This is a genomic window from Zoogloea sp. GW822-FHT05C07 (genome assembly GCF_058800215.1).
This window is the reverse complement of the sequence record NZ_CM179510.1, coordinates 1,576,148-1,631,845: the sequence shown is the minus strand read 5'-3', so window position 1 is coordinate 1,631,845 and position 55,698 is coordinate 1,576,148. Positions and strand designations below refer to the sequence as shown.

55 protein-coding genes and 1 other RNA gene (1 of these 56 running past the window's edge) are annotated in these 55,698 nt (G+C 65.9%); 36 read left to right on the top strand and 20 right to left on the bottom strand.

Annotated features, from left to right (window positions below):
• Positions 1-296: 296 nt before the first annotated feature.
• Positions 297-803 carry a hypothetical protein gene (locus AC3QL2_RS07765; RefSeq protein WP_493235360.1) on the top strand — a complete coding sequence of 169 codons (507 nt, stop codon included), beginning with the start codon at positions 297-299 and terminating at the stop codon, positions 801-803.
• Between the two features lie 44 nt (positions 804-847).
• On the opposite strand, the gene AC3QL2_RS07760 is transcribed toward AC3QL2_RS07765, so the two are convergent.
• From AC3QL2_RS07760 to AC3QL2_RS07705, 12 genes are all read right to left on the bottom strand, one after another.
• On the bottom strand, positions 848-1,303 hold the full coding sequence (locus tag AC3QL2_RS07760) for a hydrogenase maturation protease (protein ID WP_493235380.1): 456 nt from the start codon (positions 1,301-1,303) through the stop codon (positions 848-850).
• 13 nt (positions 1,304-1,316) lie between these two features.
• Positions 1,317-2,783 (bottom strand): Ni/Fe hydrogenase subunit alpha, encoded by a 1,467-nt coding sequence (locus AC3QL2_RS07755; RefSeq protein ID WP_493235359.1) that lies wholly within the window; start codon positions 2,781-2,783, stop codon positions 1,317-1,319.
• Between the two features lie 10 nt (positions 2,784-2,793).
• Complete coding sequence (locus tag AC3QL2_RS07750; RefSeq protein WP_493235358.1) at positions 2,794-3,351, bottom strand: NADH-quinone oxidoreductase subunit B family protein; 558 nt, start codon at positions 3,349-3,351, stop codon at positions 2,794-2,796.
• A complete protein-coding gene (locus AC3QL2_RS07745; RefSeq protein WP_493235357.1) occupies positions 3,348-4,055 on the bottom strand; it encodes a 2Fe-2S iron-sulfur cluster-binding protein in 708 nt (235 codons plus the stop codon). Before AC3QL2_RS07745 ends, AC3QL2_RS07750 begins: the two co-directional genes overlap by 4 nt.
• Positions 4,052-5,863 carry an NAD(P)H-dependent oxidoreductase subunit E gene (locus tag AC3QL2_RS07740; RefSeq protein WP_493235356.1) on the bottom strand — a complete coding sequence of 604 codons (1,812 nt, stop codon included), beginning with the start codon at positions 5,861-5,863 and terminating at the stop codon, positions 4,052-4,054. The genes AC3QL2_RS07745 and AC3QL2_RS07740 overlap by 4 nt, the downstream gene beginning before the upstream one ends.
• A 78-nt stretch (positions 5,864-5,941) precedes the next feature.
• Complete coding sequence (locus AC3QL2_RS07735; protein WP_493235355.1) at positions 5,942-7,096, bottom strand: MalY/PatB family protein; 1,155 nt, start codon at positions 7,094-7,096, stop codon at positions 5,942-5,944.
• A gap of 25 nt (positions 7,097-7,121) precedes the next feature.
• Entirely contained in the window at positions 7,122-8,054 is a 933-nt protein-coding gene (cysK, locus tag AC3QL2_RS07730) for a cysteine synthase A (RefSeq protein WP_493235354.1), read from the bottom strand.
• A 117-nt stretch (positions 8,055-8,171) separates the two neighbouring features.
• A complete protein-coding gene (gene rfaE2 / locus AC3QL2_RS07725) occupies positions 8,172-8,657 on the bottom strand; it encodes a D-glycero-beta-D-manno-heptose 1-phosphate adenylyltransferase (RefSeq protein WP_493235353.1) in 486 nt (161 codons plus the stop codon).
• Positions 8,658-8,735: 78 nt separating this feature from the next.
• Positions 8,736-9,896: a cardiolipin synthase ClsB gene (gene clsB, locus AC3QL2_RS07720; protein ID WP_493235352.1), complete on the bottom strand. Its 1,161-nt coding sequence runs from the start codon at positions 9,894-9,896 to the stop codon at positions 8,736-8,738.
• A 13-nt stretch (positions 9,897-9,909) separates the two neighbouring features.
• Positions 9,910-10,662: an endonuclease/exonuclease/phosphatase family protein gene (locus tag AC3QL2_RS07715; RefSeq protein WP_493235351.1), complete on the bottom strand. Its 753-nt coding sequence runs from the start codon at positions 10,660-10,662 to the stop codon at positions 9,910-9,912.
• Positions 10,663-10,774: 112 nt separating this feature from the next.
• The gene (gene nadA / locus AC3QL2_RS07710) at positions 10,775-11,875 is read right to left on the bottom strand and encodes a quinolinate synthase NadA (RefSeq protein WP_493235350.1); all 1,101 of its coding nucleotides are present in this window, start codon (positions 11,873-11,875) and stop codon (positions 10,775-10,777) included.
• Positions 11,876-11,893: 18 nt separating this feature from the next.
• Entirely contained in the window at positions 11,894-12,346 is a 453-nt protein-coding gene (locus tag AC3QL2_RS07705) for a rhodanese-like domain-containing protein (protein WP_493235349.1), read from the bottom strand.
• Positions 12,347-12,409: 63 nt separating this feature from the next.
• On the opposite strand from AC3QL2_RS07705, the gene AC3QL2_RS07700 reads away from it, so the two are divergent.
• The 11 genes from AC3QL2_RS07700 to AC3QL2_RS07650 all read left to right on the top strand — a co-directional run bounded on the left by AC3QL2_RS07700 (position 12,410) and on the right by AC3QL2_RS07650 (position 22,564).
• Positions 12,410-13,588, top strand: a complete 1,179-nt coding sequence (locus tag AC3QL2_RS07700; RefSeq protein WP_493235348.1) for a cation diffusion facilitator family transporter — start codon at positions 12,410-12,412, stop codon at positions 13,586-13,588.
• Between the two features lie 197 nt (positions 13,589-13,785).
• Positions 13,786-15,195, top strand: coding sequence for a type I glutamate--ammonia ligase (gene glnA, locus AC3QL2_RS07695; RefSeq protein ID WP_493235347.1), 1,410 nt, complete (start codon positions 13,786-13,788; stop codon positions 15,193-15,195).
• A 176-nt stretch (positions 15,196-15,371) separates the two neighbouring features.
• Entirely contained in the window at positions 15,372-15,818 is a 447-nt protein-coding gene (locus AC3QL2_RS07690) for a DUF4124 domain-containing protein (protein WP_493235379.1), read from the top strand.
• A gap of 70 nt (positions 15,819-15,888) precedes the next feature.
• Positions 15,889-16,962 carry a nitrogen regulation protein NR(II) gene (gene glnL, locus AC3QL2_RS07685; RefSeq protein ID WP_493235346.1) on the top strand — a complete coding sequence of 358 codons (1,074 nt, stop codon included), beginning with the start codon at positions 15,889-15,891 and terminating at the stop codon, positions 16,960-16,962.
• Positions 16,963-17,046: 84 nt separating this feature from the next.
• Positions 17,047-18,453: a nitrogen regulation protein NR(I) gene (ntrC, locus tag AC3QL2_RS07680; RefSeq protein WP_493235345.1), complete on the top strand. Its 1,407-nt coding sequence runs from the start codon at positions 17,047-17,049 to the stop codon at positions 18,451-18,453.
• A gap of 174 nt (positions 18,454-18,627) precedes the next feature.
• Positions 18,628-19,431, top strand: coding sequence for a biotin--[acetyl-CoA-carboxylase] ligase (locus tag AC3QL2_RS07675; protein ID WP_493235344.1), 804 nt, complete (start codon positions 18,628-18,630; stop codon positions 19,429-19,431).
• Positions 19,431-20,150: a type III pantothenate kinase gene (locus AC3QL2_RS07670; RefSeq protein WP_493235343.1), complete on the top strand. Its 720-nt coding sequence runs from the start codon at positions 19,431-19,433 to the stop codon at positions 20,148-20,150. The genes AC3QL2_RS07675 and AC3QL2_RS07670 overlap by 1 nt, the downstream gene beginning before the upstream one ends.
• A gap of 70 nt (positions 20,151-20,220) precedes the next feature.
• Positions 20,221-20,928, top strand: coding sequence for an SPOR domain-containing protein (locus AC3QL2_RS07665; RefSeq protein ID WP_493235342.1), 708 nt, complete (start codon positions 20,221-20,223; stop codon positions 20,926-20,928).
• Positions 20,925-21,548, top strand: a complete 624-nt coding sequence (gene coaE / locus AC3QL2_RS07660) for a dephospho-CoA kinase (RefSeq protein WP_493235341.1) — start codon at positions 20,925-20,927, stop codon at positions 21,546-21,548. The genes AC3QL2_RS07665 and coaE overlap by 4 nt, the downstream gene beginning before the upstream one ends.
• A gap of 54 nt (positions 21,549-21,602) precedes the next feature.
• Entirely contained in the window at positions 21,603-22,358 is a 756-nt protein-coding gene (zapD, locus tag AC3QL2_RS07655) for a cell division protein ZapD (RefSeq protein WP_493235340.1), read from the top strand.
• The gene (locus AC3QL2_RS07650; protein WP_493235339.1) at positions 22,358-22,564 is read left to right on the top strand and encodes a DNA gyrase inhibitor YacG; all 207 of its coding nucleotides are present in this window, start codon (positions 22,358-22,360) and stop codon (positions 22,562-22,564) included. The genes zapD and AC3QL2_RS07650 overlap by 1 nt, the downstream gene beginning before the upstream one ends.
• Here AC3QL2_RS07650 and AC3QL2_RS07645 read toward each other — a convergent pair whose 3' ends face one another.
• Together AC3QL2_RS07645 and AC3QL2_RS07640 are read right to left on the bottom strand one after the other, a co-directional pair.
• Positions 22,565-23,503, bottom strand: coding sequence for a Nudix family hydrolase (locus tag AC3QL2_RS07645; protein ID WP_493235338.1), 939 nt, complete (start codon positions 23,501-23,503; stop codon positions 22,565-22,567).
• Positions 23,500-24,363, bottom strand: a complete 864-nt coding sequence (locus AC3QL2_RS07640) for an ATP-binding protein (RefSeq protein WP_493235337.1) — start codon at positions 24,361-24,363, stop codon at positions 23,500-23,502. The genes AC3QL2_RS07645 and AC3QL2_RS07640 overlap by 4 nt, the downstream gene beginning before the upstream one ends.
• A 186-nt stretch (positions 24,364-24,549) precedes the next feature.
• On the opposite strand from AC3QL2_RS07640, the gene mltA reads away from it, so the two are divergent.
• Both mltA and AC3QL2_RS07630 read left to right on the top strand, forming a co-directional pair.
• Entirely contained in the window at positions 24,550-25,800 is a 1,251-nt protein-coding gene (mltA, locus tag AC3QL2_RS07635) for a murein transglycosylase A (protein ID WP_493235336.1), read from the top strand.
• A gap of 136 nt (positions 25,801-25,936) precedes the next feature.
• Positions 25,937-26,785 (top strand): EAL domain-containing protein, encoded by an 849-nt coding sequence (locus tag AC3QL2_RS07630; RefSeq protein ID WP_493235335.1) that lies wholly within the window; start codon positions 25,937-25,939, stop codon positions 26,783-26,785.
• A 24-nt stretch (positions 26,786-26,809) separates the two neighbouring features.
• Here the strand turns inward: AC3QL2_RS07630 and AC3QL2_RS07625 are convergent, their stop codons facing one another.
• The 4 genes from AC3QL2_RS07625 to AC3QL2_RS07610 all read right to left on the bottom strand — a co-directional run bounded on the left by AC3QL2_RS07625 (position 26,810) and on the right by AC3QL2_RS07610 (position 29,565).
• Positions 26,810-27,538, bottom strand: coding sequence for a DsbC family protein (locus AC3QL2_RS07625; RefSeq protein WP_493235334.1), 729 nt, complete (start codon positions 27,536-27,538; stop codon positions 26,810-26,812).
• A 39-nt stretch (positions 27,539-27,577) separates the two neighbouring features.
• Positions 27,578-28,741, bottom strand: a complete 1,164-nt coding sequence (locus tag AC3QL2_RS07620; protein WP_493235333.1) for a UbiH/UbiF family hydroxylase — start codon at positions 28,739-28,741, stop codon at positions 27,578-27,580.
• Between the two features lie 66 nt (positions 28,742-28,807).
• Entirely contained in the window at positions 28,808-29,287 is a 480-nt protein-coding gene (locus tag AC3QL2_RS07615) for a hypothetical protein (RefSeq protein WP_493235332.1), read from the bottom strand.
• Positions 29,284-29,565: a hypothetical protein gene (locus AC3QL2_RS07610; RefSeq protein ID WP_493235331.1), complete on the bottom strand. Its 282-nt coding sequence runs from the start codon at positions 29,563-29,565 to the stop codon at positions 29,284-29,286. Before AC3QL2_RS07610 ends, AC3QL2_RS07615 begins: the two co-directional genes overlap by 4 nt.
• 491 nt (positions 29,566-30,056) lie before the next feature.
• Here AC3QL2_RS07610 and AC3QL2_RS07605 point away from each other — a divergent pair, with 491 nt between their 5' ends.
• The 19 genes from AC3QL2_RS07605 to AC3QL2_RS07515 all read left to right on the top strand — a co-directional run bounded on the left by AC3QL2_RS07605 (position 30,057) and on the right by AC3QL2_RS07515 (position 49,372).
• Positions 30,057-30,491 (top strand): hypothetical protein, encoded by a 435-nt coding sequence (locus AC3QL2_RS07605; RefSeq protein ID WP_493235330.1) that lies wholly within the window; start codon positions 30,057-30,059, stop codon positions 30,489-30,491.
• A 43-nt stretch (positions 30,492-30,534) separates the two neighbouring features.
• An RNA gene (gene rnpB, locus AC3QL2_RS07600) (RNase P RNA component class A) lies at positions 30,535-30,920 on the top strand.
• Positions 30,921-31,254: 334 nt separating this feature from the next.
• Entirely contained in the window at positions 31,255-31,701 is a 447-nt protein-coding gene (mraZ, locus tag AC3QL2_RS07595; protein WP_493235378.1) for a division/cell wall cluster transcriptional repressor MraZ, read from the top strand.
• On the top strand, positions 31,701-32,627 hold the full coding sequence (gene rsmH / locus AC3QL2_RS07590) for a 16S rRNA (cytosine(1402)-N(4))-methyltransferase RsmH (protein WP_493235329.1): 927 nt from the start codon (positions 31,701-31,703) through the stop codon (positions 32,625-32,627). Before mraZ ends, rsmH begins: the two co-directional genes overlap by 1 nt.
• Position 32,628: 1 nt before the next feature.
• Complete coding sequence (gene ftsL, locus AC3QL2_RS07585; protein WP_079436376.1) at positions 32,629-32,895, top strand: cell division protein FtsL; 267 nt, start codon at positions 32,629-32,631, stop codon at positions 32,893-32,895.
• Entirely contained in the window at positions 32,892-34,649 is a 1,758-nt protein-coding gene (locus tag AC3QL2_RS07580; RefSeq protein ID WP_493235328.1) for a peptidoglycan D,D-transpeptidase FtsI family protein, read from the top strand. The genes ftsL and AC3QL2_RS07580 overlap by 4 nt, the downstream gene beginning before the upstream one ends.
• On the top strand, positions 34,650-36,167 hold the full coding sequence (locus AC3QL2_RS07575) for a UDP-N-acetylmuramoyl-L-alanyl-D-glutamate--2,6-diaminopimelate ligase (protein WP_493235327.1): 1,518 nt from the start codon (positions 34,650-34,652) through the stop codon (positions 36,165-36,167). It abuts the gene before it with no gap.
• On the top strand, positions 36,164-37,540 hold the full coding sequence (locus AC3QL2_RS07570; RefSeq protein ID WP_493235326.1) for a UDP-N-acetylmuramoyl-tripeptide--D-alanyl-D-alanine ligase: 1,377 nt from the start codon (positions 36,164-36,166) through the stop codon (positions 37,538-37,540). The genes AC3QL2_RS07575 and AC3QL2_RS07570 overlap by 4 nt, the downstream gene beginning before the upstream one ends.
• 60 nt (positions 37,541-37,600) lie before the next feature.
• Positions 37,601-38,689: a phospho-N-acetylmuramoyl-pentapeptide-transferase gene (gene mraY / locus AC3QL2_RS07565; protein WP_493235325.1), complete on the top strand. Its 1,089-nt coding sequence runs from the start codon at positions 37,601-37,603 to the stop codon at positions 38,687-38,689.
• Between the two features lie 6 nt (positions 38,690-38,695).
• Positions 38,696-40,087, top strand: coding sequence for a UDP-N-acetylmuramoyl-L-alanine--D-glutamate ligase (murD, locus tag AC3QL2_RS07560; RefSeq protein WP_493235324.1), 1,392 nt, complete (start codon positions 38,696-38,698; stop codon positions 40,085-40,087).
• Complete coding sequence (gene ftsW / locus AC3QL2_RS07555; RefSeq protein WP_493235323.1) at positions 40,084-41,319, top strand: putative lipid II flippase FtsW; 1,236 nt, start codon at positions 40,084-40,086, stop codon at positions 41,317-41,319. Before murD ends, ftsW begins: the two co-directional genes overlap by 4 nt.
• Positions 41,319-42,377: an undecaprenyldiphospho-muramoylpentapeptide beta-N-acetylglucosaminyltransferase gene (gene murG / locus AC3QL2_RS07550; protein WP_493235322.1), complete on the top strand. Its 1,059-nt coding sequence runs from the start codon at positions 41,319-41,321 to the stop codon at positions 42,375-42,377. The genes ftsW and murG overlap by 1 nt, the downstream gene beginning before the upstream one ends.
• Before the next feature lie 9 nt (positions 42,378-42,386).
• On the top strand, positions 42,387-43,781 hold the full coding sequence (gene murC / locus AC3QL2_RS07545; RefSeq protein WP_493235321.1) for a UDP-N-acetylmuramate--L-alanine ligase: 1,395 nt from the start codon (positions 42,387-42,389) through the stop codon (positions 43,779-43,781).
• A gap of 16 nt (positions 43,782-43,797) precedes the next feature.
• On the top strand, positions 43,798-44,712 hold the full coding sequence (locus AC3QL2_RS07540) for a D-alanine--D-alanine ligase (RefSeq protein ID WP_493235320.1): 915 nt from the start codon (positions 43,798-43,800) through the stop codon (positions 44,710-44,712).
• Positions 44,705-45,577 (top strand): cell division protein FtsQ/DivIB, encoded by an 873-nt coding sequence (locus tag AC3QL2_RS07535; protein ID WP_493235319.1) that lies wholly within the window; start codon positions 44,705-44,707, stop codon positions 45,575-45,577. The genes AC3QL2_RS07540 and AC3QL2_RS07535 overlap by 8 nt, the downstream gene beginning before the upstream one ends.
• The gene (gene ftsA, locus AC3QL2_RS07530) at positions 45,574-46,803 is read left to right on the top strand and encodes a cell division protein FtsA (RefSeq protein ID WP_493235318.1); all 1,230 of its coding nucleotides are present in this window, start codon (positions 45,574-45,576) and stop codon (positions 46,801-46,803) included. Before AC3QL2_RS07535 ends, ftsA begins: the two co-directional genes overlap by 4 nt.
• Positions 46,804-46,953: 150 nt before the next feature.
• Positions 46,954-48,093: a cell division protein FtsZ gene (ftsZ, locus tag AC3QL2_RS07525; protein ID WP_493235317.1), complete on the top strand. Its 1,140-nt coding sequence runs from the start codon at positions 46,954-46,956 to the stop codon at positions 48,091-48,093.
• A 163-nt stretch (positions 48,094-48,256) separates the two neighbouring features.
• Positions 48,257-49,174, top strand: coding sequence for a UDP-3-O-acyl-N-acetylglucosamine deacetylase (gene lpxC / locus AC3QL2_RS07520; protein ID WP_493235316.1), 918 nt, complete (start codon positions 48,257-48,259; stop codon positions 49,172-49,174).
• A gap of 9 nt (positions 49,175-49,183) precedes the next feature.
• Positions 49,184-49,372, top strand: coding sequence for a hypothetical protein (locus tag AC3QL2_RS07515; RefSeq protein ID WP_493235315.1), 189 nt, complete (start codon positions 49,184-49,186; stop codon positions 49,370-49,372).
• Here the strand turns inward: AC3QL2_RS07515 and AC3QL2_RS07510 are convergent.
• Positions 49,369-49,800 carry a DciA family protein gene (locus tag AC3QL2_RS07510; RefSeq protein WP_493235314.1) on the bottom strand — a complete coding sequence of 144 codons (432 nt, stop codon included), beginning with the start codon at positions 49,798-49,800 and terminating at the stop codon, positions 49,369-49,371. The genes AC3QL2_RS07515 and AC3QL2_RS07510 overlap by 4 nt on opposite strands.
• A 143-nt stretch (positions 49,801-49,943) precedes the next feature.
• Here AC3QL2_RS07510 and secA point away from each other — a divergent pair, with 143 nt between their 5' ends.
• The 3 genes from secA to argJ all read left to right on the top strand — a co-directional run bounded on the left by secA (position 49,944) and on the right by argJ (position 55,543).
• Positions 49,944-52,670: a preprotein translocase subunit SecA gene (gene secA / locus AC3QL2_RS07505; RefSeq protein ID WP_493235313.1), complete on the top strand. Its 2,727-nt coding sequence runs from the start codon at positions 49,944-49,946 to the stop codon at positions 52,668-52,670.
• Positions 52,671-52,776: 106 nt separating this feature from the next.
• The gene (locus AC3QL2_RS07500; protein ID WP_493235312.1) at positions 52,777-54,204 is read left to right on the top strand and encodes an HDOD domain-containing protein; all 1,428 of its coding nucleotides are present in this window, start codon (positions 52,777-52,779) and stop codon (positions 54,202-54,204) included.
• A 100-nt stretch (positions 54,205-54,304) separates the two neighbouring features.
• Complete coding sequence (gene argJ, locus AC3QL2_RS07495) at positions 54,305-55,543, top strand: bifunctional glutamate N-acetyltransferase/amino-acid acetyltransferase ArgJ (protein WP_493235311.1); 1,239 nt, start codon at positions 54,305-54,307, stop codon at positions 55,541-55,543.
• A 21-nt stretch (positions 55,544-55,564) separates the two neighbouring features.
• Here argJ and AC3QL2_RS07490 read toward each other — a convergent pair whose 3' ends face one another.
• Positions 55,565-55,698: the final stretch of an ABC transporter permease gene (locus tag AC3QL2_RS07490; protein WP_493235310.1), read on the bottom strand. It continues 1,081 nt past the right edge of the window; only the last 134 of its 1,215 coding nucleotides appear in the window; its start codon lies beyond the right edge, outside the window; its stop codon occupies positions 55,565-55,567.

The following is a 55,698-nucleotide window of genomic DNA, read 5'->3' as shown; positions in this document are numbered from 1 at the left end:
TCAAGGTGCGGTGCGCGATATACGACGATGCTGCGACGTTGGGGCGACGTTCAGGCAGGGGAACGCGGCGTATATGTCAGGATCTTATGTGACAATTTTCATTGTGCGGTAGAATTTAACAGTAATGATATATTTCATGTTTATGCTTTTGTCGTTATTGTGCGCGTTCGATGTTGTCAAGCCTGCCGCGCCTGTCCACCTTCAGCCGGGGCAGGCCAGGCGCCGCGGACCGGATCGGGGTCGTGGCTGATATGTTTAGCCAGGGGAATCAATGAACCTGTCAGATGAGGTTGCCCGTGGGTGACCTTGTTACCGAAGCGGCCATCACCGGGGCGGCGCTGGTGCGGCATCTCAACGATGCGCGCTTCGCCAGTCTGCGCGCGCTGCGGCAGTTGCTGCGTGCCCTCGATGCGGAACGGATCGCCATCGGGGTGTTGCATCCGGATGGCTCCAGCCTTCAGGAGGAGTTGGTGTGGGCCAGCGGTTTCAGCCGTTGCGGCGAGTCGGAACGGGTCTTGTCCTGCGCCGCCTTCACCGATGAGATCCGCGGCTGGTTGGCCTCCACGAAAGATGCCTTGAGCATCACCATCGACACGCGTTCGCCGGCCTGGCACGAGGTGCCCTGCGACCAGTTGCTGCTGGTGCGTGATTGCCGTAGCAAGAATGACGGCGGCACCCTGATCCTGGCCGCCCAGCTGCGCGGCAGCGTCGTGCTGCCCGATGAAACGGCACGCGCGATCGCCGTGCTGATCCGCGAATATGCGGGCCGGCGGGAACCGGCCACGCTGCAGACCGGAACGTAATCGTCACCGGGACCGGGCTTGATCGTCTTTTCCCGCAGCTTCCGCTAGCTCGCCAGTTTTCGCCAGTGCTCCAGGTCGATGCTCGCCAAACAGGCCTGCAAGTGATGCCGGGCCGCCGCCAGGTGTAATCTTGCTGACGAACTCAGGCCTTCGCCGAGCCGGAAATCCTCACCCCGCACGCACAGCACGAAAGCCGGTGGCGGTGTCCGGCGGATTTCCTCATACACGTACAGCACGGCGGCCGGCGACAGCGCGTGGGATGTGATCGAGTAGTCGGGGGCGGGGCGGATCTCCCGGAACGAGAACGGTGCCGGCGTGCCCGTACCGGCATCGATGAACAGCGCCAGATCCCGGTCGTCCAGATCGAGGGCGTGCTCGATCTGCAGCTGGAAGTCGCTGACCAGCCGTACGTCCGGCACATTCCAGTTTTCTAGCTCGGCCATCAAGGCCGGGCCGAGGGCGTCGTCGCCCCGCGACGGGTTGCCGACGGCGAAAATCACCAGTCGCAAGGTCTCACCCTCCGCAGACGGCCCGGTCCACGAGTTGCCCGTCTTCATCCACCAGTTCGACGGCCAGCGGCATCTTGCCGAGCGCGTGGGTGGCGCAGGACAGGCAGGGATCGAAGGCGCGGATCGCCACCTCGATATGGTTCAGCAGGCCTTCGGTGAGCTGGCGGCCGTCCAGGTAGCGGCGGGCGACCTGGCGCACCGCCTCGTTCATGGCCTGGTTGTTGTGGGTGGTGGACACGATCAGGTTGCAGTAGCTGACCAGGTCGTCCTCGCCGACCCGGTAATGGTGGATCAGCGTGCCGCGCGGCGCCTCGATGATGCCGACCCCTTCGCGCCCTTTCGGGCCGCTGGCGAGGCGGTCGTCGGACAGCAGATCCGGGTCGTCGAGCAGATCGCGGATGACCTCGGCGGCGTGCAGCATCTCGATCATGCGCGCCCAGTGGTAGGCCAGCGGTGCGTGGATGGGTTCGCCGTCGCCTCGGGCGATGAAGTCCTGGCGTTCCGCCTCGGCCAGCGGGCTGGGGATGAAGTCGCAGTTCTGCACGCGGGCCAGCGGGCCGACCTTGTACCAGCCCCTGGCCGGGCCGAGCTCGCGGATGAAGGGGAACTTCATGTAGCTCCACGGCTTTACTTCCTCGACGATGTGCTGGTCGTAGTCGGCACAGGGGATACCGTCGCGGACGATCTGGCCGCGGGCGTCTCGCAGGCGCAGGTGGCCGTCGTAGAGGTCCATCGCGCCATCCGCCCGCACCAGGCTGAACAGGTGGCTGCGGAACAGGCCGAACTCGTCGTACAGCGGGCCGTTGCTCTCGTGCAGGCGGCGGGCGAGGCGCACCGCGTCGCAGCTCCAGCTCACCACTTGATCGGCGTCTTTGCGCAGCAGGTTGCGATCGTCGGTGCTCAAGGACTTGTTCACCCCGCCGGGGATCGCGCCGGTGCCATGCACGCGCTTGCCGGCGGTGACGCGGATGACCTCCTGGCCGAACTTGCGCAGCAGCACGCCTTCCTTCGCCACGTGAGGATAGGCGGCGGCGACGCCGACGATGTTGCGCTGCTGCACTGGCGACTCGAAGCCGAACAGCAGGTCCGGCGACGACAGGTGGAAGAAATGCAGTGCGTGGGACTGGAGGATCTGCCCGTAGTGCATCAGGCGGCGGATCTTCTCTGCGGTGGGGGTGATCCGCGTGGCGCCGACCACCGGGTCGAGGGCCTTGGCGGCAGCCAAGTGGTGGCTGACCGGGCAGATGCCGCACAGGCGCTGCACCATCACCGGCACTTCCCAGTACGGACGGCCCTGGATGAATTTCTCGAAGCCGCGGAACTCGACGATGTGCAGCCGCGCTTCCTTCACGTGGCCGGCGTTATCGAGCAGCAGCGTGACCTTGCCATGGCCTTCGACCCGCGACACGGGGTCGATGGCGACCCGGCGCAGGCTCTCCCGGTTGGCGGCGGTTTCCAGTTCGAAGCTCATGGTGCGAACCTCAGTCGTAGTGCAGCAGTCCGCCGGCCAGCCGTGGTGTGCGGCCGGCGATCAGATCGGTGAGGAATTTCCAGATCGCCGGGCCGGACGGCGGGCAGCCGGGCAGGAAGTAATCGATACGGACCACCTCATGGATCGGCCGCACCTGGTCGAGGAGCAGCGGCAGCTCCGGGTCGTTGGGGATTTGCCCGTTCTCGAGGCCGGGACGGAACTGGTAGACCTCCCGCAGGCATTCGGACAACGGCAGGTGATTGCGCTGAGCTGGCAGGCCACCGTTCACCGCGCAGGCGCCGAGGGCGATCAGCGTCTTGCAGTGGCGGCGGAACTCACGCAGCACGTGGACGTTTTCTGCGTTGCAGACGCCGCCTTCGATGAGGCCGATGTCGCAGGGGCCGACGTCCTTGATGTCGGTCAGCGGCGAGCGGTCGAACTCGATCAGTTCGACCAGTTCGAAAAGATGCTCATCGATGTCCAGGAAGGACATGTGGCAGCCGAAGCAGCCGGCCAGCGAGGTGGTGGCGACGCGCAGCTTGCGGGCAGGGGCGGGAGCCGGGCTCATGATTCCTCCTCCTTCAGTGCCCGGCTACGGATCGTCTCGGTATCGAAGGTCCGTTCACCGATCGGCACCGCGAAGCCGAGGCCCTTGGGCAGGATCACGCCGACCGGGCAGATGCGGGCGGCGAGGTCGTCCTTCGAGAAGTCGGTGTCGGCCAGCCGGCCGGATTCCGCGTTGACCGCCAGGTGCTTGTGGATGCCGCGCCCGGTCAGTGCGAACACCGACTTGCCGTCCACGTCGCGGCTGGCGCGCACGCACAGTTCGCAGAAGATGCAGCGGTTGAAGTCGAGCAGCATGTCCGGGTGGGACGCGTCCACCGGGCGTTCCGGGAAGAAGTGGCGGAAGCGCGGCGTGAGCATCTCGTACTCGTAGCCGAGGGCCTGCAACTCGCAGTTGCCGCTTTTCTCACAGGACGGACAGAAGTGGTTGCCCTCGACGAACAGCATCTGCAGCAGGCCGCGCCGTTCGCCGTTCATTTCCGGGGTGTTGCTCTCCACCTCCCAGCCTTCCTTGGCCGGCGTCGCGCAGGCGGACACGTGGCGGCCGGCGGCCTTGACGATGCACAGCTTGCAGCTGCCGTGGGGTGGGAAGTCCTGGTGCCAGCACAGGCTGGGGATGTAGTGGCCGGCCTTGCGGGCGGCTTCGAGGATGGTCTGGCCGTCCTCGAAGGGAACCGGCTGGCCGTCGAGGAGAAACTGCTTGGTCATTTTTCTTCCTCCTCGTGGGTGTGCAGGTGGGCACCGGGGTCGTCGCGGGCGGTGAGCTGGCGCGCCTCGGCCAGCGCGGCGTCGAGGTCGAAGGCCGGTTCGAAGTCGAGGGACACCAGCCGCCGCTCGTAGGCAGGGCGGAATTTCTGCAGGGTGTCGATGACCGGATTCGGCGCGGCGCTGCCTAGGCCGCAGTGACTGGCGTTCTTCAGCAGGCGGTCGAGCCAGTCGATGTCGGCCAGGTCGGCCTTGGCACCGTGGCCGTCGGCCAGCTTGTCCATGAAGCCCTGCAGCAGTGAAGTGCCAACCCGGCACGGGGTGCAGAAGCCGCAGCTCTCGTGGGCGAAGAAATGCACGAAGGCGCGGGCCACGTCGAAGAGGTCGCGGCTGCCGTCGAAGATCATGAAGGCGCCGGCGGTGGGGACGTCCTCGTAGGCGATGCGGCGCTGGAACTCGTAGCCGGCCAGGCACACGCCGGCCGCGCCGCCCACCTGTACGGCCTGGGTGTCGCTGGCGCCGCAGTCCTCCAGAATGCGTGCGATGGGCACGCCGAAGGGGTATTCGTAGATGCCCGGTGCGGCGCAGTCGCCGGAGATGGACAGCAGCTTGGTGCCGGCCGACTGGGCGGTGCCACTGGCGGCGAAGGCTTCACCACCGCCGAGGGCGATGAGGCAGGTCTTGGCCAGCGTCTCGACGTTGTTTACCACCGTCGGGCGGCCCAGGTAGCCCTTGGTGACAGGGAAGGGTGGGCGGATCCGCGGCGTGCCGCGCTTGCCTTCGAGGGATTCGAGCAGCGCCGTTTCCTCGCCGCACACGTAGGCGCCGGCGCCCAGGTGGATGCGGATGTCGAAGTCGAAGCCGGGCTCGTGCAGGATGCGGTGGCCGAGCAGGCCGGCGTCGCGGCGGCGGGTCAGCACGGCTTCCAGCTGTGGCAGTAGGTAGCGGTACTCGCCGCGCAGGTACAGGAAGCCTTCCGATGCGCCGACCGCCCAGGCGGCCAATGTCATGCCCTCGAAGACCAGGTCGGCGTAGCTGTTGAGCAGCACCCGGTCCTTGAAGGTGCCGGGTTCGCCTTCGTCGGCGTTGCAGACGATGACTTTGGTTTCGCCCGGCGCATTGCGCGCGCTGGCCCATTTGACCGCAGTGGCGAAACCCGCGCCGCCGCGGCCGCGCAGGTTGGAGACCTGGACCTCCCGCAGCCAGCCGTCGCGACCCAGCTCGATGACGGCGGCCAGCGCCGCACCGGGCTTCATGTCCTGGTTGAGCAGGCTGTCCTTGCGGCGGATGTTGTCGGTGATCTGGAAATACTCGGCCGGCCACAGGTCGAGGGGGCGCTGCTGGCGGATCAGCTCGGCGATCTCGTTGATGCGCCGGTGGGTCAGCTGGCCGATCGCACGGCCGTTGACCAGCATGCCCGGTCCCTGGTCGCAAAGGCCGGTGCAGGAGGTGGTGGCGATGCTTACCAGGCCGTCCTCCGACAGCTTGCCGGGCTCGATCCACAGCTTGCGGCACAGAGCATCCATCAGCTCGGCATTGCCGAGCATGCGGTCGGTGATGTTGTCTGAGAACAGCACCCGGTAGCGGCCGACCGGCTGCGTGTAGAGGAAGCTGTAGAAGCCGGCAACACCCTCGACCCGGCTGCGCGGGATGTGCAGCGACCGGGCGATATGGGTGAGGGTTGGCGCAGGCAGCCAGCCTTCGAGATCCTGAGCTTCGATCAGGATCTGCAGTAGCTCGGTCGGATAATGACCGTGGCGCTGCAGGATACCGTCGAGGGCGGCGGTCGGGGTGGCAGGGAGTGTACTCACAAGAACCTCCGGCTGCTGGAAGCAACGCGCCCAGTATGCGCGTTGGGCCGCCGTGATTCTTGCGCTAGATCAGGAGAGTCAGGAAATTACTGCGCGCTGGATGCGTGCCAGGCCTTCCTCCAGGCGGGACGGCGGGCAGCCGAAGTTGAGGCGCACGAAGCCCGGCTGTCCGAAATCCTTGCCGTCGGACAGGCCGATGCCGGCGGCTTCGAAGAAGGCCGTCGCGTTGGCGATGCCACGGGCGGCGAGGAAGGCGCGGCAGTCGATCCAGGCCAAGTAGGTGGCCTCGACGGGCGTGGTGGCCAGGCCCGGCAGGCGGTTGATGACGTCCACGACGCGCGCCGCGTTGGCGCGCAGCGTCTCGAGAAGGGCTTCCCGCCACGGGCCGCAGTCCCGGTAGGCGACTTCGGTTGCGGCCAGCCCGAGCACATTCACATGCGGCACGATGCCGGCCATGGCGCGCTTGTAGCGGGCGCGCAGGCCGGCGTCGGGGATGATCGCGAAGGCGCAGTACAGGGCAGGGATGTTCCAGGTCTTGGACGGGGCCATCAGTGTGATGGTCCGTTTGGCCACGGACTCGTCGAGGGAGGCGATGGGAATGTGCGGCGTCGCGGGATCGAGGACCAGGCCGCAGTGGATCTCGTCGGAGCAGATCACGAGGTCGTGGCGTTCGGCCAGCGCAGCGATGCGGCCGAGTTCGTCCCGGTCGAAGACGCGGCCGACCGGGTTGTGCGGGTTGCACAGCATGAACAGGCGCACGCCGTCGGCCACGGCGGCTTCGGTGCGGCTCCAGTCCCATTCCCAGCGCGTGCCGTGCTGGACCAGCGGCGTGGTGACCAGGCGCTGCTCGAAATTGCCCGGCGCGTGCAGAAAGGGCGGATAGACCGGCGTGGCGGTGAACACCCCGTCGCCTGGCTGGCCGACTGCGCGTACCGCGACGTTGAAACCGGTGACGACCCCCGGCAGCCACACCAGCCACTCCGGCTTGATCTGCCAGGCGTGGTCGCGGGCGATGCCGTCGATGACCGCCTCGGCAACGCTGGGCCACGGGTCGGCATAGCCGAACACGCCATGGTCGATGCGCGTGTGGAGAGCTTCCAGCACCGGCGGCGGGGCGGCGAAGTCCATGTCCGCCACCCACATAGGGATCACGTCGTGGCCGGCGTAGCGGCGCCACTTGATGCTGTCGGAGCCGGCCCGCTGGGGGCCGGTGCTGAAGTCGAAGGTCGTCAAGCCGGGGTCTCGCTGAAGTGAAGGATCAGACTTCCAGATGCTGGTAGAGCACCGTGGACAGATAACGTTCGCCGAAGGACGGGATGATCACGACGACCAGCTTGCCGGCGTTCTCAGGGCGTTCGGCGACCTGCAGCGCGGCCCATACGGCAGCGCCGGAGGAGATGCCGACCAGCAGGCCTTCTTCGGTGGCCAGCTTGCGGGCGGTGTCGAGGGCGGCGTCGTTAGGCACCTGCACGATCTCGTCGTAGATCGAGGTGTTGAGGATGGCCGGCACGAAGCCGGCGCCGATCCCCTGGATCGGGTGCGGGCCGCGCTGGCCGCCGGACAGCACCGGGCTGGCGGAGGGTTCGACGGCGATCACCTTGACGTCCGGCTTGCGCTCCTTGAGCACTTCGCCGACGCCGGTGATGGTGCCGCCGGTGCCGATGCCGGACACGAAGATGTCCACCTGGCCGTCGGTATCGGCCCAGATCTCCTCTGCGGTGGTCTGGCGGTGGATGGCCGGGTTGGCGGGGTTCTCGAACTGCTGCGGGATGAAGTAGCGGGAATCGGCGGCGGCCAGTTCGGCGGCCTTCTTCAGCGCGCCGGGCATGCCTTCGGGGCCCGGGGTGAGGATCAGCTCGGCGCCGTAGGCCTTGAGCAGCAGCTTGCGCTCGCGGCTCATGGTCTCGGGCATCACGAAGGCGCACTTGTAGCCGCGCGCGGCACAGACCATGGCCAGGCCGATGCCGGTGTTACCGGAGGTGGGCTCGAGGATGATGGTGTCGGGCTTGATCTTGCCGGCCGCTTCGGCGGCATCGATCATCGCCGTGGCGATGCGGTCCTTCACGCTGTGGGCTGGATTGAAGTACTCCAGCTTGAGGGCGAGCGTCGCGCCATTGGCGGGGGCCAGGCGGTTGAGCTTGACGAGCGGGGTGTTGCCGACCAGTTCGGTCACGTCATTGGCGATACGCATGATGATTCTCCGTGTCAGGAAAGTGGTTATTGTTTCTCTAATTCATTCTAGAGTTCGCCGCCGCTCTTCAATAGACCAAAAGTGCATATGCAAATAATTGCCCGCCGCGTGGTCGGCCTACAGGCGGCGGATCTTTTCGAGCAGCGCAGTGGTGGAGCGCTGGTGCTCGAAGGGGATCGAATGCACGCTGCCGCCGCGGGCCAGGGTTTCGGGGGCGCCGACGATACGGTCCGGCGCCCAGTCGCCGCCCTTGACCAGCACGTCGGGCCGGCATTCGAGGATGCGGGCGATCGGCGTGTCCTCGTCGAACCAGGTGACGAGGTCGACGCAGCCGAGGGAGGCCATCACGGCCAGGCGGTCCTGCAGCGTGTTGATAGGCCGGTCGTCGCCCTTGCCCTGGCGGCGCACAGAGTCGTCGCTGTTGAGGGCGACGACCATCGCCGCGCCGAGGGCGCGGGCCTGGGCCAGGTAGGTGACGTGGCCGCGGTGCAGGATGTCGAAGCAGCCGTTGGTGAACACCAGCGGGCGCGGTAGCGAGGCGATCCGCTCGAGCAGTTGGTCGGGCGGGCAGATCTTGGCTTCGAAGGCGGGAGCGGAATACATGGGTGGATGATCGCTGGGGGACTCGGAGGGTCTGTATGTTAGCTGCTGCCGCGCCGTCTGGCGCTGCATGGGCGGCTTTCAGTGATGGTTGCCATAGCCGGCGATGCCGATCATCAGACGCACAAGCCCGTAGGATGCCCAGTTGAGCAGGCGCTGCAGGCGGGGGCCCCGCTGCCAGCTGGCGGCGGAGATTTCCTGCCCGCCGTCGCGGATCGCGCGGAGCAGGCGGTTGCGCAGGCGCTCGGCGAAGCCGGCATCGCGGACCAGGATATTGGCCTCGCGGGCCAGCAGCAGGCTGAAAGGATCGATGTTGGACGAGCCGACGGTGGCCCAGCGCCCGTCGATGACGGCGACCTTGGCGTGCAGGTAGCTGCGATGATATTCGACGATGCGCAGGCCGCCGGCCAGCAACTGGCCGTACAGCGCACGGGTGGCGCGCTGTTGAAGGGGGTGATCGGCGAGCCCCTGAACCAGCAGGGTGATCATCACGCCACGCCGGGATGCGTCCAGCAGTGCGTGACGGAAGCGGCGGCCGGGCAGGAAGTAGGCGTTGGCGAGGATGATCTCGCGCCGTGCGCTGGCAATCCCGAGCAGGTAGGCGTCTTCGATGTCGCGCCGGTGGCGGATGTTGTCGCGGACCAGGAAGGCTGCCTCGACGTTGCCGCAGGGCTGCGGCATGAAGGGCGGGCTGGCCGGCAGGCGCAGGCGCTGGCGGAAGGATGCCCAGGCGACCAACTCCCATACGTGGCGCACTCCGGCGTGGATGGGGCCGAGCAGCGGGCCTTCGACGCGCACCGCATAGTCGTGGCGGGGCGCGTCGAGGCTCGGCGCCTCGTAGTCGCTGATAATGTTGATGCCGCCGACGAAGGCGATGCGCCCGTCGATGACCGCCAGCTTGCGGTGCAGGCGGCGCAGGCGACGGCGGCGCAACGGCAGTGCCCCGACCTCGCGGCGGTAGATCAGCACGTGGACGCCAGCTTCGCTTAGCGGCACCAGGTGCTCGGCGACGAACTCACGGCTGCCGAAACCATCGACGAGCAGGCGTACGGTGACGCCACGGGCGGCGGCGCGCATCAGCGCGGTGGCGATCGTCTGACCGATGTCGTCGTGGGCGAAAATGTAGGTCTCGAGGAGGATCTCGTCGCGGGCGTCATCGATGGCTGCCTGCAGCGCGGGAAAGAACTCGGTTCCGTTCTCCAGCAGGGTCAGCGCATTGCCGCGCAGCCAGGTGGTGCTCATGGGGCGGCGTGTTTCAGCGGGGGCGGATCTGGGCGGTCAGTGGCGCGTGGTCGGAAATCTGGCTCCACGGGGCGCCGTAATGCACTTCGGCCCGATCGACGGCGAAGCCGCGCACGTAGATGCGATCCAGGCGCAGCACTGGCAGCGTGCTTGGAAAGCTGCGCGCCGGGCGGCCGCGGATCGATGTGAAGACCTCGGTTACGCCGAGGGGCCCCGTGAGACAGTCGTCGGCGTGGTTGCGCCAGTCGTTGAAGTCACCGGCGATGATCAGCGGTGAGCCGTCCGGGGCCAGGGTGTCCAGGCGCTGTACCAGGGCCGCCATCTGGCGGCGCCGGCTGCCGGCGGTGAGGCCCAGGTGCACACAGATGCAATGCACGGGCTGCGCCACGCCGTCGACGCGAATCTCGCAGTGGAGCAGGCCGCGGCTCTCGAAGCGGTGGTCGGAGACGTCCTGGTTGGCCTGGGACAGGATGGGGTGGCGGCTGAGGATCGCGTTGCCGTGGTGGCCGTGCTCGTACACCGCGTTGCCGCCATAGGCCGTCTGCTGCCATACGTCGCGGGCGAGGAATTCATGTTGCGGCAAGGACGGCCAGTCGGGGTGATGGCGGGCATGGCGCAGGTGCATGCCCTGGACTTCCTGCAGGAACACCACGTCGGCACCCAGCAGGCGCAGCCGGTCGCGCAGTTCGTGGATGGCCAGGCGACGGTTGAACTGGGAGAAGCCCTTGTGGATGTTGTAGGTGCAGATGCGCAGCGTGGTGCTCATCGCGGTCTCCTTTTTTCCTGCATTCTGCGCCTGTCGCCGGTTTGCCGCATCTCGCGCCGTTCCATGCAAAACGGCGCCCGCAGGCGCCGTCGTGGGCTGGCGAGGGATGCGCTCAGGATACCGCGAGCATGCGCTCGAGGGCGACCTTGGCCAGCGCGGCCTCGTGCTCGGGCACCGTGATGCGATTGACCACCTTGCCTTCGGCGAGGTTCTCGAGGGTCCAGGCCAGGTGTTGCGGGTCGATGCGCTGCATCGTCGAGCACATGCACACGGTGGGCGCCATGAACTGGACGATCTTGCCTTCGTGCTTCACTTCCTCGGCGAGGCGGTTCACCAGGTTCAGCTCGGTGCCGACCAGCCAGCGGGTGCCGGGGGCGGATTCCTTGACGATCTTGATGATGTACTCGGTAGAGCCGACGAAGTCGGACTGGCGGCACACTTCCAGCGCGCTCTCCGGGTGGGAGATGACCTTGCCGTCCGGGTACTGGTTGCGGAACTTGATGATGTGCGCCGGCTGGAACATCTGGTGCACCGAGCAGTGGCCCTTCCACAGCAGGATCTTGGCCTTCTTGATCTGCTCGACGCTGAGGCCGCCGTATTCCTGGTCGGGATCCCACACCACCATCTCGTCGAGGGAAATGCCCTTGTTGAAGCCGGTCCACCGGCCCAGGTGCTGGTCGGGGAAAAACAGCACCTTTTCGCGCTGCTTGAAGGCCCAGTCGAGGATGGTCGGGGCGTTGGTGGAGGTGCACACGATGCCGCCGTGCTCGCCGCAGAAGGCTTTCAGGTCGGCCGCCGAGTTGATGTAGGTGACCGGCGTGATCAGCGTGTCGGGGGTGTCCAGCACTTCGGCCAGCTCGCGCCAGCAGCGCTCGACCTTGGCGAGGTTGGCCATGTCGGCCATCGAACAGCCAGCGGCGAGGTCGGGCAGGATGGCCTGCTGGTGCGGCTTGGACATGATGTCCGCCACTTCGGCCATGAAATGCACGCCGCAGAACACGATGTATTCGGCGTCGGTCTCGGCGGCGAGGCGCGATAGCTTGAGGGAGTCGCCGGTCAGGTCGGCGTACTGGTACACGTCGGCGCGCTGGTAGTGGTGGCACAGCAGCACGGCCTTGTCGCCGAGGCGGGCGCGTGCGGCGCGGATGCGCTCATGCGCGTCGGCGTCGGCGAGGGTGTTGAAACGGTCGAAACTGATCGGTACGGCTTGCATCGATTGAGTCCTGTTGGTTCAGCCCTGGTTCCATGGCAGGCCGGCATGGCGCCAGCCACCGACCGCGTTGCGGCGCCCGTTGGCGTCCTTGTCGCCTTCGAAGCCTTCCAGGATGTTGTAGGCATTGGTGAAACCCGACGCCGCGGCCAGCGTGGCGGCCGCGTTGGAGCGGGCGCCGCTGCGGCACAGGAACATCACCAGCGCTTCCGGGTCGACCTGGCGCTTGAATTGGGCCAGAAAATGCGGATTCGGTTCATTGCCCGGATAGAGCATCCATTCGATCTCGACGGAGCCCGGCACACGTCCGACCCAGTCCCACTCGGCGCGCGTGCGCACGTCCACGAGCCGGGCGCCGGGGGCGAGCTGGAGAATTTCCCAGGCCTCCTTGGGCGTGAGGCTACCGGCGTAGGGAACGTTCAGGCCTTGGCCGCGTTCCTGCGCGAGGGCAAGTGTTTCGCTTAATTTTCCCATGGCGGACATCCGGCTAGAATGGCGGGCTTGCGAGTATACCTCCGGCCCTACGGGCTGCAAGTCATGTCTTTCGAAGCTCATCCCGTCGCCGCGCCGGACGAGGCCCTCGACGCCGACCGCGCCCGCCAGGCCCAGCAGGCAACCTGGGTCAGCGTCGCCGTCAATGTCGTGCTGACGGTGCTGCAGATCACCGTCGGCCTGATCTCCCATGCCCAGAGCCTGGTGGCCGACGGCATGCATACGCTGTCCGACCTACTCGGCGATTTTCTGGTCCTGTTCGCGAGTCGTCACGGGGCGAGCCCCGCCGATGAATTGCACCCCTATGGCCATGGGCGCTACGAGACGGCCGCGTCGCTGGTGTTGGGGCTGGTGCTGGCGGGCGTGGGGGCGGGCTTCCTGCTGACGGCGGCGGTCCGCCTGCAGAGCCTGGAGTCCTTGCCGCAGCTGCATCCGATGGCCCTGTGGATGGCCTTGCTGACGTTGGCCGGCAAGGAAGGCCTGTTCCGCTACATGCTGGCGGTGGCCCAGCGCCTGCGTTCGCCGATGCTGGTGGCCAACGCCTGGCACGCGCGCGCCGATGCGGCGTCGTCGCTGGTGGTGGCAGTGGGTATTGGCGGCAGCCTGCTCGGCTACCGTTTCCTCGAGCCTCTTGGTGCGGCGCTGGTCGGCTTCATGATCCTGCGCATGGGGGCGATGCTTGGCTACGAGGCACTGCGCGAGCTCATCGATACCGGCGTGCAGCCCGACGAGGTGGCCAGGATCCGCGAGACGGTGACGACGACGCCCGGCGTGATCGACGTTCATGAGCTGCGTACCCGCCGCATGGCCCACCGGGTGCTGGTTGATGCCCACGTCCGCGTGGATGCGCGGATCAGCGTGTCGGAAGGGCACCGCATTGCTGAACTGGCTCGCCACCGGGTGCGTAGCGGTCACCAGGACGTACTCGACGTGCTGGTGCATGTGGATACCGAAGAGGATCAGATCGCCGCGCTGGGGCGTGCGCTGCCTGGCCGGGAGGCACTGGTCGCCGAGCTCGATGCGCTGCTCGGCGACGTGCCGCAGGCTGCCCCAGCCGTTTTCCACTACGTCGGCGAACGCGTGGAGGCCGAGGTGTATCTGCCCTTCGAGTGGTGCGCCGATGCCGATCGGCTGGCAGGCCTGCAGCAGCGGCTGCGGAATTACTGCAATGGTGCATCGCCACACTGGGGGCAGATCTCACTTCTTTGCAGAATTGCACCTTAATGGTGCATTTGTATTAAATATGCACTTATATGGTGCGAGTTTTTTTAAGAACCTTGCGCATTAGCCTTATGGCACAATGAAGTGTTTTCAATCGCGTGCTGGCATGCTTGCTGCTTGTTGGTTCCGCCGACTGAATTGTCGTAATAGTTGACCTTTATCCACTGCGCAGCAGCTTCAACCCGTTAGGAGTGAGTTATATGACCCCGCAAGACGTCATGAAGATCGTCCAGGAGAACGAAGTCAAGTTCGTCGACTTCCGCTTCACCGACACCAAGGGCAAGGAACAGCACGTCGGCGTGCCCATCAGTGCTTTCGATGAAGACAAGTTCGAAAGCGGTCATGCCTTTGACGGTTCCTCCATCGCGGGCTGGAAGGGTATTCAGGCCTCCGACATGCTGCTGATGCCGGACCCCAACACCGCCTACATCGATCCGTTCTTCGACGAGACCACCCTGGTTCTGACCTGTGACGTGATCGACCCGGCCGACGGCAAGGGCTATGACCGCGACCCGCGCTCCATCGCCAACCGCGCCGAGGCTTACCTGAAGTCTTCCGGCATTGGTGATACCGCCTTCTTCGGCCCCGAACCCGAATTCTTCATCTTCGACTCCGTCGAGTGGAAGGTCGGCATGTCCGGCGCCTACCACAAGATCTTCTCCGAAGAAGGTGCCTGGTCTTCCGACATCAAGTTCGAAGGCGGTAACACCGGCTACCGTCCCGCTGTGAAGGGCGGCTACTTCCCGGTTCCCCCGGTCGATTCCTTTAACGACATGCGTGCCGCCATGTGTCTGGCTCTCGAAGCCTGCGGCGTGCCGGTTGAAGTGCATCACCACGAAGTAGCGACCGCTGGCCAGAACGAAATCGGCACCAAGTTCAACACCCTGGTGCGTCGTGCCGACCAGACCCAGATCACCAAGTACATCGTCCAGAACGTCGCTCACCAGTACGGCAAGACCGCGACCTTCATGCCGAAGCCCATCGTTGGCGACAACGGTTCCGGCATGCACGTGCACCAGTCCATCTGGAAGGACGGCAAGAACCTGTTCGCCGGCAACGGCTACGCTGGCCTGTCCGAGACCGCCCTGTACTACATCGGCGGCATCATCAAGCACGCCCGTGCCCTGAACGCGATCACCAACCCGCTGACCAACTCCTACAAGCGTCTGGTGCCCCACTACGAAGCTCCGGTGAAGCTGGCCTACTCCGCCAAGAACCGTTCCGCTTCCATCCGTATCCCGTTCGTCAACAGTGACAAGGCTCGCCGCATCGAGACCCGTTTCCCGGATCCGGGCGCGAACCCCTACCTGTGCTTCGCCGCGCTGATGATGGCCGGCCTCGACGGCATCCAGAACAAGATCCACCCGGGCGACCCCGCCGACAAGAACCTGTACGACCTGCCGCCGGAAGAAGACGCGCTCATCCCGACCGTCTGCTCCAGCCTCGAACAGGCTCTGGAAGCCCTGGACAAGGACCGCGAGTTCCTGACCCGTGGTGGCGTGTTCAGCAATGACTTCATCGACTCCTTCATCGCCCTCAAGAGCGAAGAAGTGAACCGTCTGCGCGTCGAAGTGCACCCGGTCGAGTTCGAGATGTACTACGCCATCTGATCTTTGGATCGGAGCCGGTCAGCATGCTGGCCGGTTGCTGCGTTGAAGAAGGACGGGATCATTCCCGTCCTTTTTTCGTTTCCGGGGTCCGGGTTTGTGTTTGTCCCGCCCGGCCCCTAAACTAGCTGCCGCTTCCGGTTTCCACTGTACCGACGATGAGTCTACGAATAGCCTTGGTGCTGGCCGCATTGCTGTGTTCGCCGCTGGCGCGTGCCGACATCTTCAAGTGTGTCGATGAAGCGGGTCATGTGACCTATACCAACAGCAGGACGACCGCCAAAGGGTGCAGCGTGCTTGCCCGCGACCAGGCAGTGTCGTCCGTGTCGGGGGCGATGCGTCCAGCAGCCCAATCGGCGCCCCCGGGTGGTGCTTCCGGTGGTTCGGCTGCGGGTTTTCCCCGGGTCGATGCCGGTACGCAGAAGACGCGTGACACGGATCGCCGCCGTATCCTGGAAGATGAGCTGAATACCGAGAAGGGGGCATTCGATGCGGCCACCCGGCAGCTGACGGAGCTGGACGCTTCCCGTCGCGGGTCGGGGGATCGTCAGTCCCTGCTGGACAAGATCCAGCTACACGAGCGCAACGTAGAGGCGCTGAAGCGCGAGATCTCCAATTTGCGCTGAGTCCGGATGGGGCGAGGGTGGGCAGGATGCCGTATGCTCGCCTGGTCTGCTTCTTGCATTGGGCCCTCGTATGCAAAACGATCAGCTCGACACAACGCCCCCCGCCTTCGCCGGTCTCGAGCTGCTGTCTTCAGCAGTCGTCCTGATCGACGACGAATTCGTGGTCCGCTACCTCAATCCGGGGGCGGAGAACCTGTTTGCCGTCAGCAGCCGGAAGATCGTTGGTTACTCCCTGCGGCGCCTGCTCGGGGAGCCCGCCGGGCTCGACAGCGCCTTGAACAACGTCTTGCGGGATAACTGGAGTTACACGGGACATAACCTGACCGTCAGCCGTCCCGGTATGGTGGCCCTGCACCTGGATTGCACCGTCACGCCCGTGGAAGCGGCGGGCGCGCGCCTCCTTCTGGAGTTCCGTCCGATGGATGCGCACCTTAAAGTGGCGCGGGAAGAACAGCTGGCGCACCAGCAGCAGGCGAATCGGGAACTGATCCGTAACCTGGCCCACGAAATCAAGAATCCCCTCGGCGGCATTCGTGGTTCGGCCCAGTTGCTGGAGCGGGAACTGGACGATCCCCAGTTGCGGGAATACACGCAGGTCATCATCGCCGAGGCGGACCGCCTGCAGGACCTGATGAACCGCCTGCTCACGTCCCACCGCATGATGCAGCCGTCCCAGCTCAATCCCCATGACGTGCTGGAGCGCGTGCGGCGTCTGATCCTGGCGGAATTCCCGTCCGTCGAGGTGCGCCGCGACTATGACACCAGCCTGCCCTACATCACCGGTGATCGGGAGCAGCTGATTCAGGCCATTCTCAACATCGCCCGCAATGCCGCCCAGGCCATGCAGGGGGAAGGGGAGATCGTGCTGCGCACCCGCGCGGCCCGGCAGATCACGCTGGCCAAGCGCCGTTTCAAGCTGGCATTGCAGTTGCAGGTCATCGACAACGGGCCGGGGGTGCCGGAAGAGATCCGCGACAAGATCTTTTATCCGCTGGTATCCGGACGCGAGAACGGCAGCGGTCTGGGCCTTTCCCTGGCGCAGAGTTTCATCGATCAGCACCAGGGGGCTATCGACGTGGACTCCCGTCCGGGGCGGACCTGTTTTACCGTCTTCCTGCCCATCACGCGGGATGCGGATGGCTAGGGGTTGTATAGAAAATGCACCATAATGGTGCATTAAGTTTAAGGCAGAGCACTGCCATGTTTCACTCTTGTGCGCGTGAATGATATGAATGCAGCCGTCTGGATAGTTGATGATGACCGCTCGATCCGTTGGGTTCTCGAAAAGGCCCTGGCTCGGGAGGAGATTCCGTACAAGAGCTTCGGTACCGCCAGTGAGGTTATGTCTGCACTGGAGGGCGTGTCCCAGCCGCCCCGTGTGCTGCTGTCCGACATCCGGATGCCCGGGGAATCGGGTCTGGCCCTGCTGAGCAAGGTCAAGGCACGTTTCCCGCACATGCCGGTCATCATCATGACCGCCTACTCCGATCTGGACAGCGCTGTGGCGGCCTTCCAGGGCGGCGCCTTCGAATATCTGCCCAAGCCTTTCGACGTGGATCAGGCCGTCGAGCTGGTACGTCGGGCGATCGACGAAAGTGCCCACCAGGCTGGCACCGAAGAGGTGCTCAGCGCGGTGCCCGAGATCCTCGGCCAGGCGCCGGCGATGCAGGAGGTCTTCCGCGCCATCGGCCGTCTGTCCCAGTCCCATGCGACCGTCCTCATCAACGGCGAGTCGGGCAGCGGCAAGGAGCTGGTGGCGCGCGCGCTGCACCGCCACAGCCCGCGCCGGGACGCGCCCTTCATCGCGATCAATACCGCGGCGATCCCGCGGGATCTGCTCGAGTCCGAACTGTTCGGTCACGAACGGGGCGCTTTCACCGGCGCGCAGACCATGCGCCGCGGGCGTTTCGAGCAGGCGGAAGGCGGTACGCTGTTCCTCGACGAAATCGGCGACATGCCGGCCGAGCTGCAGACGCGGCTGCTGCGCGTTCTGTCCGACGGCAACTTCTACCGGGTTGGCGGGCATCAGCCGATCAAGGCCAATGTGCGGGTCATCGCCGCGACCCACCAGAACATGGAGGATCGTGTCCGCCAGGGCCTGTTCCGTGAGGATCTCTTCCATCGCCTGAACGTGATCCGCCTGCGCCTGCCGCCGCTGCGTGAGCGGCGTGAAGACATTCCGCCGCTGGCCAAGCACTTCATCGCGCTGTCGGCGCAGGAGTTGGGTGTCGAAGCCAAGCGCCTGTCCGACGCGACGCTGAAGTACCTGCAGAGCCTCGACTTCCCCGGCAACGTGCGTCAGCTGGAAAACCTGTGCCACTGGCTCACGGTGATGGCGCCCGGCCAGACCGTCGAGGTCGTGGACCTGCCGCCCGAACTGAAGGACCAGCCGACCCGCGAGCAGCCGGCCAACTGGGGCGATGCGCTGATGGCGGAGGCAGACCGGGTGCTGGCGCAGAACCCGGGCGAGGTCTTCGACCGCCTGAGCCGGGACTTCGAACGGATCCTGATCCGCCGTGCGCTGGCCGCGACCGGTGGGCGCCGGATCGAGGCGGCCCAGCTGCTGGGTATCGGCCGTAACACGATTACCCGCAAGATCCAGGAGCTCGGGCTCGAAGAGTCCGACCACGCCTGAGCGGGCGGGGGGCTCCACCGGGCCCCGTGCCTGACGGGGAGGTGGTCGTCTCCCTCTCGGATAAAGCGGCAATCCGGCGCGGCTCCGCTGCGGCCGGATTGCCGCTGCCGTTTCTCAGCTTTCCTGCCTTGGCTCATAATGGCCCGCTTGTTTTCAACAGCCGGGTAGTAATCCGTGGACCATTCCGCTTACGAGGCCCTCGACGGGGCCGAGGTGGCTGCCGCCCTAGGCGGTGACGCCGCCGGGTTTTCCGTGGTGCTCCTGCCAGAGTGCGACTCCACCAACAGCCGCCTGCTGGCCGACCCGCCGCCGGACGATGGGTGCGTACACGTGCTGGCCGCCGACGTGCAGACGGCCGGGCGAGGCCGCCGTGGCCGGGTCTGGCAGTCGTGGCCTGGGGCCAGCCTGACATTCTCGGCCCTGTGGCGCTTCGAGCAGGGGGCGCCGGTGCCCGCCGGTCTGTCTCTGGTGGCCGGCCTGGCCGTGGTGAGGGCGCTGGAGGATCTCGGCGTGGAGGGCGTGCAGCTCAAATGGCCCAACGATGTGCTGATCCATGGCCGCAAGCTAGCGGGCATCCTGATCGAGTTGTTGCCGGGGCGTGGCAGAACGCCGGCCGCGGTGATCGGGATCGGGATCAACCGGCGCCTGCCGCCGGATGCCGGCGTCGACTATCCGACCGGCGTGACCGATCTGGCAGCCTGTCTGGGGCAGCAGCCGGGGCCGGGCCAATTGCTCGGTGTGGTGCTGGTTCACTTGAAACGTCTGCTCGACATCTATGCCGCCGCCGGTTTTGGCGCGCTGCGCGGTGCCTGGCAGCAGCGGAATGCCTTTGCCGATCTGCCGGTACGCATCCTCGGCGAGGCCGAGGAGCTGGCCGGGACCTGCCTGGGCGTGGACGAGGATGGTGCCTTGCTATTGCAGACCGCGGATGGCGTGCGTCGGGTGCTGTCGGGCGACGTTTCCCTGAGGATGGCCTGATGGATCTGTTGCTTGACGTGGGCAATACCCGCCTCAAGTGGGGGCTCCATGACGGTGCGGACTGGCAGGGGCAGGGGGCGGTGCTGCTGACCGCTCTTGACGGTTTTGCCGATGTGCTGGCTGGCTTCGGGCCGATCCGCCGCATGCTCGGCGCCAATGTGGCGGGTGCCACTGTCGGTGGACGGCTTGGCGCGATGCTCGCCACCCGCCAAGTGAGCGCCGCGTGGATCCGGCCGCAGGCTGAAGGCCACGGGGTCGTCAATCGCTATATGGAGCCGGCCCGTCTTGGCGCGGACCGCTGGGCGGCCCTCGTCGGCGCCCACGCTCTGCATGCCGGCGGGGCGCTGGTAGTGACGTCGGGCACCGCCACGACGGCGGACGTGCTCGATGCCACGGGTGTCTTCCACGGGGGCGTAATCCTGCCCGGGCTGGATCTGATGCGCCTGTCCCTGGCCCGCGACACGGCCCAGCTTCCGTATTCGGATGGTCGCTTCGTAACGGCGCCACGGCGGACGGCGGACGCCATCGTCAGCGGCTGCCTGCAGGCCCAGCTCGGGGCCATTGAGCGCATGTTCCGCCTCGTCGCCAGCGAAGCGGATGCCGTTTGCCTGCTCAATGGCGGCGCGGCAGCGACGTTGGCGCCGCATCTCGAATGCCCGGTGCGCGTTGTGGACAACCTCGTTCTCGAGGGCCTCGTCCGCATGCTGGCCGGAGCCTGAGGCGCTGTGCGCCGTTCCGCCTATGGCGGGTGCCTTTTCCGCGTGCGGCGGATACGTTAGTCTTGCGGACATGGCCCCATTGCGCGTGTTCGTCATCGTCCTGCTGTTTGCCAATCTGCTCGCCCTGTCCCTGTGGAAGGGCTGGCTGGGCGGAGAGCTCCATCATGGGGAGCCGGAGCGGCTGAGCAACCAGTTGAACCCGGACGGAATCCGTCTGGTCGGCGAGGAGCCGCGCCCGCCGGTCCGGCGGGCGCCCGCGCCGGTAGTGCCGCCGCCGGCGGTGGAGAGCAAGGTCGAGGAAGCGCCCGCCCAGGAGGTCGCACCGCAGGCCTGCGTGATCTTCAGTGGCCTGAGTGCCGATCAGGCGCGGGAGTTGTCGGCGCGTATCGCCAAGGCCGGCTCTGGCTTCAAGCTGACCGAGGGCCGCGGTGAGGCGCCGTCGTCCTGGTGGGTGCATGTTCCATCGCAGGGCAGCAAGGATGCCGCGGACAAGAAGGCTGCCGAGTTGCGCAAGCTCGGTGTCTCCGACCTTTTCGTCATGCAGGAAGCCGGGCCGAGCCAGTTTGCGATCTCCCTGGGCCTCTACAAGAGCGAGGCAGCGGCCAGCCGTCAGCTGGAAGCTCTGAAGGAGAAGGGGGTTCGCGGCGTCCAGGTGCTGGCGCGTGGGGGGGGCGCCTCCCGTCTCGAAGTGCGCGGGCCCAGCGATACGCTGGCCACCGTGGTCAGCGATCTTTCCGAACGCCTGCGTGGCGTCAATCGTCTCGAGTGCACCCCATGAGCGAACATGTCTTCGTCGTCGGGCTGACCGGTGGTATCGGCAGCGGCAAGAGTGTGGCGGCCGATCTCTTTGCCGAGTTGGGGGCGGCCGTCGTCGACACCGACCGCATCGCCCACGCGCTGACCGCGCCAGGCGGAGCCGCGATGGCGGCGATCCGCGACGCTTTCGGCGCCGGGGTGATCGCCGAGGACGGTTCCCTGAATCGCCCCGCCATGCGCGTGCTGGCCTTCGAGGACCCTGACGTGCGCAAGCGGCTCGAAGGCATTCTCCACCCGATGATCCGCGAAGAGAGCGACCGCCAGTGCCGGGAGGCGCAGGCGCCCTACGTGGTGCTGGTGGTGCCGTTGCTGATCGAGTCCGGGACTTACCGCGGACGGGTGCAGCGGCTGTGCGTGGTGGATTGTCCGGAGGAAGTCCAGGTCGAGCGCGTGGTCGGCCGCAGCGGCCTCGAGGCCTGCCAGGTGCGGGCCATCATGGCGGTGCAGGCCCGGCGAGCCGACCGCCTGGCGGCGGCGGATGACGTGGTGGACAACAGCGGCGACCTGCCGCAGTTGCTGGGGCAGGTCGCCGGCCTGCATCACCACTACCTGGCGCTCGCCGCGCAGCTGGAGGGCGTGTGATATGATTCGCGCCGGTCTGACCGACACCTTCCCCATCGATATCCAGGCGCGCGCGTGATCACCTACGAATATCCGCTCAACGAGAGGATCCGGACGCTCCTGAGGCTGGAAGACCTTTTCGACAAGGCCGCGCATTTCCTGGCATCCGAAGGCCCACTCGAACACCATGTGGCCTTGCTGACGTTGTTCGAGATCCTCGAAGTCGCCAGCCGGGCGGATCTGAAGGTCGATCTCGTGCAGGAACTCGAGCGCCAGCGTCAGATCCTGCTGTCCTTCCGCAACAATCCTCAGATTTCCGAAGACGCACTGTCCGGCGCTCTCTATGAGATCGAACAGGCGTCGGCGTCCCTGCTTGCGATGGCCGGCAAGACCGGCCAGTACCTGCGCGAGAACGAATGGCTGATGAACATCCGCAGCCGCGCCGCGATTCCCGGTGGAGCCTGCGAATTCGATCTGCCGTCCTACCATCACTGGCTGAACCGGGAAGCCGAGCAGCGCCGCCATGATCTGAGCGCCTGGCTGCAGCCGCTGCTGCCGATCCGCGATGGCCAGGCGATCGTGCTGCGCCTGCTGCGGGCCAGCGGCCAGCCGGAAGACCTCACTGCGCTGCGCGGCGCCTTCCAGCAGACCATGGGTGGCCGCACCGTGCAGATGATCCGCATTCGCCTGCAGGGCGGGGCCCACTGCGTGCCGGAAACCAGCGCCAACAAGTACGCCCTCAACATCCGTTTCATGAATGCCGAAACCGTCACCCGCCCCGGGCAGGTGGACGTGGACGTGGCATTCCAGCTGACTTTCTGCAATCTCTGATGGAAAAACCGCGCGCACCTCGCGAGGTGAAATGCCCGACCTGCGGGGCATCCGTTGTCTGGGGGCCGCAGAGTCCTCACCGTCCGTTCTGCTCCGAACGCTGCCGCAAGATCGATCTGGGCGCCTGGGCGTCCGACGCCTACCGGGTGGAAGGGGAAACGCCTCTCGACGACGAGGCGGATCCCCTGTTGCGTTCCGGTCGCTGATCAGTCCTTCCAGATCGACCGTATTGCCGCGATGCCGTGGGCGCCGGCCGCCTTGGCGGTGTTGAGCTCGCCCGCATCGAGGCCACCGACGGCGAACACCGGCAGCGGCAGATTGCGCACCCGCTCCGCAAAGACGTTCCAGCCCAGTCCTGCCTGGCCCGGGTGGCTGGCGGTGGCTTTCACGGATCCCAGCATCGCGTAGTCGAGGCCCAGCGCGGCGGCCTGTTCGAGCTCCGCACGGCTGTGGCAGGCTGCGCCGACCCATTCGAAATCCGGCCGTGTTGCCGTGCCGGCCAGCAGATGGCCAGGCAGGTGTACGCCGTGGGCGTTGCAGTGGCGGGCCAGTTCTGCATCGCCATTGACCAGCGCAATGGCGCCGGCGGCGCGGCAGCGGATGACAGCTTCCCGTGCAAAGTCTTCCCGCTCGCTTTCGGCCAGCCCGGCTTCACGGATCTGGACCAGACGCAGGCCGTTGGCGAGGGCCTTGTCGATACGCGTCAGCTGGGTGGCCACGCCGACTTCCGCTGCCTGCGTGATGCCCATCGTGCGCGGCAGGCGCAGCGCCTTCAGGATCGGGCCGTTGGCCGGCAGCATCGGTTCGACGGTCATCGCGTCGGCCTGTTGCCACGAGAGCGCGGCATGCACGCGGTCGTGAATCTCGCCGTGCCAGGCCGGTACCTCGAAGAAATGCAGGCTGACGTGGGCATGTTCATAAACGTGTTCGCGGGTCAGCCACGGCCAGGCTTCGTCCACCTGCATGTCGAGTTCTTCGTGCAACTCGCGGATCAGCGCGTCGCGCGGGGTTTCGCCGGGTTCGACCTTGCCGCCGGGGAATTCCCAGTAGCCGGCGTAGAAGGTGTCGGCGGCGCGCTGGCCGACCAGAAAACTGCCGTCGGGCCGGGTGATCACCGCGGCCGCCACATGGACGATCTTCTTCATGCTTCGAAGCGCCCCGCGTAATCCCGGGCGAACTGCCAGGCCACGCGCCCGCTGCGCGAGCCGCGCAGCAGCGCCCATTGCAGCGCGTCGCCGCGGGCCGCCGGAATGGCTTCGGCGGGCACGCCGAATTCGCCCAGCCAGTGCTTCACCACCGCCAGGTATTCGTCCTGGCTGAAGGGGTAGAAGGAGATCCACAGGCCGAAGCGCTCGGACAGGGAGATCTTTTCCTCGACGGCTTCGGAGGGATGGACCTCGCCGTCCTTGTGCACGGTGGCGGCGTTCTCGGCGAAATACTCCGGCATCAGGTGGCGGCGGTTGGAGGTGGCGTAAATGAGCACGTTGTCCGGTACCGCGGCGAGGGAGCCGTCGAGGATGCTCTTGAGAGCCTTGTAGGCCGGCTCGCCATCCTCGAAGGAGAGGTCGTCGGTGAACAGGATGAATCGCTCGGGGCGGTCTTCCAGCAGTTCGACGATGTCCGGCAGGTCCACCAGGTCGTCCTTGTCCACCTCGATCACGCGCAGGCCGTCGGTGGCGAATTCGTTGAGCACCGCCTTTACCAGCGAAGACTTGCCGGTGCCGCGGGCGCCGGTGAGCAGCACGTTGTTGGCGCGCTTGCCGGCCAGGAACTGGCGCGTGTTGGCGACGATGCGTTCCTTCTTGTCGTCGATGTCCTGTAGGTCGTCGAGGCGGATCTGGTGCGGATGTGCGACCGGCACCAGCGCGGCGGCGTTGCGCCGGCGTCGCCAGCGGAAGGCGATCGCTGCATTCCAGTCGGGGGGCGTAGGGGCGGCCGGGAGGATGGCTTCGAGGCGTTCGAGTACCCGCTCGGCGCGGGCGAGAAACTGGTTCAGGTCAGTCATGGGGAGGGGAGTCCGAGTCCTTGTTCCTGGGGCTGCGCAGGGCCAGTCCGACGATGGCGAGCAGTACGGCGACGACGCCGAGTTCAAGACCGATCAACCACATGGAGTGTCCTTCTGTGCGCCCGGCCGGCGAACCGGTGGTTATACTGAAACGGTTGTTCTGCAAGCCGCGAGTGTACCCCATCCATGTTCCGCCCCTTTCCCCGCCTGTCCGTCGTTCTGGTCTCATCCCTGCTGGCCGCCTGTGCGAGCGCCCCTAAGCCAGTCAGCGATGCCGGTTGTGCCCACTGTGCGTCGCCCACCCATACCCCGGCCGCGCCGCCCGCAGCCACGCCGTCCGGCACGGCGCCTGCTGCGCGCAGTGGCGGCGTCGTACCGCAAGCGCTGAGCCGGCCGCTGCTGTCGTCGTCCTGGTCCGACCTGCCCGGTTGGGGGAGCGATGCGTTGGATGAAGCCTGGCCGGCCTTCCTGGCGTCCTGTCGTGCGCTGACGCGCCAGCCGGTGTGGCAGACGTCTTGCGATGCCGCCAAGTCCCTCGGGGCGCGTCCCAGCGCCTCGGCGGTGCGCAGCTTCATGGAGGCCCGCTTCAACCCGTGGCGGGTCGTCAATCCCGACGGGACCCAGGAGGGCCTGGTGACGGGCTACTACGAACCCCTGATCAAGGGCAGCCGGACCCGCTCGAAGGGCTACCAATGGCCGGTGCTGGGGGTTCCGGAGGATCTGCTGACCATCGAGCTGGGCGACATCTTTCCAGAGCTGAAGGGGCAGCGGGTGCGGGGCCGCCTGGTCGGCAACAAGGTCGTGCCGTATTTTTCCCGCAGCGACATGGCGCGCCAGCCCGACAGGTTCGCCGGCAAGACGATCCTGTATGCCGAAGACCCCATCGAGCTGTTCTTCCTGCAGGTGCAGGGTTCGGGGCGCGTGCAGCTGCCGGACGGCGGCGTGGTTCGCCTGGCCTATGCCGACACCAACGGCTACGCTTATCAATCGATAGGGCGCTGGCTGGTGGACCGCGGCGAGATGAAGATGGAGCAGGCGTCGATGGACGGCATCAAGAACTGGGCGCGGGCCAATCCGGCGCGCCTGCAGGAATTGCTGAACGCCAATCCGAGTTACATCTTCTTCCGCGAGGTGGCCAGTTCCGCCGGTGGGCCGGTCGGCGCCATCGGGCAGCCGCTGACGGAAGGGCGCAGCATGGCAGTGGACCCGCGCAGCGTGCCACTGGGGGCGCCGGTGTTCCTGTCCACGACGTATCCCAACAGCCCGCAACCCTTGCGTCGCCTGATGCTGGCGCAGGACACCGGCAGCGCGATCAAGGGCGGCGTGCGCGGGGACTTCTTCTGGGGCTTCGGTGCCGAGGCGGGCGTGCAGGCCGGGAGGATGCGCCAGAAGGGCGAGATGTGGGTGCTGTGGCCGCGGGATCAGGTGCCTCGCTGAGCCAACCGGCGGGCGGCCGCAGCAGGGAATAAGTTTTGCGTTATTTCATTGTTGGCTGACATGGGGGGCGCCGGTATCGTGCTCCGGTTTGGAGCCGGCGTGCCGGCGCCGCAGGAATCATTCGCGGGAGAACATCATGCCCCTCACAGAGCTCGTCCACTACTTCAACAAACGCAACCAGCTGGCCTGCGCGTCCGCGCCGGAGCAGAGCTTCGTGATCGCCGACGGCCGGGTGCGGGCGCGCTTCGGTTCGATGCTGCTGGGCACACTGTTTCAGCCGGTGATGGCGCGGGAAGGCGATGCAGTTCTTGGTCACGAGGCGCACCTGGAGGTGCTGGAGGGCAATGCCGTCGGCCTGTCGCCGCAGGCGGTATTCCTCGATGCCCGTGACGATGCGGAGCTGGTGCATCTCGACCGGCTGGCGCGCACGCTGCATGCGCTGAATTTCCTCCAGGAACGCCACCAGCATGGCGGCTTCCTGTCCCTCAATGTGCATCCGCAGCACCTGCGCACGGTCCGTGAGCACCACGGGCATGTCTTCGAATCCATCCTGGCCCGTTGTGGCCTGGCGCCGGAGCGCATCGTGCTGGAGGTGTCGGACGACGGTTTCGAGGCGCTGCCGGATCTGCGGCGCGCGATCTCCGGCTATCGGGAGCGGGGCTACCGGATCGCCATCGACAATTTCGGGCGCCACACGTCCGATCTGGAGCGCCTGGAGGCGCTGGCACCGGATGTGGTCAAGCTGGACCGCAGCCTGATCGGCCATGCCGGCCATCTGAGCCTGGCCCGGAAGGTGATGAGCGATCTGGTCGTGGAGATCCGCCGCCTCGGCGCCCAGGTGGCGTGCCAGTGCATCGAACATCCGCTGCAGCTGGATGTGGCCCGGGATGCCGGTGCGGACTGGCTGCAGGGCTATCTGTTCGGCCAGCCGTCGACCCGCTGCCAGCCCATTGTCAGGCCGCGCCGCACTCGCGCAGCGGCCTGACAACAGATCGCGGGCGTAGTCTTCTTACTTGCCGCCGGTGGCCTGGGTCATCGCCTGTTCGAGTTGGGCCAGCGGCACGGCCCCGGGCAGGCGGTTGCCGTCGGCGGTGAAGATGGTCGGGGTGCCGCTGACCTTCAGCTTCTGGCCGAGGGTCACGTTGCGTTCGATGGCGCTGGTGTCGCAGTTGGCGGCAGCCGCGGGCGGCACCTTGGCGGCGGTCATCCAGTCGTTCCACGCACTGGCACGGTCCTTGGCGCACCAGATGTTCTTCGACTTCTCGGTGGAGTCGGGGCTCAGGATCGGGTACAGGAAGGTGTACACCGTCGCATCCTTGAGGCCCTGCATGTCCTTGGCGAGGCGCTTGCAGTAACCGCAGTTGGGATCTTCGAAGGTGGCGATGACGCGCTTGCCGTTGCCGCGCACCTGCTTTATCGCGTGATCCAGCGGCAGCGTGCCGAAATCGATCTTCATCAGCTGGGCCAGGCGGGCCTGAGTCACGTTCTTGCGGGTCTTCGCATCGATCAGGCTGCCGTCGATGATGAAGCTGACGCCCGCGTCGGTGTACAGCAGCTCACCGGACTTCAGCACCACTTCGTACAGATTGCCGTAGGGGGTTTTCTTGACGCTGTCGACGGCCGGGGCGTTGAGAAAGCTCTCCAGGTTCTTCTTGACCGAAGCTTCGTCGGCTGCGTGGGCGACACCCGCTGCGAGAAGAAGGGTGGCGAGCAGCGAGCGTACGAAGGGGAATTTCATCCGGGATCTCCAGAAACTACGGGTTCAGGGGCGGCGCGTTCAGAACCGGCCGGCAATGGCGTAGCGCATCAGCGCATTGCGTACGACCGGCAGGCGGTTGGTGAGGTTCAGTCCTAGGTTGCGCAGCCCGGACAAGAGCGGGTCGGCGGGCTTGAACAGGCGATTGAGGCCATGAGTGGTGTACTGCAGGAGCGCGGTTTCCTCAGCGCGGGCGCGGGCATAGGCGCGCAGGATCGACAGTTCGCCCGGATCCCGCCAGGCGGGCAGCGTGGCCAGTTGTTCCGCAAGGACGCGGGCGTCCTGGTAACCGAGGTTGATGCCGTGCCCGGAGAGCGGGTGGATCGCGTGGGCGGCGTCGCCGATGAGGGCCAGGCGCGGCTTTACGACGGTTTCGACGCGCATCAGGCGCAGCGCGAAGGCCGCGGCGGGGGTGACCAGCTCGAGGGCGCCAAGGCGGTATTCGCCGGCTTCGGCGACGCGTGCGCACAGCTCGGCCGGCGGCAGCGCGACGAGCTCGTCGGCAAGGGCATCCGGGGCGGACCACACCATCGACATCTGCTGTTCGGGCAGGGGCAGGTAGGCGAGCACGCCGTCCTTGCAGAACCACTGGATGGCCGTGTTGCGATGCGGTTTCTCGCAGCGGAAGTTGGCGACCACGCCTTTCTCACCGTAAGGCGTGTTGCGTGCGTCGATTGCCGCGGCCTGGCGGATCCAGGAGTCCCGTCCGTCGGCAGCGACGATCAGGCGCGCCTCGAGGTGGCGGCCATCGGCCAGCGTCAGCCGGGCGGCGTCTTCGTCCATGGCCAGGGCGGAGGGTTCGGCGGGGCACAGCAGCGTGACGTTGTGCTGGCGTTTCACGGTTTCCCACAGTTCCTGCTGCATCAGGCTGGATTCGACGATCCAGGCGAGCTCGCGCAGGCCGCAGTCGTAAGCGGAAAGATCCAGCCGTCCGCCGGCGTCACCGTGGATCTCCATGTCGTACACGGGGGCGATGCGGGCGCTGTCCAGGTGCTGCCAGATGCCGATGGAGCCGAGAAAGTCCGCGTTGCTGGGGCTGATCGCGTAGATGCGGGGATCCCAGCCGACGGGGCGGTGGGGCGGGCGGGCCTCGATAATCCCGATCTTCAGGCTGCTGCCGCGCAATGCGGCAGCAAAGGCGGCACCGGCCAGTCCGGCGCCCACGACGAGTACATCGAATTTCATGCAAGGTTCTCCTGCGCCGGATTGTGCCGGACGGCGCAGGGGAAGTCACCCGTGGCCGGGTTCCGGTCAGCGCGGCGGCGGTGGCGGATAGTAATAGGGCGTGGCGCTTGTCGGCGCCGGTGCCTGCCGGTAGCCGTAGCCCGGCAACTGGTTGCCCTTGGCGTACATGCACTGCTGGTAGGCGATGTCGTAGCGGCGCTGGGCGTCCGCGCCAGCGTAGTTCGCCTGCCCCGCGCCGCTGGCGGTTCCGGCGACCATGCCGACCGCGGCACCCGTCGCTGCACCGCGACCGCCACCGCCCAGGGCACCGACCGCCGCACCGACGGCGGTGCCCACGACGGCATTGTTGACCACGTTCTGGGCGGCCAGGTCCTGCGGTGCTGTGCCGATGGACTGCTCAGCGAAGGCGCGGCACTGCCGGTCCTCGGCGACAAACAAGTCGAAAGGCTTGCCGGGTGCTGGCATGACGGCGACGCGGGGGCCGCTGGGCAGGGTGGCGCAGGCGCTCAGAAGAATGAGCGGAAGCAAGACGTAGGGGGCTTTCATGGGGCACCTCCTGGGGCCACGTTGCTGGGTGGCGGTGAAGCCGGCGTGGCCCGCCAGCCTTCAGGGCAACTCTGCGCGTAAGGGTAGTAGGCTTTGGCGCTGTCGCAGTAGTACCAGTTGCTCTGTGGCGCGGTGGTGCTCTGCGCCGTATTGGAAGGAGGCGTTGCCGGTACGCTGCGCCAGCCTTCCGCACAGCTCTGCGCGTAAGGGTAGTAGGCCTTGGCGCTGTCGCAGTAATACCAGTTCTGCGCCGCGGGCTGCGGTGCCGGCTGAACCACGACGGGCTCAGGGGCCTGCTGGACGACAACCGGTGGGTAGGGGTAGACCGGCTGTGGGTAGAATAGCCAAGCTGCGCCGGCAACCCACCACCAACCCAAGTGGCCATCGTGATAGCCGTGGTGCCAGTAGCCGCCTGGGCTGCCTATTGGCCCTCGAGCGCCTGGAAAACCGCCTGGTCCCCGGCCGTGGCCGCGTGGTCCGTCGGCGTCCGCCGGGAACGTGGCGAGGAGGCTGCTGCTCGCGATGAGGGCGAGCGCTGCGTAGTGGACGAGCCGTGTGTTCATCTTGTTAGACTCCTGAACGGGACGCTTTCATTGCAGCACCGGGGAGCTGAGGGGGTATGTGAGTGGTAAACACATATGTAAGCAAATGAAACTGAAACGGGGTTCTGCAATATTTGCTGACAAGGCTGTCTGAGGCTGGATGCGCCTGTCGGGGGGGCAGTAAAGGTCGCCCTGAAACGATGGTCTTGCCGGATACCGTATAAATCATGGATGTAAGAAAACTTGCGATAAGCCTGTGCGCGCTGATCCTTCTCGCGGTTGGAACCGTGCTGTATTTCCAGGTGAGTGGACGGGATGACGGGGGGCGCCCCAAGGGCAATCCTGAGATCGTCCAGCAGATCGAGGCACGCCACGGTGCGGCACTGCGTGCTGTGGGGGTGCGCAGCCTGGGCGTCGATCCGCGCAACACCGAAGACGTGGTGGTGGTCTTTGCCGGAGGGGGGCATCTGGGGCGCAAGGTCGCCGGGCGTCTGCCGGGCTTGGTCGGGGACCGTGGCTGCGGCAGGCTGGAAATCGGGATCTCGGTGGGCGACGCGTTGACGGCCTGGGGGAGCATGGATGATCCGGCCTTCATGTCCCGCCTGGACTGTGTGGTCGGCAAGGTGGTCGAACAGGCGGCGGAACTGCGCGACCCGGGCTGATTTTCGGGCGCCGGCCGGCTTGAACCGTTATACTGCGCGCCGGGAAGTTCGCCAGGCAATCGCGGTGCTTGCGCATCGAGGAAAGTCCGGGCCCCATAGAGCAGGATGCCGGCTAACGGCCGGGCGCCATAGCCTTCGGGTAAAAGCGACGGAAAGTGCAACAGAGAGCAGACCGCCGATGGCTCTTCGGAGATCAGGCAAGGGTGAAACGGTGGGGTAAGAGCCCACCGCGGCACTGGCGACAGTGACGGCACGGTAAACCCCATCCGGGGCAAGGCCAAATAGGGGGACGTTGACGCTGCTCGCGGAGTCCCCGGGTAGGCTGCTAGAGCGGCGTGGCAACGCGTCGACCAGAGGAATGATTGCCCGGCAGCTGGATCGTCAGATCCAGCTGCTCGACAAAACCCGGCTTATCGGCGGGCTTCCCCCACATTCTCGGTTTTTCCACTTTTTTCCACCTGCGGGGCCTTTTCCGGTCTGCCCGCAGCGTGGTGGTGTCCTGTTTCACCTTCTTTTTCCTTGCTGGGCGGAGCCCGGCAGGCGGCGCTATTGATCCATCACTTTTGCATTCCTTCTCATGGGCATTGATTTATAAGCGGATTTGCCTTGCGCTCTTCTGAACTGTAAGTGCTTGTGTCCAAAAGAAATTTACGTAGTGGTCAAGTTGACCGAGTATTTCTTTTCCTCTAAAGTGGGGCGAAGTGGATGAAAGTGGGGAAAAGTGAGTTTTTCCGGTTCGTCCGAGTGGAGAAGTGGGGGAATGATGTTTCAAGGCGCTGCAGCGCTCAGTCTCGATGCGAAGGGTCGCCTGGCGATTCCGGCGCGGCATCGGGACGCGCTGACGAAGCTCGCCGAGAACCAGCTTGTCCTCACGGCCCACCCCCATCGCTGCCTGCTGATTTATCCGGCGCCGGCCTGGGTGCCCATCCGTGACAAGGTGCTGGCCGGGTCCAGCCTCGATCAACATTCCGCCCTGCTCAAGCGCCTGCTCGTTGGTTTTGCCCGCGACGAAGAAATGGACTCCTCCGGCCGCATGCTCATTGCGCCGGAACTGCGTGCTTTTGCTCAGCTCGAGAAGCAGGTGTATCTGGTGGGGCAGGGCGACCACTTCGAACTCTGGTCGGATGCCGGTTGGCAGAAACAGCAGGAGGCAATCTTCGCGCTGGGTGATCAGCTCATGCCTGCTGGTTGGGAAGCTCTGCCGTTGTGATGAATACGCCGCATATCACCGTGCTACTGGAAGAAGCAGTGGCTGCCCTGGCTATCAAGCCGGATGGCGTCTACGTGGATGGCACCTTCGGGCGGGGCGGGCACAGTCGTGCAATCCTGGCCCGTCTTGGGCCGCAGGGGCGTCTGATCGCGTTCGACCGGGATCCGGTGGCGATTGCCGCCGGGCAGGCCGTGGCGGATCCGCGTTTCGAACTGGTGCACGCGCCGTTCTCGGATTTTGCCGAGGCCCTTGCCGAGCGGGGCATCGAGCGGGTGGATGGGGTTCTGCTGGATCTGGGGGTGTCGTCCCCCCAGCTGGACGAGGCGGAGCGGGGCATGAGCTTCCGCTTCGATGCGCCGCTCGACATGCGAATGGACACGACCCGCGGGGTGACTGCCGCGGAATGGCTGGCGGAAGCGCCTATTGCTGACATCACCCGCGTACTGAGGGAATACGGTGAAGAACGGTTTGCTTATGAGATTGCAAAGGCGATTGCAGCTGCTCGGGCAGGGGGTGCTGTTGCAACCACGGGACAGCTTGCCGCGATCGTGGAGAAAGCGGTCCGCACACGCGAGCCGGGTCAGCACCCTGCGACGCGCACCTTCCAGGCTCTACGGATTTGTGTCAATCAAGAGCTTGAGGAACTGTCGCTGATCCTGCCGCAGGTCGTGGCAAGGCTGGCGGTGGGAGGCCGTCTTGTGGTGATCAGTTTCCACTCGCTGGAGGATCGCATCGTCAAGCGCTTCATGCGGGACGAGTCGCGTCCGCCGCAGCTTCCCGCCCGTCTGCCGGTCCGTGCGGCCGATCTGCCCAAGCCAAAGCTCGCGCTGGTGGGCAAGCCCGTGTGGCCGTCCGATGAGGAGGTGGCCGCCAATCCGCGTTCGCGCAGTGCCGTGATGCGCATTGCCGTGAGGCTGGAGGCCTGACATGGCGCGCCTCAACGGATTCCTTCTGATGCTGGTGGTGGCCAGCAGCCTTGGCGTGGTGGCTTCGCAGCACCAGGCCCGCAAGCTGTATGCCGCCGTCGAGCGGGAGCAGCAGCGTTCCAGCCAGCTGGAAGTAGAGTGGGGTCAGCTCCAGCTGGAGCAGAGCACTTGGGCCGCCCACGCCCGTATCGAAAAACTCGCTCGCGAAAAACTCGCGATGCGCCCGCCTCAGTCTGGGCAGATCATTGCCATCGAGGAGCGGCCATGACCAAGGCCAAGAAGGGCGTCACCTTCAACCACAATCCCCTCCTGCGTTCCGAACTGCCGGCCTGGCGGCCGCGTTTCGTGCTGCTGTGCCTGCTCGGTGGCTCCCTGGCGCTGATCGGCCGGGCCGCCTACCTGCAGGGGGTCAATGATCAGTTCCTGCAGGCCAAGGGCGAGTCCCGCTACGCCCGTTTGCTGGGCGTGCCGGCCACCCGCGGCAAGATCACTGATCGTCAGGGCGACGTACTGGCGGTGTCTTCGCCGGTCAAATCGGTCTGGGCGATCCCCGAGGATGCCCGTCTCAATCCGGCCCAAACGCGTCAGTTGGCGGGGCTGCTGGAAATGGACGTCAACGAGGTCAACCAAAAGCTGGCGGTGGACAAGGAGTTCGTCTACCTGAAGCGGCAGGTGTCGCCTGAGCTCGCCGATCGCATCGCCGCGCTCAAGCTGCCGGGCATCCACGATCAGCGGGAATACCGCCGTTTTTATCCCGGCGGCGAGGTCATGGCCCATGTGCTGGGCTTTACCGGCGTGGACGACAAGGGCCAGGAGGGCATTGAGCTCGCCTACGAGTCGGCGCTCGCTGGCAAGCCCGGCTCCCGGCGGGTCGTCAAGGACCGGCGTGGCAACGTGGTCGAGGACGTGCAATCCATCCGTCCGCCACAGGACGGCAAGGAAGTGGCGCTGTCCATCGACAACAAGATCCAGTACCTGGCCCACGCCGCGCTCAAGCAGGCCATCACCGACAACAAGGCCAAGGCCGGTGGCGTGGTGGTGCTCGACGCCAAGACCGGAGAGGTCCTGGCGCTGGCCAACGCGCCGACCTTCAATCCGAACAACCGGGTCCATCTCACCGGTGATCAGCTGCGCAACCGAGCGCTGACCGACACCTACGAGCCGGGCTCGACGATGAAGCCTTTCACGGCGGCGCTGGCCCTCGAGAACGGCAAATTCACGTCCAATACCGTCATCAACTGCGCCCCAGGGCGGATGACCATCGGCACCGCGACGATTTCCGATGCTCACCCCCATGGCGCCTTGACGGTCGCCCAGGTGATCCAGAAGTCGTCGAATATCGGTGCCGCCAAGATGGCGCTGACCTTCCAGCCCGAAGTGATGTGGAAGATGTTCGACAGTCTTGGCTTCGGCTCGCCGCTGAAGCTTGGCTTCCCGGGCGAGGTCGGTGGTCGTCTGCGTCCGGCCAAGAGCTGGCGCCCGATCGAGCAGGCCACGATGTCCTACGGCCACGGCATCTCGGTAAGCCTGATGCAGATGGCCAATGCCTACCAGGTATTTGCCCGCGACGGTGACATGGTGCCTTTGTCCCTGTCGCGCCTGGATGCCCCGCCGTTGCATGGCTCCCGCGTTTTCTCGCCGCAGACGGCCCGCGAAGTGCGGCAGATGCTCGAAATGGTGGTCCAGCCGGGCGGCACGGCGACACAGGCCAATATCCCAGGCTACCGCGTCGGCGGCAAGACCGGCACGGCCATGAAACTGGTCGGCGGCCATTATGCGCTCAAGTACGTGGCGTCCTTCGTTGGCATCGCGCCGATTTCCGATCCGCGCCTGATCGTCGCGGTGATGATCGACGAGCCGACGGGCGGCAAGCACTACGGCGGTGACGTCGCGGGCCCGGTCTTCGCGCAGGTGATGGGCGGCGCCCTTAGAACCATGGGTGTGCCGGCTGACGCCCCCTTGAAACCCTTGCAGGTCGCCCGTCAGGGCACCACGTCCGCCGCATCCGGGGAGTCCATGTAAATGCAGCAGCCTCAGCAGAAGGCGCGCGCCATTCTCGATGAACTGGCGAAGGCCGGCGTGACCGTGTCGCGCCTGTGCGCCGATTCACGCCAGGTGCGTCCCGGTGATGTCTTCCTGGCCCATCCGGGGCATCGGGTAGACGGACGGCGCTTCATCAAGGATGCCGTCAACGCAGGCGCCATGGCTGTGCTATGGGAACGCAACGGCTACGTCTGGGATGCCAGCGTTCAGGTGGCCAATCTGGCGGTGGATGGCCTAGCGACGCTGTCCGGTTATCTGGCCGACGAAGTGTTCGGGCGTCCGTCGGAAGCCCTGTGGCTGGTCGGCGTGACCGGCACCAATGGCAAGACCTCGGTGAGCCAGTGGCTGACCCGTGCCTTCGCGGCCCTCGGCCGCAAGTGCGGAGTGGTCGGGACGCTGGGCATCGGCTTCCCCGGCGCGCTGTCGGCGAGCCTCAACACCACGCCGGACAGCCTGACCCTGCACCGCACGCTGGCTGAATTCCGCGCCGCCGATGCCCAGACCGTGGCCATGGAGGTGTCCTCCATCGGGCTCGACCAGGGGCGTCTCAACGGGTTGCGCTTCGATGTGGCGGTGTTCACCAACCTGACCCGCGACCACCTCGATTACCACGGCAGCATGGAAAACTACGCGGCTGCCAAGGCCCGACTGTTCGACATGCCCGGGCTGCGCTCGGTGGTGCTCAACCTGGACGACCGCTTCGGCATGGAGCAGGCTCGTCGCCTGGCCGGGCATGGGCTGGAGGTCATCGGCTATACCCTCATCGCCAGCAATGCCGACGCGGCGCCGGTCAATCGTGTGCTGATCGCCGACAAGCTCACCACGACGGCCGCTGGCATGCGTTTCACCGCGCGCTGCGGCAACGAGTCCGCCGATCTTTATCCGAACCTGGTCGGGCAGTTCAACGTCTCCAACCTGCTGGCGGTCATCGGTACGCTGATGGCGTCCGGTTTCACGCTCGACGACGCGGCCTCGGTGGCCGAAGGCCTGACGCCGCCCCAGGGGCGCATGCAGACCCTGGGTGGCGTCTGCGATCCGCTGGTGGTGGTCGATTACGCCCATTCGCCGGACGCGCTTGAACAGGTGCTGACCGCCGTGCGCGCCACCGTCACCGCCCGCAACGGACGCATGACCTGCGTGTTCGGCTGCGGCGGCGACCGCGATCCCGGCAAGCGGCCGATCATGGGCGAACTGGCAGCGCGTCTGGCCGACCGCGTCGTGCTGACCAGCGACAATCCGCGCAGCGAGGATCCGCTGGCGATCCTGCAGCAGATCGCAGTGGCTACCGGCGGCCCCCAGGTGGAGATCATTCCCGATCGCGCCGAGGCGATCCGCAAGGCCATCCTGTCCGCGGCCGCCGACGACGTGATCGTGGTGGCCGGCAAAGGGCATGAGCCCTATCAGGAGATCAAGGGTGTGCGCTATCCCTTCTCCGACGTGGAGCAGGCCCGGGGCGCGCTGCAAGCCTGGAACGATGCCCAGGGAGACCTGCTTTGATGGATATCCAGGAAGCCGCGCTGGCTACGGCGGGCACGGCGGTAGGCGGCAATGCCGCCTTTTCGTCGGTGAGCACCGACTCCCGCGCGATCCAGCCGGGGCAACTGTTCGTGGCCCTGCGCGGCGAGCGTTTCGACGCCCACGCCTTCGTGTCCGCAGTGGCGGCGCAAGGGGCGGTAGCCGCGATGGTGGACCGCGCCTGGGCGGCGGCCAACCCGGTGCCGCTGCCGCTGGTGATCGTCGACGACACGCGCCTGGGGCTCGGCCGCCTGGCCGCGAGCTGGCGCAGCCGTTTCGAATTGCCGCTGATCGGCGTGACCGGCAGCAACGGCAAGACCACCGTCAAGGAAATGTGCGCGGCGATCCTGCGCGAGCAGACGCGTCGTGACGGCTTCGACCCGGACCTCGCCGTGCTGGCCACCAAGGGCAACCTCAACAATGACATCGGCCTCCCGCTGATGCTGCTGCGCCTGTCGGGCAACCACAGGGCGGCGGTCATCGAGATGGGCATGAACCATCCGGGCGAGATCGACTACCTGACCCATCTGGCCCGGCCGACCGTGGCGCTGGTGAACAATGCCCAGCGCGCGCACCTGGAGGGCATGGGCAACCTCAAGGAGGTCGCCCGCGAAAAGGGGGCAATCTACAACGGGCTGGCCTCGGATGGCGTCGCGGTGATCAATGCCGACGACGCCTTCGCCGGTTTCTGGCAAGGCCTCAACGAAGGGCGCCGGACGCTCACCTTCGGCCTGAAGGCTGCGGCCGACGTCACCGCGCGCAGCACCTGTCACGGTTTTGCCAGCGATGTCGTGCTGAACGCACCCCAGGGCGAAGTCCGCTTCCGGCTGCAGGTGCCGGGCGAGCACAACGTGCGCAACGCGCTGGCGGCCGCGGCGGCCTGCCTGGCGGCTGGCGTGTCCCTCGATGCAGTGGCCGACGGGCTGGGCGGATTCACCGGGACGCCGGGGCGCCTGCACCTGTGCAAGGGCCTCAATGGCGCGGTGGTCATCGACGACAGCTACAACGCCAACCCAGACTCGATGCGTGCCGGCATCGCAGTGCTGGCCGCCACCCTGGGCCGCAAGATCCTGGTGATCGGCGACATGGGGGAGATCGGCGAGCAGAGTTTCCAGTACCACGACGAGATCGGCGGCTACGCGAAGAGCGAAGGCGTTGATTTCCTGTTTGGGCTGGGTGAGATGAGCGAGATTGCGGCACGCAATTTCGGCGAAGGCGGTTTCCATTTCAGCAAGCTCGACGACCTCGTCGCGGCGCTGAAGCAGGAGCTCAATGCAGATACGGTGGTGCTCGTGAAAGGTTCCCGCTTCATGAAGATGGAACGGGTCGTGAACGCCATCGCGGAGAAGGTTTGATGATTTTTAGCAGTACAAGGGTGGGCAGTCCGGTTTCCTTCATCAGCGGGGAGGTCCGGCATGCTGCTTGAACTGGCCCTGTGGCTGGGCAAGGATGCCCGTTTCTTCAATGTGTTCGGCTATATCACGCTGCGCTCGGTGCTGGCTGCCGGTACGGCGCTGGTGTTGTCGCTCGTCTTCGGCCCGCCGGTGATCCGCTGGCTGGCAGCCAAGAAAATCGGTCAGGCGGTGCGCGACGATGGCCCCAAGTCCCACCTGACCAAGGCGGGCACGCCCACCATGGGAGGCGCGCTGATCCTCATCGCCATCGCCTTCACCACGTTGCTGTGGGGCGATCTGCGCAACAAATACGTGTGGGTGGTGCTCTTCGTGACCCTTGGCTTTGGTGCCGTGGGTTGGGTGGATGACTGGCGCAAGGTGGTCTATCGCGACCCGAAGGGGCTGGCGAGCCGCTGGAAATACTTGTGGACCTCCGCCATCGCGCTGGCGGCGGCCATGTTCCTCGGCCTGACCGCTACGCTGCCGGCCCAGATCGAACTGATCGTGCCGTTCTTCAAGACCGTGGCCTATCCGCTTGGCGTGATCGGCTTCATCATCCTGAGCTACTTCGTCATCAACGGCACCAGCCACTCGGTGAACCTCACCGACGGCCTCGACGGTCTGGCGATCATGCCGACCGTGATGGTCAGCTCGGCGCTGGCGATCTTCGCCTACGTGGCCGGCCACATGGGCTTCTCCAAGTATCTCGGCGTGCCCTACATCCCGGGCGCCGGTGAGCTGGCAGTGATCTGCGGCGCGATCGCCGGTGCCGGCCTCGGCTTCCTGTGGTTCAACGCCTATCCGGCGGAGGTCTTCATGGGCGACGTCGGCGCACTGGCCCTCGGTGCGGCGATGGGCACCATCGCGGTGATCGTCCGTCAGGAGATCGTGCTGTTCATCATGGGCGGCCTGTTTGTTGCCGAAGCCCTGTCGGTGATGGTGCAGGTGCTGTACTTCAAGTACTCCGGCGGCAAGCGCATCTTCCGCATGGCGCCGCTGCACCACCACTACGAGCTCGGTGGCTGGAAGGAAACCCAGGTAGTCGTGCGTTTCTGGATCATCACGATCATGCTCGTGCTGTTCGGCCTGTCCTCCCTCAAGCTGCGGTAAGCCGACATGAGCACTGCCCAACTCACCCTCGTTCTCGGTCTCGGCGAATCCGGCCTGGCGATGGCCCGCTGGCTGGCCGGGCAGGGCGTGGCGCTGCGAGTGGCCGATTCCCGCCCGTTGCCGCCCGGCGTGGATCGCCTGCGCAGCGAGGTGCCGGCGGCGGAGATCGTCACCGGTCCGTTCGAGCTGACCCTGCTGGATGGGGTGAACCGCATCGCGATCAGTCCGGGCATCGACCCGCGCCAGCCCCTCGTGCAGACGGCCCGCCAGCGCGGTATCCCGGTCGTCGGCGAGATGGACCTGCTGGTGCAGGCCCTCGAGACCCTCGGCGTGCGCGGGCAGACGAAGATCGTCGCCATCACGGGTACCAACGGCAAGACCACCACCACCACGTTGGCCGGTGAGATGGTGCGGGCCTGCGGCGTCGATGGCGTGGTCGCCGGCAATATCAGCCCGGCGGCGCTGGATGTATTGATGGATCGTCAGGCCGCCGGCCAGGCGCTGCCCGCGGTGTGGGTGCTGGAGTTGTCGAGCTTCCAGCTGGAAACCGCGCCGGCGCTGGAAGCCGTTTCGGCCACCGTGCTCAACGTCACCGACGATCACCTGGACCGCTACGATGGGCTGGACGACTACGCGGCTGCCAAGGCTGCGGTCTTCCAGGGACGTGGCGTGCAGGTCCTGAACCGGGAAGATGCCCGCGTGGCGGCGATGGCGCTGCCGGGGCGGCGCGTCTTCAGCTTCGGTGTCGATGCGCCGGCCAGGGCCGATGATTTCGGCGTGCTGCAGGCCGCCGACGGCGAATGGCTGGTACGTGGCGCTGAGCGCCTGCTGCCGCGTTCCGAACTGAAGCTGGCCGGCAATCACAACGTCGCTAATGCGCTGGCTGCGCTCGCCTTGTGCGAGGCCGCCGGCCTGCCGCGGCCGGCCCTGGTGGCGGCGTTGAAGGCCTTCCGCGGTCTGCCGCACCGGGTCGAGCAGGTCGCCGAGCGTGGCGACGGCGTGACCTATTACGACGACTCCAAGGGCACTAACGTCGGCGCGACGGTTGCCGCGCTGGAAGGACTGCGCCGCAAGGTGGTGCTGATCGTCGGCGGCGATGGCAAGGGCCAGGATTTCTCGCCGCTGAAGGACGCTTTCAGTCGCTACGCCCGCGCGGTGGTGCTGATCGGCCGTGACGCGCGGACCATCGAGGCCGCGGTGGCCGGTTGCGGCGTGCCGCTGCTCCACGCCGCCGACATGGATGCGGCGGTGCTGGCAGCCGATGCCCGCGCCGAAGCCGGCGATGTGGTGCTGCTGTCGCCGGCCTGTGCCAGCCTCGACATGTTCCGCAATTATGCCCACCGCGCCCAAGTCTTCATCGACGCGGTGAAACGTCTGCCCGGAGTGCGTGCCGTATGAAACTCGCTGCCCGCCTGTCCGACTTCTGGGCCCGCCATGCCGGCGACAACGGTTCGCTGGTGACCGGCCGCGCGGTCCATCGCCTGATGCGTCCGCTCAGCCAGCCGCGGGAGCTCGACCCGGCGCTGATCTGGTCGTCGGCGGCACTGCTGCTGATGGGCCTGGTGATGGTGTTTTCGGCGTCCATCGCGACGGCGGAAGGCAGCCGCATGTTCGGCCACCAGCCGGCCTATTTCCTGATCCGCCACGCGGTCTTCCTGGCCATCGGCGTGATCGCCGGGGTGATGGTCTTCCAGATTCCGATGCGTGCCTGGCAGGAGATGGCGCCGTGGCTGTTCATCGCCGGCGTGGTGCTGCTGCTGATCGTGCTGATCCCCCACGTGGGGCGGGATGTGAACGGCGCCCGGCGCTGGTTGCCGCTGGGTGTCGTCAACCTGCAGCCGTCCGAGCTGATGAAGCTGTTCGCGGCCCTCTACGCCGCGGATTACACGGCCCGCAAGCTGCCCTTGATGGGCAGCTTCAAGCAGGGCTTCCTGCCGATGGCCGGCGTGATCCTGTTCGTCGGCTTCCTGCTGCTGAAGGAGCCGGACTTCGGCGCCTTCGTGGTGATTACCGCGATCGCCTTCGGGGTGCTCTTCCTGGGCGGCATCAACGTGCGCCTGTTCGCGCTGCTGGCCGTGGTCGCGGCGGTGGGCTTCGTGCTGCTGATCACCTTCTCCGAATACCGCCGCCAGCGCATCCTCGGTTTCATGGACCCCTGGCAGGACGCCTACGGCAAGGGCTACCAGCTGTCCCATGCGCTGATCGCCTTCGGGCGCGGCGAATGGTTTGGCGTCGGCCTCGGCGGCAGCATCGAAAAGCTGTTCTACCTGCCGGAAGCCCATACCGACTTCCTGCTCGCGGTGATTGCCGAAGAACTCGGTTTCGTCGGCGTGGTGACGGTCATTGTGCTGTTCGCGATCGTGATCCAGCGGGCCTTCGCGATCGGTCGTCAGGCCGTGGTGCTGGAGCGCAACTACGCCGCGCTGGTGGCCCAGGGGATCGCCATCTGGTTCGGTGTGCAGTCCTTCATCAACATGGGCGTGAACATGGGCCTGCTGCCCACCAAGGGCCTGACGCTGCCGATGATGAGCTTCGGTGGTTCCGGCATCCTGGCCAACTGCGTGGCCATCGCGATCCTGCTCCGCATCGATTGGGAAAATCGCCAGATCATGCGTGGAGGCAAGGCCTGATGCCGACGCTGATGGTCATGGCCGGCGGTACCGGCGGCCACATCTACCCCGGTCTGGCCGTTGCGGACGCCCTGCGCGCGCGCGGCTGGAAGGTGGTGTGGATGGGCAATCCGGAAGGCATGGAGGCGCGCATCGTGCCGGCCAGTGGCTACGACATGGCCTGGGTGCGTTTCTCGGCGCTACGCGGCAAGGGTGTGCTGCGCAAGCTGCTGCTGCCGTTGAACCTGTTGCGTGGTTTCGCTCAGGCCCTTGGCCAGATCCGTCGCGTCAAGCCGGATGTGGTGCTTGGCATGGGCGGCTACGTGACCTTTCCCGGCGGCATGATGGCGGCATTGCTCGGCCGACCGGTGGTCGTGCATGAACAGAATTCCGTCGCCGGCCTGGCCAACCGCGTGCTGGCCGGCGTCGCCGACAAGGTGGTGACCGGTTTCCCGGGCGTGCTGAAGAAGGGTGAATGGGCCGGCAATCCGGTGCGTGCCGAGATCACGGCCGTTGCGCCACCGATGGAGCGTTTCGCTGGCCGGAGCGGGCCGCTGCGGGTGCTGGTGGTAGGCGGCAGCCTCGGCGCGGCCGCCCTCAACGAGGCGATGCCGAAGGCGCTGGCGCTGCTCGCGCCGGAGCTGCGTCCGGTGGTCACCCATCAGGCGGGCGCCAGGCAGATCGACGCCTTGCGCGCGGCCTACCAGGCCGCTGGCGTCGACGGCGAGTTGCTGCCCTTCATCGACGACATGGCGGCGCGCTATGCCAATGCGGATCTGGTGATCTGCCGTTCCGGCGCGCTGACCGTCGCTGAGCTGGCAGCCGTCGGCGTGGCCAGTGTGCTGGTGCCTTTCCCCCATGCGGTGGATGACCACCAGACCGGCAACGCCCGTTTCCTCGCCGATGCCGGCGCGGCGGTGTTGTTGCCACAAACCGAACTGACGCCGCAGCGCCTGGCCGCGCTGCTGCAGGAGATGGATCGCGAGCGCCTGTTGACGATGGCCGACAAGGCCCGCGGGTGTGCCAAGCCGGAAGCGACGGCCCGTGTGGCGGACGTCTGCGCCGGTCTCGCCGGCTAAAGGAATAACGTGAAACACAAAGTCAAAAGCATTCATTTCGTCGGGATCGGCGGCGCCGGCATGAGCGGCATCGCCGAGGTGCTGCTCAATCTCGGTTACGAGGTCAGCGGCTCAGACCTGGGCGACAACGTGGCGACCCGTCGCCTGCAGGCGCTGGGGGCCCGTGTGGTGCAGGGGCATGCCGCCGAGAACGTCGCCGAGGCCGACGCGGTGGTGACCTCCACCGCCGTCAAGGGCGACAACCCGGAAGTCATTGCCGCCCGCAACCGCGGCATTCCGGTGGTGCCGCGGGCCCAGATGCTGGCCGAGCTGATGCGCCTCAAGCAGGGCATCGCCATCGCCGGCACCCACGGCAAAACCACGACCACCTCGCTGGTGGCGAGCATCCTCGCCGAGGGCGGGCTGGATCCGACTTTCGTGATCGGCGGCAAGCTCAACGCGGCGGGCGCCAATGCGCGTCTCGGCAAGGGTGATTTCCTGGTCGCCGAGGCGGACGAGTCGGATGCGTCATTCCTGCTGCTGACGCCGGTGATCTCGGTGGTCACCAACATCGACGCCGACCACATGGAAACCTACGGCCACGATTTCGCGCGGCTCAAGCAGTCCTTCGTGGATTTCCTGCAGCACCTGCCTTTCTACGGCGTGGCGGTGCTTTGCGACGACGACAAGCACGTGCGTTCCATTGTGCCGCTGGTGTCCAAGCAGATCGTCCGCTACGGCTTCTCCGAGTCGGCCCACGTGCATGCGGAGAACATCCACGCGGTGGACGGCAAGATGACGTTCGATGTGTTGCGTCGCCACGGGGAATTCGAACCCCTGCACGTGGTGCTCAACCTGCCGGGCCGCCACAACGTGCTCAACGCGCTGGCGGCCATTGCGGTGGCGACCGAGGTCGGCGTGTCCGACGAGGCCATCGTGAAGGCTCTGGCCGAGTTCAAGGGCGTCGGCCGGCGCTTCCAGCGTTATGGCGAGGTGGCGCTGCCGAATGGCGGTGCGATCACCGTCATCGACGACTACGGCCACCATCCGGTGGAAATGGCGGCGACCATCGCTGCCGCCCGTGGCGCCTTCCCGCACAAGCGCCTGATGCTGGCCTTCCAGCCGCATCGCTATACGCGCACGCGGGACTGTTTCGAGGATTTCGTGAAGGTTTTGTCCACCGTCGATGCCTTGCTGCTCGGCGAAGTGTACGCCGCCGGCGAAGCGCCCATCGTGGCGGCCGACGGCCGTTCGCTGGCGCGGGCGCTGCGCGTGGCGGGCAAGATCGAGCCGGTGTTCGTCGAGAACATCGAAGACATGCCGGCGGCCATCCTGGCCGCGGCGCAGGACGGGGACGTGGTGATCACGATGGGCGCCGGCAGTATCGGCGCTGTACCCGGCAAACTGGTGAGTGGTGGAGTCTAATAAGGTGGCAACTGAGGTGAGCAGTCGATTCGGAAAAGTGGCGGTCCTGCTGGGCGGGGCGTCCGCTGAACGGGAGATTTCCCTGATGTCGGGTGGTGCCGTGCTGGCGGCGCTGCAGGGCGCGGGCGTGGATGCCCATGCCTTCGATCCGGCCGAGCGGGACCTGCACATCCTCAAGGAAGAGGGGTTCGACCGTGTCTTCATCGCGCTGCACGGGCGCGGTGGCGAAGACGGCACGGTGCAGGGCGCCCTCGAGCTGATGGGCATTCCCTATACCGGCAGCGGCGTGATGGCCTCGGCCATCGCCATGGACAAATGGCGCACCAAGCTGGTGTGGCTGGCCAGCGGCCTGCCGACGCCGCGCTTCGCGATCCTCGACGAGAAGACAGACTGGGATGCGGTGGTGGCCCAGCTCGGCCTGCCGATTTTCGTCAAGCCGGTGCATGAAGGCTCCAGCATGGGCGCCACCAAGGTTACCGAGGCCGGCCAGCTGAAGGCGGCCTGGGAACTGGCTGCCAAGTACGATTCGCTGGTGCTGGCGGAGGAGTTCGTGACCGGCCAGGAGCTGACCGCGCCGTTCCTCGGCGATCAGGCCCTGCCGCTGGTGCGCATCGTCGCGCCGGGGGGCAACTACGATTACCAGAACAAGTATTTCACCGACGACACCCAGTACTTCTGCCCGAGCGGCCTGCCCGAGGCTCTCGAGACGGAGATCAAGGCAGCGGTCGTGCGTTGCGCCCAGGTGCTGGGTTGCCGCGGCTGGGGCCGTGCCGACCTGATCCTGCGGGACGACGGCAGTTTCACGCTGCTCGAGATCAACACCGCACCGGGCATGACCAACCATTCGCTGGTGCCGATGTCGGCCCGCGTGTCCGGTCTGCCCTTCGAGGCCCTGTGCCTGGAAATCCTTGCCGGAGCGCGTCTTGGCTGACCAGCGCGCCACCTCCAACGTTCCGCCGCCGGCGGGGGCCAAAGCCGCCCCGGCGAAGCGCGCGCGCGCCGCGCGCCCGGTGCGGGACGCCGGAGGGAACGGGCTGTGGGATCGCCCGCAGCTCCTCAATCTGATCGCCGACGTGCTGATGGTTTTCGGTGCGGCGGGCCTCGGCTATGCGGCGGTGGCGGCCCTTTCCCGCCTGCCGGTGTACCCGCTGCGGGAGGTAGTGGTGATGACGCCGCTGGCCCAGGTCACCACGGCTCAGCTGGAGTACGCGGCGCGCTCATCCCTGCGTGGCAATTTCTTCACGGTAGACCTGGATGATGTGCGCGGTGCATTCGAGAAGCTGCCCTGGGTTCGCCGCGCCGATGTGCGCCGGCACTGGCCTGGCGGTATCGAGGTGCGTCTCGAGGAGCACGTCGCCTCGGCCTACTGGCGGGTCGGCGAGACCGGCGACATGCGCCTGGTTAACCGCTACGGCGAGGTCTTCTCGGCGGCCAGCAATGCGCGCATGCCGGTCTTCAGCGGACCGGAAGGCTCGTCCGGCGCGCTGCTGACCAAGTTCGACGATTTCACGCGCAAGCTCGGCCCGCTCGGCAAGCAGCTCGTCGGCGTCTCCCTGTCGGCCCGGGAGGCCTGGCAGCTCAAAATGGACGACGGCCTCACCATTGAACTCGGACACGACCAGCCGAAGGCGCCGATCGACGAGCGCCTGGCCCGTTTCGTCAAGCATTACCCCAGCGCCAAGGCGCAACTGAACATGAACGTGGCGGTGGTGGACCTCCGCTACCCCAGTGGTTTCGCCCTCCGGCCGATACCGCCTGCGGCGGCGGGCAAGCAAGAAAGCAAAGGTAAGCGATGAGCAAGGAATACAAGGAACTGATCGTCGGCCTCGATATCGGCACGTCGAAGATCACCTGCGTGGTGGCTGAACTCAAGCCGGACGGCCACATGGATGTGATCGGTCTCGGCACGCAGCCGTCGTCGGGCCTGAAGAAGGGCGTGGTGGTGAACATCGAGGCGACTGTCGACGCGATCTCGCGGGTCATCCAGGAAGTCGAGCTGATGGCCGAATGCAAGATCCGCGATGTGTACACCGGCATTGCGGGCAGCCATATCCGCAGCTTCAATTCCAATGGCATGGTGGCGATCAAGGACAAGGAAGTCTCGCCGATCGACGTCGAGCGGGTCATCGAGACCGCGCGCGCGATGCCGCTGCCGGCCGACCAGCAGATCCTGCACATCCTGACCCAGGAATTCATCATCGACGGCCAGGACGGCGTGCGTGAGCCGATCGGCATGAGCGGCGTGCGTCTCGAGGTGAAGGTGCACATCGTCACCGGCGCGGTGTCGGCGGCCCAGAACATCGTCAAGTGCGTGCGCCGCTGCGGCCTCGAAGTGCTCGACCTGGTCCTGCAGCCGCTGGCTTCCAGCTACGCGACCTTGTCGGAAGACGAGAAGGAACTGGGCGTGTGCCTGGTGGACATCGGCGGCGGCACCACCGACCTGGCCGTGTTCACGCAGGGCGCGATCCGCCACACCGCGGTGATTCCAATCGCCGGTGATCAGGTCACCAACGACATCGCGATGGCGCTGCGTACGCCGACCGCAGAGGCCGAGGAGATCAAGATCCGCCACGGCGTCGCGATGCACACGCTGGCCGATGCCTCCGAAATGATCGAGGTGCCGGGCGTCGGTGATCGTGCGCCGCGCAAGCTGTCTCGTCAGGCGCTGGCCGACGTGATCGAGCCGCGCGTGTGCGAACTGTACGAACTGGTTCAGGCCGAATTGCGCCGCTCGGGCTACGAGGAGCTGCTGTCCTCCGGCATCGTGCTGGCCGGCGGCGCTGCGGTTATGCAGGGCATGGTCGAACTGGGCGAGGAGATCTTCCACATGCCGGTACGTATCGGCTACCCGAAGTACGACGGCGCGCTGGCCGACGTGGTCTGCGAGCCGCGCTACGCCAACGCGATGGGGCTGGTGATGGAGGGCGCCGCGCAGAAGCGGCGAGGTTTGCAGGCGCGGCAGACGCGTAACGTGGGGCAGGTTTTTTCGCGCATGAAGTCCTGGTTTGAGCGCAATTTCTGAGGGCCGGGGAATCCGGCGAGCGAATTCATTGCATTTGGATAACGGTGTGCGACGGTACTTTATTTAGCGGTAAAATTTGAAGTTATCACTAAATACGGGGCCGATTGCGCAGTGGCACGATCAGCGCAGTATCTCTTGGAGGCGAGGTAAATGTTTGAAATTGTTGAGAAGGTGACCGGGGGCACGAACATCAAGGTAATTGGTGTTGGCGGTGCGGGCGGTAACGCGGTGGATCACATGATCCGCGAAGGGGTGCAGGGCGTGGATTTCATCGCGGCCAACACCGATGCCCAGGCGCTGATCCGTTGCCTGGCACACACCAAGGTCCAGCTCGGCAAGAGCGGTCTGGGGGCCGGTGCGAAGCCGGAGGCCGGCCGTGCCGCAGCCCAGGAGTCCCGCGATGCCATCGCTGCGGCGCTGGAGGGTGCGCACATGTGCTTCATCACTGCCGGCATGGGCGGTGGCACGGGCACGGGCGCTGCGCCGGTGGTTGCCGAGATCGCCAAGGAAATGGGCATCCTGACCGTTGCCGTGGTAACCAAGCCTTTCGATTTCGAGAACCGTATCCGCGTTGCCGAGAGCGGCGTGGAAGAGCTCTCCAAGCAGGTGGACTCCCTGATCGTCGTGCTCAACGACAAGCTGCTGGAAGTCTATGGCGATGACGCCAGCTTCGAGGAATGCTTCCGTTCCGCCGACAACGTGCTGACCTGCGCGGTCGGCGGCATTGCCGAGATCATCAACGTGCATGGCCTGGTCAACGTGGACTTCCAGGACGTGCGCACCGCGATGGCCGAAATGGGCCGTGCGATGATGGGTTCCGCCGAAGCGTCCGGCCTCGACCGTGCCCGCATCGCGGCCGAGCAGGCTGCCGTGTCTCCGCTGCTGGAAGGCACAGAGCTGTCCGGCGCCCGTTGCGTGCTGATCAACATCACCGCCAACCGCAGCCTGAAGATGGCTGAAGTCCGCGATGCAGTGCGCACCGTGCAGGCTTTTGCCGCCCAGGAAGCCTTCGTCAAGTACGGCACCGTCTTCGACGAGGACATGGAAGACCGCATTCGCGTCACCGTGGTCGCCACCGGCCTCGGCGTGGTGCGTGCTGCTGTTGCACGCAAGCCGGAAATGCAGGTGATCCGTACCGGTACCGACAACGTCGGCATGGAAGTGGATTACGGCAACCTGGAGCTGCCGGCGGTGATCCGCCGCACGTCCCGTACGACGGTCGAGGCCATGAGCGCCAACGGTATGTCCACGCTGGATATCCCGGCCTTCCTGCGCAAGCAGGCAGACTGATCCGGCAGGGGCCGCCCTGGTGGCTCGGCCAAACGCGCAGCGGGACGTCGCCTCCGTCCGCTGCGCGTTTGTCGTTCTGGCGGCGGGTGTGCAATGCGTTTGCTGCGGTGCGGCAAAGGTGGTGTGTTAAAATTCAAAGCGTTGAGTGCGAGGCCGGACCATCATGTTGAAGCAGAGAACCCTGAAAACCGTCGTCAGCGCTACCGGCGTAGGGCTTCATAGCGGCAACAAGGTCACGCTCACGTTGCGTCCGGCGGCGCCGGATACCGGCATCGTGTTCCATCGCGTCGACCTCGAACCGGTCGTGGACCTGCCGGCCGACCCCTATGCGGTGTGCGATACGCGCATGTGTTCCGGCCTGCAGAAGGGGGATGCCAAGGTCAATACCGTCGAGCATCTGATGTCCGCGCTGGCGGGGCTCGGCATCGACAACGCGCACATCGACGTGGATGCGGCCGAGATCCCCATTCTGGATGGTAGCGCAGGGCCGTTCGTGTTTCTGATCCAGTCTGCCGGCATCGAGGAGCAGAAGGCGCCCAAGCGTTTCCTGCGGGTGCTCAAGCCCGTCGAATACCTGGAGGGCGACAAGTGGGTGCGGCTTGAGCCCTACGATGGCTTCAAGCTGAGCTTCTCCATCCTGTTCAATCATCCGGCCATTGATCGCACCGGCACGTCGGTGACGGTGGATTTCGCCGAGCACTCCTACGTGCGTGAAGTTGCCCGCGCGCGTACCTTCGGTTTCATGCAAGACGTCGAATTCATGCGCGCCAACGGGCTCGGTCTGGGCGGCAGTCTCGACAACGCCATCGTGATGGACGAGTATCGTGTGCTGAATGCCGATGGCTTACGCTATGCAGACGAGTTCGTGAAGCACAAGGTGCTCGACGCGATCGGTGATCTCTACCTCGCCGGCCATTCGCTGCTGGCAAGCTACAGCGCTTACAAGTCCGGGCATGCGCTGAACAACCAGATCCTGCGCGTGTTGCTGGAAGACCGCAGCGCCTGGGACATCGTCACCTTCGAGGAAGACGCAAAGACGCCGCCCGCCGTGGCGCGGCTGTTCGAACTCGCCAACGCCTGAGACACTGCTGTGCTGATCCTGCGCATTGTGGCGGTGCTGGTGGCGATCGGGATCGGCGCGTCGGTGTTCGCCTTCCTCTTCACGCGTGATCGGCGCTACCTGGCATTGGGCTGGCGCCTGTTCCGCTATGCCATCATCGTTGCACTGCTGTTCTTCGCACTGCTGATCCTCGAGCGCGTACTCGTTCCGTTCGTCTAGCCCGTACTTTTTACGAAGCGCTTCAGGGCCTTGGCCAACGGTGAGTCCGCAGGCAGGCCGGCGGCCAGCTGGTCGAGCCCGCTGCGGGTCGAGTCGCTGATGTGGCGGGAGGGCTGCGGCGGCGGTGCCGGGCGATATTCCCGGACGGCCACCTTCACCTTGATGTCGCGCAGCAACACGCCGGCTCGGGCCAGATCGATGAGCAGGCTGGGCACGGCCTGGCGCAGCTTGACTGCCAGCCCGGCGCTATCGACGTGCAGCACCAGTTCCTCTCCTTTAAGGTTGGCGACCTTGCAACTGCGGGCCATGTAGTCGGGCAGCAGCGCATCGAGCTGACGCTGCAGACGCAGCAGGCGGCCTGCGTGGGCCTGAAGGCGGGACAGGGCAGTGCCGCTGCCGAGGAAATTGTCGATCGAACTGGTGCTCATGGGCTTGGATTTCCGGAATGCGCCCCCATGCTATGTAGAACGTTCGTGTCGTACAAGCGGGCGCCCGCCCGCTGGACCGTCATGGTCGCGTCCGGACGTCATGTTAGAATCGGCGTTTTGCCGCGTTTTCCCTTCCAAATCAAATGATCGCAGGCCTACTCAAGAAGATTTTCGGCAGCCGTAACGACCGCCTGATTCGCCAGTACTCGCAAACGGTGCGCACCGTCAACGCGCTCGAGCCGAAGATTCAGGCCTTGTCCGATGAGGAACTGCGTGGGAAGACCGCCGAGTTCCGCCAGCGCGTCGCCAATGGCGAGAGTCTCGATGCGCTGCAGCCGGAAGCCTTTGCGGTGGTTCGGGAGGCGGGCAAGCGCGTGCACGGCATGCGCCACTTCGACATGCAGCTGGTCGGCGGCATGGTGTTGCACGATGGCAAGATCGCCGAAATGCGTACCGGCGAAGGCAAGACGCTGACCGCCACGCTGCCTGTGTATCTCAATGCGCTGTCCGGCAAGGGCGTGCATGTCATCACTGTCAACGACTACCTGGCCAGCCGCGACTCCGACTGGATGGGGCGCATCTACCGCTTCCTCGGCCTGTCGGTGGGCTGCAACCTGTCGCAGATGCCCCACGACCAGAAGAAGGAAGCCTACGCGGCGGACATCACCTACGGCACCAACAACGAGTTCGGCTTCGACTACCTGCGCGATAACATGGTGTACGACGTCGCCGAGCGGGTGCAGCGCGGTCTCAACTATGCAATCGTCGACGAGGTGGACTCCATCCTTATCGACGAGGCGCGGACGCCGCTGATCATCTCCGGCCAGGCCGAAGACCACACCGAACTCTACATGCGCATGAACGCGGTGCCGCCGCTGCTCAGCGTGCAGGAGGGCGAAGGCGAGAACATCACCACGCCGGGCGATTACACCGTCGACCTGAAGGCGCATTCGGTGCTGCTCACCGAGCAGGGGCACGAACACGCCGAGCAGATCCTCGCCAACCTGGGCCTGCTGGCGGAGGGCACCAGCCTCTACGATCCCGGCAACATCCTGCTGATCCACCACCTCTACGCGGCGCTGCGCGCCCACGCGCTGTACCACAAGGACCAGCATTACGTGGTGCAAGAGGGCGAGGTGGTGATCGTCGACGAATTCACCGGCCGCCTGATGTCCGGGCGTCGCTGGTCCGAGGGCCTGCACCAGGCCGTCGAGGCAAAGGAAGGCGTGCGTATCCAGGCCGAGAACCAGACGCTGGCCTCGATCACCTTCCAGAACTACTTCCGGATGTACGGCAAGTTGTCCGGCATGACCGGCACGGCCGATACGGAAGCCTACGAATTCCACCAGATCTACGGTCTTGAGACCGTTGTCGTGCCCACGTCCCGTCCGATGGTCCGTAAGGACCAGAACGACAAGGTGTACCGCACCCTCAAGGAAAAACACGACGCGATCGTCGCCGATATCAAGGAGTCGGTCGCTCGCGGTCAGCCGGTGCTGGTCGGGACGACGTCCATCGAGAATTCCGAAGTGCTGTCTGATTTGCTGACTCGCGCCCAGTTGCCGCACAACGTGCTCAACGCCAAGCAGCACGCCCGTGAAGCCGAGATTGTCGCCGAAGCCGGCCGGCCGGGCGTCATCACGATCGCCACCAACATGGCCGGTCGCGGTACCGACATCGTGCTCGGCGGCAACGTGGAGAAGCCGATCGCGCTGATCCGCGAGGACGAAGCCTTGTCCGCCGCGGACAAGGAAGCCCAGATCACCACGCTGCGCGAGGAATGGAAGGGCCGCCATGAGCAGGTGCTGACCGCCGGTGGCCTGAAGATCATCGGTACCGAGCGTCACGAGTCGCGCCGTATCGACAACCAGTTGCGTGGCCGTTCCGGCCGCCAGGGCGATCCGGGTGAGAGCCGCTTCTACTTGTCCCTCGAAGATCCGCTGATGAAGATCTTCGCCGGCGAGCGTCTCAACGCGATCATGGTGCGCCTCAAGATGCCCGAGGGCGAGGCCATCGAGGCGGGCATGGTGACCCGTTCGCTGGAAACCGCCCAGCGCAAGGTCGAGCAGCGCAACTTCGACATCCGCAAGCAACTCCTCGAATACGATGACGTCTCCAACGACCAGCGCAAGGTGATCTACCAGCAGCGCAACGAGTTGCTGGAAAGCGCCGACATTGCTGAGACCATCACGGCGATGCGCGAAGGCGTGCTGCACGACCTGTTCCGCATTTACGTGCCGGTCGATTCCGTCGAGGAGCAGTGGGACATCCCCGCGCTTGAACTGGCGCTGGAGTCCGAATACCAGCTCAAGCTGCCGGTGGCCGAATGGGTCAAGGCGGAGCCCAATCTCGCCGACGAGGACATTCTGCAGCGCATTCTCGAGGCGGGCGCCCAGGCCTACGCGGACAAGGTCGCCCTGGTGGACATCAATGCCTGGCGCGGCTTCGAGCGGAACGTGATGCTGCAGAGCCTGGACACCCACTGGCGTGAGCACCTGTCGGCCCTCGACCATCTACGCCAGGGCATCCACCTGCGCGGCTATGCGCAGAAGAATCCGAAGCAGGAATACAAGCGTGAGGCCTTCGAACTGTTCGAGAGCCTCCTGCAGGTGGTGCGCACCGAAGTCACCAAGCTGCTGATGACCGTGCAGATCCGCTCCGAGGCTCAACTGGAGGATGCCGAGGCGCCCCCCGAGCTGGAGAACGTCCAGTATCACCACGCCGACTACGATGACGCGCTGGCCACGGCCAATCCCGACCGGGAGTTGGCCCAGCCGCAAGTGAACCTTGCCCCGAAGGCGGGGCGCAACGATCCCTGCCCCTGCGGATCGGGCAAGAAGTACAAGCATTGCCACGGCAAGCTGAGCTGATACGGCTGCCCATTGACGGCGGGGCCGGCATCATGCCGGCCCCGTTCGTTTACAGTCTGCCTCAAGATGGGCAGTCGACGGCCGTTATGGGGCGAGAGGTGAGGGCATGAGTCAGAACGATCAGGATTTGTCGGCGTGGATTGAGCGGATTCGCGGGTGTGAGATGCCCGTCTTCGGGCATACGGTCCAGGCCCTGCGCGAGATCATGAGCGACGAGCGGGCGTCCGCGTCAGCGCTGGCCCAGGTCATCCTCAAGGATGCGCCGATGACGTCCAAGGTGCTGCGCCTTGCCAACAGCGCCTATTTCAACAACGCGCGCCAGAGCGTCAATACGGTGTCGCGAGCCATCGTGGTGCTGGGTTTCGATCCGGTGGCGGAGCTTGCGCTGTCGGTGTCGCTGATTGATTCCCTGTTGAAGGGCGGCGTGCGCAGCCGCGTGCAGATCGAGATGGCCCGCAGTTTCCACGCGGCGGTGCAGGCGCGCTGGGTGTCGGCGCGTCGGGGCGACGGCGCTGGCGAGGAGGTCTTCATTGCCGCGCTGCTGGCGCGTGTCGGTGAAATGGCGTTCTGGTGTTTTGGCGGTGCGCAGGCGCAGACCCTCGACCGTTGTCTCACCCAGTCGCAGATGCGTGAGGAGGAAGCGCAGCAGGTCGTGCTGGGATTCCCGCTGCGCCATCTTTCCGTTGGACTGGTGCGGGAATGGCGCCTCGGCAGCCTGGTTGCCGCTGCCCTGGAGGGCGACCCCCGTAGTCGGGGGCCAGAGAGGGCGGTTGTGCTCGGGCACCGTCTGGCCCGCGCTGCGGAAAGCGGATGGGACTCTCCCGCCGGCCGGCAAGCCATCCGTGATGTGGCGGATTACCTTGGGCAAAGCCCTTCCGTGGTGCAGGCCGAGGTGATTGCGAATGCCAACGAGGCCGCGCGGGTGGCCGGCACCTTTGGTGCCGCAGAGGCCGCGAAGATCATTCCGCATCGGGATCAGCTGGCGGAGCCGGAAATACCTGCCGTCGTCATCCCATCAGGGCCGGATGCAGGCTTGCAGCTACGCATCCTGCATGACCTGACCGCGCTGACCATGAGCCGGGCCAGCATCGCCGACATTCTTCAGTTGGTGCTCGAAGGCGTATATCGGGGCGTGGGCTTCGAGCGCGTGGTCGTCGCGCTGCTGACGCCGGACCGGAGCGAACTGCAGGGCAAGGCGGCGCTGGGCGTGGGAGGCGACGGCCTGTGTGCGCAGTTCATGTTCTCGATGGATGGTGATCCTGAGGATGCGATTGATGCGGCGATCGACAGCGCTGTGGCGTGCTGGGTCACGCCAAAGCGCAGCCCGAAGGAGATCCGGCGCCTGTTGCGGGTGACCGCCTGCAACCATGCTTTCGTCGTGCCCTTTGGCACGCCGAATCGCCAGATCGGCGTGTTGTATGCCGATCGGGGAGGAAAGGCGCTTGATGACGAGAGCTGGCGCGCCGTCCAGCATTTTGCGCTGCAGGCGAGCCTGGCCGTGGGCCTGCGTGCTTCGGGCAGCGATTACGCGTAGTCCGGGTGCGGAGGACTTGCGCGCGCGGGTGCGTCGGTAACAACTCCGGGATTATCATTGCGGGTCTTTGTCCACCCGCTCTCGTTTCCGGAGTTCTGCCATGCCTGTTCTGCTTTCCCCCCCTGATGCCTCAACCCTGTTCCCCGTCGCCGGTGTTCGCCTCGGTGTGACCGAGGCGGGTGTTCGAAAGGCTAACCGGAAGGATCTCACGCTGATTGAACTGGCGCTGGGCTCCCGGGTTGCCGGCGTGTTCACGCAGAACCGCTTTTGCGCTGCGCCGGTGCAGGTCTGCAAGGCCCATATCCCGTCAGGGAACATCCGTGCGCTGGTGATCAACACCGGTGTTGCCAATGCCGGCACCGGCGAGCCCGGTCTGGCCGCCGCGCGGGAAACCTGTGCCGCGGTGGCCGCGCAACTCGCCGTCGAGCCCGGGCAGGTGCTGCCGTTCTCTACTGGCGTGATTCTCGAACCCCTGCCGGTGGAGCGCCTGGTGGCCGGCCTGCCGGGCGCCAAGGCGGCCCTCAAGGCGGATGGGTGGTACGACGCCGCCCACGGCATCATGACCACCGACACGGTGGCGAAGGCGACGTCCCGCAAGGTCCAGATCGGCGGCAAGACGGTGACTCTGACCGGTATCTCCAAGGGCGCCGGCATGATCAAGCCCAACATGGCCACCATGCTCGGCTTCCTGGCCACCGATGCGGATGTGGCCCAGCCGGTGCTGGATGCCGTGCTGAAGGAAGTGGCGGACCTGTCCTTCAACAGCATTACGGTGGATGGCGATACGTCCACCAACGACAGCTACATCCTCATTGCCACCGGCCAGGCGGGCAATGCCACCATCGCCGATACGGCCTCGGCGGACTACGCGGCTTTCCGCGCCGCCGTGCTGGAAGTGTCCATCTGGTTGGCCCAGGCTATCGTGCGTGATGGCGAAGGGGCGACCAAGTTCATCACTCTGCAGATCGAAGGGGGCAAGGACCGCGAGGAATGCCGCAAGGTCGGTTATGCGATCGGCCATTCCCCGCTGGTCAAGACCGCTTTCTTCGCATCCGACCCCAACCTGGGCCGGATCCTGGCCGCCATCGGCTATGCCGGTATCGGCGATCTGGACGTTTCCGCGCTGCGTGTCTGGCTGGCCAGCAACGGGGAGGAAGTCCTGGTTGCGGAGAAGGGCGGACGGGCCGCGAGCTACAAGGAAGAGGCCGGCGCCCGCGTGATGGCGGCCGCCGAAATCACGATCCGGGTGGACCTGGCTCGCGGCGACGTCGCAGCCACGCTGTGGAGCTGCGACTTTTCCTACGACTACGTGAAGATCAACGCGGACTACCGTTCCTGATCCACACGGAAACGCCCTGCGTCAGACGTTCTGGCGCAGGGCGTCCACGACCTGCTGGCGGGTGACCTTGAAGGCCGGCAGGATCGAGGCCAGCACGGTCCCGAAAATGCCCACGCAGGCAGAACTGGCCAGCGTCAGCGGCACGATCCGGATAT

What these genes read in the sequence shown, in the direction of transcription:
- AC3QL2_RS07755 (WP_493235359.1), bottom strand. Translation starts at nt 2,783, where the DNA reads ATGAGCTTCGAACTGGAAACCGCCGCCAACCGGGAGAGCCTGCGCCGG.
- AC3QL2_RS07750 (WP_493235358.1), bottom strand. Translation starts at nt 3,351, where the DNA reads ATGAGCCCGGCTCCCGCCCCTGCCCGCAAGCTGCGCGTCGCCACCACC.
- AC3QL2_RS07745 (WP_493235357.1), bottom strand. Translation starts at nt 4,055, where the DNA reads ATGACCAAGCAGTTTCTCCTCGACGGCCAGCCGGTTCCCTTCGAGGAC.
- cysK (WP_493235354.1), bottom strand. Translation starts at nt 8,054, where the DNA reads ATGCGTATCGCCAATGACGTGACCGAACTGGTCGGCAACACCCCGCTC.
- rfaE2 (WP_493235353.1), bottom strand. Translation starts at nt 8,657, where the DNA reads ATGTATTCCGCTCCCGCCTTCGAAGCCAAGATCTGCCCGCCCGACCAA.
- clsB (WP_493235352.1), bottom strand. Translation starts at nt 9,896, where the DNA reads ATGAGCACCACCTGGCTGCGCGGCAATGCGCTGACCCTGCTGGAGAAC.
- AC3QL2_RS07715 (WP_493235351.1), bottom strand. Translation starts at nt 10,662, where the DNA reads ATGAGCACCACGCTGCGCATCTGCACCTACAACATCCACAAGGGCTTC.
- nadA (WP_493235350.1), bottom strand. Translation starts at nt 11,875, where the DNA reads ATGCAAGCCGTACCGATCAGTTTCGACCGTTTCAACACCCTCGCCGAC.
- AC3QL2_RS07705 (WP_493235349.1), bottom strand. Translation starts at nt 12,346, where the DNA reads ATGGGAAAATTAAGCGAAACACTTGCCCTCGCGCAGGAACGCGGCCAA.
- AC3QL2_RS07700 (WP_493235348.1), top strand. Translation starts at nt 12,410, where the DNA reads ATGTCTTTCGAAGCTCATCCCGTCGCCGCGCCGGACGAGGCCCTCGAC.
- glnA (WP_493235347.1), top strand. Translation starts at nt 13,786, where the DNA reads ATGACCCCGCAAGACGTCATGAAGATCGTCCAGGAGAACGAAGTCAAG.
- glnL (WP_493235346.1), top strand. Translation starts at nt 15,889, where the DNA reads ATGCAAAACGATCAGCTCGACACAACGCCCCCCGCCTTCGCCGGTCTC.
- ntrC (WP_493235345.1), top strand. Translation starts at nt 17,047, where the DNA reads ATGAATGCAGCCGTCTGGATAGTTGATGATGACCGCTCGATCCGTTGG.
- AC3QL2_RS07670 (WP_493235343.1), top strand. Translation starts at nt 19,431, where the DNA reads ATGGATCTGTTGCTTGACGTGGGCAATACCCGCCTCAAGTGGGGGCTC.
- AC3QL2_RS07665 (WP_493235342.1), top strand. Translation starts at nt 20,221, where the DNA reads ATGGCCCCATTGCGCGTGTTCGTCATCGTCCTGCTGTTTGCCAATCTG.
- coaE (WP_493235341.1), top strand. Translation starts at nt 20,925, where the DNA reads ATGAGCGAACATGTCTTCGTCGTCGGGCTGACCGGTGGTATCGGCAGC.
- AC3QL2_RS07650 (WP_493235339.1), top strand. Translation starts at nt 22,358, where the DNA reads ATGGAAAAACCGCGCGCACCTCGCGAGGTGAAATGCCCGACCTGCGGG.
- AC3QL2_RS07645 (WP_493235338.1), bottom strand. Translation starts at nt 23,503, where the DNA reads ATGAAGAAGATCGTCCATGTGGCGGCCGCGGTGATCACCCGGCCCGAC.
- AC3QL2_RS07640 (WP_493235337.1), bottom strand. Translation starts at nt 24,363, where the DNA reads ATGACTGACCTGAACCAGTTTCTCGCCCGCGCCGAGCGGGTACTCGAA.
- mltA (WP_493235336.1), top strand. Translation starts at nt 24,550, where the DNA reads ATGTTCCGCCCCTTTCCCCGCCTGTCCGTCGTTCTGGTCTCATCCCTG.
- AC3QL2_RS07630 (WP_493235335.1), top strand. Translation starts at nt 25,937, where the DNA reads ATGCCCCTCACAGAGCTCGTCCACTACTTCAACAAACGCAACCAGCTG.
- AC3QL2_RS07625 (WP_493235334.1), bottom strand. Translation starts at nt 27,538, where the DNA reads ATGAAATTCCCCTTCGTACGCTCGCTGCTCGCCACCCTTCTTCTCGCA.
- AC3QL2_RS07620 (WP_493235333.1), bottom strand. Translation starts at nt 28,741, where the DNA reads ATGAAATTCGATGTACTCGTCGTGGGCGCCGGACTGGCCGGTGCCGCC.
- AC3QL2_RS07615 (WP_493235332.1), bottom strand. Translation starts at nt 29,287, where the DNA reads ATGAAAGCCCCCTACGTCTTGCTTCCGCTCATTCTTCTGAGCGCCTGC.
- AC3QL2_RS07605 (WP_493235330.1), top strand. Translation starts at nt 30,057, where the DNA reads ATGGATGTAAGAAAACTTGCGATAAGCCTGTGCGCGCTGATCCTTCTC.
- mraZ (WP_493235378.1), top strand. Translation starts at nt 31,255, where the DNA reads ATGTTTCAAGGCGCTGCAGCGCTCAGTCTCGATGCGAAGGGTCGCCTG.
- rsmH (WP_493235329.1), top strand. Translation starts at nt 31,701, where the DNA reads ATGAATACGCCGCATATCACCGTGCTACTGGAAGAAGCAGTGGCTGCC.
- ftsL (WP_079436376.1), top strand. Translation starts at nt 32,629, where the DNA reads ATGGCGCGCCTCAACGGATTCCTTCTGATGCTGGTGGTGGCCAGCAGC.
- AC3QL2_RS07580 (WP_493235328.1), top strand. Translation starts at nt 32,892, where the DNA reads ATGACCAAGGCCAAGAAGGGCGTCACCTTCAACCACAATCCCCTCCTG.
- AC3QL2_RS07575 (WP_493235327.1), top strand. Translation starts at nt 34,650, where the DNA reads ATGCAGCAGCCTCAGCAGAAGGCGCGCGCCATTCTCGATGAACTGGCG.
- mraY (WP_493235325.1), top strand. Translation starts at nt 37,601, where the DNA reads ATGCTGCTTGAACTGGCCCTGTGGCTGGGCAAGGATGCCCGTTTCTTC.
- murD (WP_493235324.1), top strand. Translation starts at nt 38,696, where the DNA reads ATGAGCACTGCCCAACTCACCCTCGTTCTCGGTCTCGGCGAATCCGGC.
- ftsW (WP_493235323.1), top strand. Translation starts at nt 40,084, where the DNA reads ATGAAACTCGCTGCCCGCCTGTCCGACTTCTGGGCCCGCCATGCCGGC.
- murG (WP_493235322.1), top strand. Translation starts at nt 41,319, where the DNA reads ATGCCGACGCTGATGGTCATGGCCGGCGGTACCGGCGGCCACATCTAC.
- ftsA (WP_493235318.1), top strand. Translation starts at nt 45,574, where the DNA reads ATGAGCAAGGAATACAAGGAACTGATCGTCGGCCTCGATATCGGCACG.
- ftsZ (WP_493235317.1), top strand. Translation starts at nt 46,954, where the DNA reads ATGTTTGAAATTGTTGAGAAGGTGACCGGGGGCACGAACATCAAGGTA.
- lpxC (WP_493235316.1), top strand. Translation starts at nt 48,257, where the DNA reads ATGTTGAAGCAGAGAACCCTGAAAACCGTCGTCAGCGCTACCGGCGTA.
- AC3QL2_RS07510 (WP_493235314.1), bottom strand. Translation starts at nt 49,800, where the DNA reads ATGAGCACCAGTTCGATCGACAATTTCCTCGGCAGCGGCACTGCCCTG.
- secA (WP_493235313.1), top strand. Translation starts at nt 49,944, where the DNA reads ATGATCGCAGGCCTACTCAAGAAGATTTTCGGCAGCCGTAACGACCGC.
- AC3QL2_RS07500 (WP_493235312.1), top strand. Translation starts at nt 52,777, where the DNA reads ATGAGTCAGAACGATCAGGATTTGTCGGCGTGGATTGAGCGGATTCGC.
- argJ (WP_493235311.1), top strand. Translation starts at nt 54,305, where the DNA reads ATGCCTGTTCTGCTTTCCCCCCCTGATGCCTCAACCCTGTTCCCCGTC.